This window comes from Streptomyces sp. NPDC001606, assembly GCF_053596835.1.
Genome location: NZ_JBSFHC010000011.1, coordinates 168860 through 221693 on the forward strand (window position 1 = coordinate 168860; position 52834 = coordinate 221693).

Genomic DNA, 52834 nt, shown 5'->3' on the forward strand with positions numbered 1-52834 from the left:
CCGGGCGAGCGGTTCGCTCAGCCCCCAGTGGCGGTACGGCTGGTCGGGGGCGGGGCCGTGCGGGCGCACCTCCTGGGCCGCTTTTCTGCCCAGGCGTTCGATGGGGTCGACGGACTGGGCGCAGCCGGCGAGGAGGGCGGCCGCGAGGAGGGCCGCGGCGAGGACCGCGGCCGGGCCCCGCCGCGGCCTCACAGGTAGTCCTCCAGGCGGGCCACCGCGTAGCCCTCGCGCGTGATCCGGTTCAGGAAGCGGCGCATGTCGTCGACCATCGTGCCGTTCCAGTCGGAGCGGCCGCGGAAGTGGGTCAGGACGATGTCGCCCTTGCGGAACTGCTGGTCGTCCTCGCGGAACTCCCAGTGGTCGACGAAGACCTCCTCGTTCCAGATCGGCGCGTATCTGATGCCGCAGGCCTTGGCGGCGCGCAGGGTGTCCTGGTTGTAGTTGCCGTAGGGCGGGCGGAAGACGGTCGGGCGCTTGCCGAACTCCCGCTCCATGATGTCCTGCATGCCGCAGATCTCGTCCTTCTGCTCCTCGTAGGACAGGCCCGGCAGGTAGGGGTGGTGCAGGGTGTGGTTGTTGAGGGTGTGGCCGTAGGACTGCATCTTCCGGAAGTAGCCGTAGTCGTCCTTCACCAGGTAGTTGCTGAGGAAGGCGGTGTACGGGATCTTCAGGTCCTGCATCATCTTCAGGAACCGGGGGTCCTTCTCCGAGCCGTCGTCGATCGTGAGGAAGACGACCTTGTCGCGGGTCGGGATCGTGGTGAAGACCGGGGGCAGGTCCCAGTCCTCCTGGTGGTCGACCTCGAAGCCGGGACGTGCGGTGATCTCCGGCTTCTTCCTGGGCGGGGCGGGCGGGGTGAGTGGGACCTCGTCCAGCCCCCAGCGCCGGGCGGCGGCGACCAGCCGGGCGTGTTCGGCGGCCCGCCGGGCCTTCGGGCTCACGCCGTGGGCGGGGCCGCCCTGGCCGGGGGCGGCGGGGGCCGCGGGGGCGACGGAGTCGGGACCGGCGCAGCCGGCGAGGAGCGCGGCCGAGGCCAGCGCGGCGGCGGCGCAGCCGAGGGCCGTCCGGCGGACGCGGGCTCGGGAACCGCATCGCAGCCCGGCCCGATTTTTATCGTTTTGTACGACTACTCGCATGGTGCCGGATCCTCCCAGGCCCCACCCGGCCACCCGGCCCGACACCACCCACCGCACGCGCACCATCCACCGACTGGCCCACAATGACCCGGTGAACGACCTCGCTCTCCTCCTCACCCCCGAAGGCCGTGCCCTCCTCGCCGAGGTCCGCGACACCGCCCCGGCGGACGAACTCGCCGTCGCCACCCGGCTGCGCCGCGACCACCCGGCCGAGCTGGTGTCGGCCGCGCTCGGCCAGGCCCGGCTGCGGCAGCGGGCGGCGGCGAAGTTCGGCGCGGCGGACGCCCAGCGGATGTACTTCACGCCCAACGGGGTCGAGCAGTCGACGCGCGCGAGCGTGGCGGCGTACCGGGCGGCCCGGCTGAAGGAGCTGGGCGTCGCCTCGGTGGCCGACCTGTGCTGCGGGATCGGCGGGGACGCGATCGCGCTCGCCCGGGCCGGGATCCGGGTGCTCGCCGTGGACCGGGACCCGGTGACGGCGGCCACGGCGCGGGCCAACGCCGAGGCGCTCGGGCTCGCCGGGCTGATCGAGGTGCGGGAGGCCGATGTCACGGAGGTGGACACCGCCGGGTACGACGCGGTGTTCGTGGACCCGGCCCGGCGCGGGGGCCGCGGGCGGATCTTCGACCCGGAGGCGTACTCGCCGCCGCTGTCCTGGGCCGTCGGCAAGGCCCTGGCGGCGCCCCGCGCCGCGCTGAAGATCGCGCCCGGCATCCCGCACGAGGCGGTGCCCGCCGAGGCCGAGGCGGAGTGGATCTCCGACGGCGGCGATGTGAAGGAGGCGGTGCTGTGGTTCGGGACCGGCGCGCCCGGCGCGGTCCGGGCCACGCTGCTGCCCGGCCCGCGCACGCTGCTCGGCCAGGGGCTGCCCGATCCCGCGGTACGGCCGGTGGGGCGTTATCTGTACGAGCCGGACGGCGCCGTGATCCGCGCGCACCTGGTCGCCGAGGTGGCCGAGCAGGTCGGCGGCGGACTGATCGACGCGACCATCGCGTACGTCACCGCCGACGAGCTGCGGCCCGTGCCGTACGCCTCGGCCTACGAGATCACGGACCTGCTGCCCTTCAACGTGAAGAAGCTGAAGGCGCTGCTGCGGGAGCGGGCGGTCGGCACGCTGACCGTGAAGAAGCGCGGGTCGGCCGTCGAGCCGGAGGAGCTGCGCAGAAAGGTCAAGCCGCAGGGCCCGAACGCGGCGACCGTCTTCCTGACCCGGGTGGCCGGTGCCCCGACCATGCTCGTCGGCCGCCCCGCCTGATCCGAAGGGAAATGCCCTAGTCCGGCGTCTTCGCGGCGCGGCGCAGCAGCAGGGTGCGTTCGCGTTCGTTGCGGGTGAGGCCGGCCGCGCGCGTGAACTCGGCCCGTGCCTCTGTCGTACGGCCCAGCCGGGACAGCAGGTCGCCGCGGACGCTGGGCAGCAGGTGGTAGTCGCGCAGGGCCGGTTCGCCGGCCAGGGCGTCCACCAGCGCCAGGCCCGCGGCGGGGCCCTCGGCCATCGCGACGGCGACCGCGCGGTTCAGCTCCACCACGGGGGACGGAGCGCGGGCCGCGAGCAGGTCGTACAGGGTGGCGATGGTGGGCCAGTCGGTCTCCTCGTACGTGTACGCGTGCGCGTGGCAGGCGGCGATGGCCGCCTGGAGGGCGTACGGGCCCGGGGCGCCGGGGGCCAGGGCCTCGGCGCGGGAGAGGGCCTGCACGCCGCGGGCGATGAGCAGACGGTTCCAGCGGCGCCGGTTCTGGTCCTGGAGCAGCACCGGTTCGCCGTCCGGTCCGGTGCGGGCGGCGGTGCGGGAGGCCTGGAACTCCAGCAGCGCGGTCAGCGCGTGCACCTCCGGCTCCTTGGGCATCAGCGCGGACAGCACACGGGCCAGCCGCAGGGCGTCCTCGCACAGCCCGGGGCGCAGCCAGTCGTCGCCCGCGGTGGCCGCGTACCCCTCGTTGAAGATCAGGTAGATGACGTCCAGGACGGAGCCGAGGCGGGCCGCGCGGTCCGGGCCGTACGGCACCTCGAAGGCGACGTTCCGCCGGGCCAGGGTGCGTTTGGCGCGGACGATGCGCTGGGCGACCGTCGGCTCCGGGACCAGGCAGGCGCGGGCGATCTCGGCGGTGGTCAGACCGCCGAGCAGCCGCAGCGTGAGCGCGGTGCGGGCCTCGGCGGACAGCACCGGGTGGCAGGTGGTGAAGACCAGCCGGAGCAGGTCGTCGTCGATGTCGTCCGGGTCGGCGGGCTCGTCGTATGCCGGCGGCGCCGTCCGCAGGTCCCGGCCGATCTCGGCGAGCTTGCGGGCGTAGGTCTCGCGGCGCCGGATCAGGTCGACGGCGCGGTGCCGGGCGGTGGCCATGAGCCAGCCGCCCGGGTTGTCGGGCACGCCGTCCCGGGGCCACTGCTCCAGGGCGGCGACCAGCGCGTCCTGCACCAGTTCCTCGGCGAGGCCGACGTCCCGGACGATCCGGGCGACGCCGGCGATCACGCGCGGGGACTCCAGACGGAAGACGGTCTCGATGGCCTGGGCGGTGTCGTGCCGGGCGGTGTCGTGCCGGGCGGTGTCGGGGTGCGCCGGGGTGGGCTGTGGTTCCACAGCCCACCATGCAACACCCCCGTACCGCACCGCGCCAGGCGCCTCAGCCCTCGGCGATCTCGCGTACCTCACAGGTCACGGTCCAGTACTCCTCATGGGCCTTGAGGAACCGCTTGGTCCACTCGATGGCCTCGTCCATGTCCTTGCACTGCATGAGGGCGTATCCGCCGATGACCTCCTTCGACTCGGTGAACGGCCCGTCCGTGACGGTGACCTGGCCGCCCTCCCAGCGCACCCGGCGGCCCTGGCTGTGCGGGGTGAGTCCGGCGGTGTCGAGCATGACGCCCGCCTTGGTGATCTCCTCGATGAGCGCGCCCATGCGCTCCATCAGCTCGGGGCTGGGGCCCTCGGCCGGGGCGGTGGACTCGTCGACGCGCACGATCGACAGATAGCGGGGCATGGTGCACTCCTTCGGTGGGGGGCGGGGCCTCTCCCCCGCCGCTCACCTGTGTGTCGAACGGGCCCCGCCCCGAATCGACACCCCCGCCGAAGTTTTTTCCGGCTGCGGCGATGGCGCCTGACGGTGCAGGTGACTCCGAAAGTTTCGACTGAGCAACCGATTGACTTCGGAGGAATGTCGGGACATCCACCCAACCCGTCAAAACATCAACTTTCGGCCACCGGCGCCGCCGTACTCGACCGCACCACCAGACTCGTCGCCAGCTCCACCCGGCTCGCCGCCGGCTCCTGCTGCTCGCGCCCCAGCTCCAGCACCAGCCGGGCGGCCGCCTCGGCCATCTCGGTCAGCGGCTGCCGTACGGTCGTCAGCGGCGGGCCGACCCAGCGGGCCACCGGCAGATCGTCGAAGCCGACCACGCTGAGGTCCTCCGGGATGCGCAGCCCCAGCTCACGGGCGGCCTCGTACAGCCCGAGCGCCTGGAGGTCGTTGCCCGCGAAGACGGCCGTCGGCCGGTCCGGGCGGCGCAGCAGCTCCAGGCCCAGCCGGTAGCCGGCGTCGTGGTGGAAGTCGCCGGTCAGCACGAGCGAGGGGTCGACGGGCAGGCCGGCGGTCTCCAGCGCCGCCCGGTAGCCGTCGACCCGGGCCCGGGCGCACATCATCCGGGACGGGCCGCTGAGCGCGCCGATCCGGGTGTGCCCGAGGTCGACCAGGTGCCGGGTGGCGGCGAGCCCGCCCTGCCAGTTGGTGGCCCCGACGGACGGCACGTCCGGGCCCGGGTCGCCGGCCGGGTCCATCACCACGAACGGGATGGACCGGCTGGTCAGCAGCGCCCGCTGGGACTCGTCGAGCCCGGACAGCACCAGCACCACCCCGTGCGGCCGGCGGGCGGCGACCTGGTCGGCCCAGGTGCGGCCCGGGGTGAGCCGGCCGGCCGACTCGGACAGCACCACGCTCAGCCCGGCGTCCCGGGCCACGTTCTCCACGCCCCGGATGACCTCCATCGCCCAGGCGCTCTCCAGCTCGTGGAAGACCAGGTCGATCAGCGGGGAGCGGGAGGCCTCGGCGCGTCGGCGCCGGTAGCCGTAGGCGCGCAGCAGTTCCTCGACCCGGGTGCGGGTCGCCGGGGCCACGTCGGCACGGCCGTTGAGCACCTTCGAAACAGTCGGAGCGGAGACCCCGGCCTCACGGGCGATTTCGGCGAGGGTCGCCGTCTGCGTTTCTGCGGGCTTCGAAGGCTTCATGCCCGCGATCGTATCGCCGCAGCACCCCTTGACGAAGGCCTTCGCGGGCCATAGGTTCCCGGAACATTCGCTATACACTTCGAAACATTCGTAGTCGCCGTACAGAGAACCGAACAGCCACAGCCAGAGTCCAGCTGAGTCAGACGGGAGTTCCATGACCACCGCCCCTTGGCGCGACCCCGACCTGCCCGCCGGTGCCCGCGTGGACGACCTGCTCTCCCGGATGACCCTGGAGGAGAAGGCCGCCCAGCTGTACGGCGTGTGGGTGGGCGCCGCCACGGACGGCGACGGAGTCGCCCCCCTGCAACGCGAGATGAGCGCCGCCTACGACTGGGACGAGCTGATCACCCTCGGCCTGGGCCAGCTGACCCGCTCCTTCGGCACGGCCCCGGTGGAGCCGGACATCGCCGCCCGGGCCCTGGCCCGCGCCCAGCGCCGGATCGCAGAAGCCGGCCGGTTCGGCATCCCGGCCGTGGCGCACGAGGAGTGCCTGGCCGGGTTCACCGCCTGGCAGGCGACGGCGTACCCGGTGCCGCTCGCCTGGGGCGCCTCCTTCGACCCGGAGCTGGTCGAGGAGATGGGCCGGCACATCGGCCGCGATCTGCGCTCGGCCGGGGTCCACCAGGGCCTGGCCCCGGTGCTGGACGTCGTCCGCGACCCGCGGTGGGGACGGGTCGAGGAGACGATCGGCGAGGACCCGTACCTGGTGGGCACGGTCGGCACGGCCTATGTGCGCGGCCTGGAGTCGGCCGGCGTGGTGGCCACGCTCAAGCACTTCGCCGGCTACGCGTCCTCGGCGGGCGCCCGCAACCTGGCGCCCGTCCGGGCGGGCGTACGGGAGTTCGCGGACCTCACCCTGCCGCCCTTCGAGATGGCCCTGCGCGAGGGCGGGGCCCGGTCGGTGATGGCGGCCTACACCGAGACCGACGGGGTGCCGGTCTCCGCCGACCCGCGGCTGCTGACCGATGTGCTGCGCGAGGAGTGGGGGTTCACCGGCACGGTGGTCGCCGACTACTTCGGCATCGCCTTCCTCCAGACCCTGCACCGGGTGGCGGCGGACGAGGAGGAGGCGGCCCACCGGGCGCTGGTGGCGGGCATCGACGTCGAGCTGCCCACCCTGAAGTGCTACGGCACCCCGCTGGTGGCCGCCGTCCGCGCGGGCCGGATCCCGGAGTCGCTGGTGGACCGCGCGGCCCGCCGGGTGCTGGTGCAGAAGTGCGAGCTGGGCCTGCTGGACGAGGACTGGCGGCCGGAGCCGGAGGGCCCGGTCGACCTGGACTCGGCGGCGAACCGCGCCCTCGCCCGCCGGCTGGCCGAGGAGTCGGTGATCCTCCTGGACAACCCGGGCGGCGCGCTCCCGCTGGCCCCCGACGCCCGGATCGCGGTCGTCGGGCCGCGTGCGGCGGACGCGTTCGCCATGCTGGGCTGCTACTCCTTCCCCTCCCATGTGCTGCCGCAGCACCCGGAGGTCCCGCTGGGCATCGAGATCCCGACCCTGCTGGACGCGCTGCGCGGCGAACTGCCGGACGCCAAGGTGACGTTCGCCGAGGGCTGCGGCGTCGCGGAGCCGGACACCGCCGGGTTCGCGGAGGCGGTGGCCCGGGCGGCGGAGGCGGACGTGTGCGTGGCGGTGCTCGGCGACCGGGCGGGCCTGTTCGGCCGGGGCACCTCGGGCGAGGGCTGCGACGTCGCCGATCTGAGCCTGCCGGGCGTGCAGGGGGAGTTGCTGGACGCGCTGGTCGAGACCGGCGTCCCGGTCGTCCTCGTGCTGCTGACCGGACGGCCGTACGCACTCGGCCGCTGGCACGGGCGGCTCGGCGCGGTGGTCCAGGCCTTCTTCCCCGGCGAGGAGGGCGGACCGGCGGTGGCCGGGGTGCTGTCCGGCCGGGTGAACCCCTCCGGCCGCCTCCCGGTGAGCGTGCCGCGCGTGCCCGGCGGCCAGCCATGGACCTACCTCCAGCCGCCGCTCGGCCTGCCGAACGACGTCAGCAGCCTGGACCCGACCCCGCTGTACCCCTTCGGGCACGGCCTGTCGTACACCACCTTCGCCTGGGAGGACGTCCACGCGACGGAAACAAGTGTGTCCACGGACGGCACCTGCGCCGTCTCACTCACCGTCCGCAACACCGGGGAGCGGGCGGGGGCGGAGGTCGTCCAGCTGTATCTGCACGACCCGGTGGCGAGCGTGACCCGGCCCGACGTACGGCTGATCGGATACCGGCGGGTGGACCTCGCCCCCGGCGAGTCCCGCCGGCTCACCTTCCGCTTCCACGCCGACCTGTCCGCCTTCACGGACGGCACGGGGACGCGGGTGGTGGAGCCGGGCGCGCTGGAGCTGCGGCTGGGCGCCTCCAGCGCGGAGATCCGGCACACGGCCCGGCTCGAACTGACCGGGCCGGTGCGGGTGGTGGGCGCGGAGCGCCGGCTGCGCTGCGAGACGCTCCTCGACAGCGCCTGAAACGACGAGACCCGCCTCCGGAGATTCGGAGGCGGGTCTCGGATGGAGCGCCGGGCAGGCCTTGCACCTGCATCTCCCCGCAGGAAGCGGGACGTCTTTCCTTGGACCACCAACGCACTGCGTCCGGGCCGGTGTTCCGGCCGTTCGCGGTGAGATGATCATAGCGGAAGTGCGGCCCGGTCCGTCAACTCACCTGCTCGAACCGCCAGCGGTGCACCGCCCGGGTCACCAGCTCCGGGTCCGGCTCGGGCAGTTCGGGCAGCTCCGCGTCGTACGGCGCGTCCCACCAGGTGATGACCAGCACCCGGTCCTGCGGCGCCCGGAAGGTCTCCCGGCGCACCGGCTCGGCGGCGAGGGGCTGCGCGCGCACCCAGTCCAGCAGCTGCCCGCCGCGCCCCTCGGCCGCCCGGGCCTCCCACATCAGCGCGACCGTCACGAGTACAGGTTCTCCTTGCTGACCTCGTGCACATGGTCGTGGTCGTGGCCGGGCACGTGCGGCTCGGTCACCGGCAGGGAGGAGTCGGCCGACAGGTCCCAGGCGGAGGCGGCCCGGTTCCGGGCGACCATCTCGGCGCCCAGCGCGGCCACCATCGCGCCGTTGTCCGTGCACAGCTTCGGGCGCGGGACGCGCAGCCGGATGCCGGCGGCCTCGCAGCGCTCCTGGGCGAGGGCGCGCAGCCGGGAGTTGGCGGCCACCCCGCCGCCGATCATCAGGTGGTCGACGCCCTCGTCCTTGCAGGCACGGACGGCCTTGCGGGTCAGCACGTCGACCACGGCCTCCTGGAAGGAGGCGGCCACGTCCCGGACCGGGACCTCCTCGCCGGCCGCGCGCTTGGCCTCGATCCAGCGGGCCACGGCCGTCTTCAGACCGGAGAAGGAGAAGTCGTAGGCGGGGTCGCGCGGGCCGGTCAGGCCGCGCGGGAAGGCGATGGCCTCCGGGTCGCCCTCGCGCGCGTACCGGTCGATGACCGGGCCGCCGGGGAAGCCCAGGTTCAGCACTCGGGCGATCTTGTCGAAGGCCTCGCCGGCCGCGTCGTCGATGGTCGAGCCCATGGGCCGTACGTCGGCGGTGATGTCCTCGGACAGCAGCAGCGAGGAATGGCCGCCGGAGACCAGCAGGGCCATGGTCGGCTCGGGCAGCGGGCCGTGCTCCAGCTGGTCGACGCAGATGTGGGAGGCGAGGTGGTTGACGCCGTAGAGGGGCTTGCCGAGGGCGTAGGCGTACGCCTTGGCCGCCGAGACGCCGACCAGCAGGGCACCCGCGAGCCCGGGACCGGCGGTGACGGCGATGCCGTCCAGGTCCCGGGCGCTCACCCCGGCCTCCTTCAGCGCGCGGTCGATGGTCGGGACCATCGCCTCCAGGTGCGCCCGGGACGCCACCTCCGGTACGACACCGCCGAAGCGGGCGTGCTCGTCCACGCTGGAGGCGACGGCGTCCGCCAGCAGGGTGGTGCCGCGGACGATGCCGACGCCGGTCTCGTCGCAGGAGGTCTCGATGCCGAGGACGAGCGGTTCGTCAGCCATTGATCTCGGTTCCTTGTACAGATGAGGCGGGGTCGGTCAGGCGCATGACCAGGGCATCCACGTTCCCCGGCTGGTAGTAGCCGCGTCTGAACCCGATGGGGGCGAAGCCGAAGCGCTCGTAGAGCTTCTGGGCACGGACGTTGTCGACCCGGCACTCGAGCATGACCTCGGTGCACTCGAAGGCGGTCGCGGCCCGCAGCAGCTCGGTCAGCAGCCGGGAGCCGAGGCCGGTGCCCTGGAGGTCGCGGGCGACGGCGATGGTCTGGATGTCGCCGACCGCGGCGGCGCCGCTGTCGGACCCAGTTCCGGAGGCGGCGAGCCCGGCGTATCCGACGATCCGGCCGTCCTGCGCCGCCACGACGTACCGGCGGCTCGCCTCGGGGCCCCGCGCGTGCGCCAGCTCGGACCAGAACATGCCCCGGGACCAGGCGTCCTCGGGGAACAGGTCCTTCTCCAGCTCCAGGACCGGGTCGATGTCCCACCAGCGCATCTCGCGCAGTCGTACCGTCACTTCGGGGTGACCACCTTGTAGTTCTTGGGAACCTGGGCGTCCGGGCGGCGCAGATACAGCGGGCGGGGCGCCGGCAGCTCCTCGCCGGCCGCCAGCCGGGCCGCGGCGAGCGAGGCGAGCGCGGCGGCGGACACGTGCTCGGGCTCGTGGACGCCGGGGAAGGTGTCCGGGTAGAGCAGCGCGCCCGCACCGACCGCCGGGAGCCCGGCGACCTGCTCGGCGATGTCCGCCGGGCGGTCCACCGCCGGATCGGTCAGCCGGGTGTGCGAGTCGGCGTACTTCGCCCAGTAGACCTCCTTGCGCCGGGCGTCGGTCGCCACGACGAAGGGGCCGGTCTCGATGTCGGCGGCGTGGGCGAGGCCGTCCAGGGTGCAGACCCCGTACACGGGGACGCCGAGCGCGAGCCCGAAGGTGTCGGCGGTCATCAGCCCGACGCGCAGGCCGGTGTAGGGGCCGGGTCCGATGCCGACGACGATCCCGGTGACCGCCTCCAGCTTCAGCCCGGCCTCGGCGAGCACACGGTCGACGGCCGGCAGCAGCAGCTCTCCGTGCCGGCGCGCGTCCACCTGGCTCGACGAGGCGATGACGTCCGTGCCGTCGTGCAGCGCGACGGTGACGGCGGGTGTTGCGGTATCCAGAGCGAGCAAGAGCACGCGAACAGCCTACGGCGCCCGCGGCTCGCGCACGCCCGTCCGGGGCGCACGGTCACCGGCTGCTACGGTCTGTACGGAGTACGTCACGAAGTACGACATATGACAACTCTTGTCCGGCAATCCTGTCCGGCATTTCTTGTCCGGCATTCGGTGCGAGCAGAGGTGGGCGCAGGTGGCAGGGACCAGCTCGGGGATCGTGGCCGCTCTCACCGCGGCGGCCGTCGGCGCCGTCGGCTTCCTCGCCTACCAGGCCCAGGCGACCGTGCCGGCGGGCCTGGGCGGCAGGCCCGCGCCGGGCGCCTCCGCGTCGGCGGCCGCCAGCAAGGCGCCCCGGGACCGGCACAACCCGACCGCCCTGCCGAGCGGCTCCGGCACGGGTGAGCGGGTCGTGTACTCGGTGGACGACGACCGGGTCTGGCTGGTCGCCGAGAGCGGCCGGGTGGAGCGCTCGTTCCCGGTGTTCCCGGGCACCCTCGACCCGCTGCCGGGCACCTACTGGGTGTCGTCCCGCTCGAACGCGATCACCGGCACGGACGGGCTGCCCGTCGAACACGTGGTGCGGTTCACCAGCGTGGACGGGGTGGCGATCGGCTTCAGCGCAGCGGTCGGCAGCGGCGACTCCGGCTCCGGCGCGGGGCCCGAGCCGGGCGTGAAGACGGGCGGCATCCGGGAGAACCGGGAGGACGGCGAGGCGATGTGGAAGTTCGCCACGATCGGGGTGAAGGTGGTCGTGATCCGCTAGGCGGCGTCACGGTCGGCGGGGTCGTGGTCCGCGGGACCGTGGTCCGCAGGGGGGTGCGGGGGCGTCCCGCCTTCGGGGGGTTCCGGGGCCCTCGAAATCGCGTCCGCCGCCGCGCACGAGGCCAGCAGGTCGCTCATCGACACGTCGGTCATGGACGCCTCCTGAGGTGCGGGGGCGGGCGCGGTTAGGCATGCCTAACCAAGGGCTGGATACCATGTCATCACGCCCGGAGGCCCCGCGCAACAGGTTGCCGACGGCCTGTCGGAAAAGGTCGGACGCCGAACGGGTCAGACGGTCAGGACGGCCAGGTCCGAGCCGGTCCACCGCTCGCCCAGCCCGGTCAGGGTCACGTGCCGTACCTCGTCGGTGGTGTCGCCGACGGCACGGTGGATGACGACCTGGAGGCGGTCCTCGGTCAGCTCCTCGACCTTGCCCTCGCCCCACTCCACGACGATCACCGAGTCGGGCAGCGAGACATCGAGGTCCAGGTCCTCCATCTCGTCCAGGCCGCCGCCGAGCCGGTAGGCGTCCACGTGGACCAGCGGCGGACCGTCGCCGAGCGAGGGGTGCACCCGGGCGATCACGAAGGTCGGCGAGGTGACCGCGCCGCGCACCCCCAGGCCCTCGCCGAGTCCCCGGGTCAGCGTGGTCTTGCCCGCCCCCAGCTCACCGCTGAGCATCACCAGGTCGCCCGCGCGCAGCAGCGCGGCCAGCCGGCGGCCCAGCTCGCGCATCTGCTCGGGCGAGGTGATCGTCAGGCGGGTCTCAGCGGGGAGGTGCGGTGCTGCTGGTGCTTCCATAGCCCATAACCGTAGCCCCTGCGGGTACCGCACCCGCGCGGGTGAGCAGGTCGGCGAGGCGGTCGGTGACCACTTCCGGGTGTTCCAGCATCACCAGGTGCCCGGCGTCCGGCACCAGCACCAGCTCGGCGTCCGGGAGCAGGCCGGCGATGGCCTCGCTGTGCTCGCTCGGCGTCACCAGGTCCTGCATCCCGGCCAGCACCAGCACCGGCAGCTCCCGGAAGCAGGCCAGCGCCTCGGTCTTGTCGTGCTCGGTGAAGGCCGGGTAGAACTCGGCGACCACGTCGATCGGGGTGGACTCGATCATCCGCTCGGCGAACCGCTCGACCGCCGGATCGACGTCCCGCCCGGCGAACGAGTACCGCTTGATGATCCCGGCGAACAGGTCGGCGGTGGCCCGGCGCCCCTTCTCCACCAGCTCCGCCTGCTGCCCGAGCGCCTTGAGCACCCCGGGGAGTATCCGGCGGATCGCGTTGACCCCGGCCATCGGCAGCCCGAAGTTGACCTCGCCCATCCGGCCGGAGGAGGTGCCGACGAACGCGGTGGCGACGACCCGGTCCCGGATCAGCTCGGGAAAGTGCGCGGCGAGCGCCATCACCGTCATCCCGCCCATCGAGTGGCCGACCAGCACGATCGGCCCCTCCGGTACGGCGGCGTCCAGGACGGCCTTCAGATCGCGGCCGAGCTGGTCGATGGTGACGGGCACCCGGTCCCGGGTCTGGGCCACGCCCCGCCCGGACCGCCCGTGGCTGCGCTGGTCCCAGTGCACGGTCCGGACGACCCCGCGCAGCGCCGCCCGCTGGAAGTGCCAGGCGTCCTGGTTGAGGCAGTAGCCGTGGCAGAAGACGACGGTGACCGGGGCGGGCGCCTTGCGGCCGAACAGCCGGCGCCGGCGCGGCGAGACCTGCGCGCCGGAGTCGGGCTCGACCTCGTCGACCTCGTAGTACAGCTCGGTGCCGTCGTCGGCGACGGCCTTGCCCGGGGTGCCGCGCAGGGTGCCGTACGGCCCCGCCGAGTCCAGCGCCAGCCGTGCCTTGCGGCGCACCCCGCGGCCCACCGTCATCCGCTCCAGGGCGACACCGGCCGCCGCCCCCGCGGCCAGCACGCCGATCGCGGCTCCGGCGAGGCCGGTCGCCCTGCGCCAGCTCCCGGCCGCCCCCGCGGCGGAGGCGGCGGCCGCCGAGACCACGACGTCCGCCACGGCCTCCGCACTGCTCTCGCTCACGTACCGCTCCTCTTCGCCGTACCGCAGTTCGCCCGGACGGGTTACACGTGCTCGTTCGTATAGACGCGCGGAACCCGGGTTCCGATGCGCGTCACGATCTCGTACGCGATGGTGCCGCACGCCTGCGCCCAGTCCTCGGCGGTGGGCTCACCGCGGTCACCGGGCCCGAACAGCACGGCCTGGCTGCCCACCGCGGGCTCGTCGCCGCCCAGGTCCACCACGAACTGGTCCATCGCGACGCGCCCGGCGACCGTCCGCCACTTGCCGTCGACCAGCACCGGGCCGGTGCCGGAGGCGTGCCGCGGGATGCCGTCCGCGTACCCGACCGGGACCAGTCCGAGGGTGGTCTCACCGGGGGTGACGTAGTGGTGGCCGTACGACACCCCGTGGCCGCCCGGGACATGCTTGACCAGCGCCAGCGAGGCGCTGAGCGTCATCACCGGGCGCAGCCCGAAGTCGGCGGGCGTGCCCAGCTCCGGGCTCGGCGCGATGCCGTACATCGCGACGCCCGTGCGGACCAGGTCGAAGTGGGTCTCGGGGAGGGTGAGCGCGGCCGCGGAGTTGGCGATGTGCCGCACCTCGGGGCGCACGCCCTGCTGCTCGGCGTACGACACCATCTCCCGGAAGCCGGCGAGCTGGGCGGCGATGGACGGATGGCCCGGCTCGTCGGCGCAGGCGAAGTGCGACCACAGGCCGGTGACCCGGACCAGCCCGGCGGCCTCGGCGCGCAGCGCCTCGGCGACCAGTTCGGCCCAGTCGGCGCCGGGCTGGCAGCCGTTCCGCCCGAGCCCGGTGTCCGCCTTGAGCTGCACCCGGGCGACCCGGCCGGCCTGCCGGGCGGCCGCCACGACCTCCTCGAGGGCCCACATCCCGCTCAGCGACACGTCGATGTCCGCCTCGATCGCCTGCCGCCAGGGGCCGCCGGGCACCCACAGCCAGCACAGGATCCGGCCCGGCAGCCCGGCCGCGCGCAGCGCCAGGGCCTCCTCGGGCGTGGCCGTGCCGAGCCAGGTCGCACCGGCGTCCAGGGCCGCGCGGGCACAGGGCACCGCCCCGTGGCCGTAACCGTCGGACTTGACGACGGCCATCAGGGCGGCGCCGCTCACCCGGGCGCGCAGGGTCCGCACATTGGCGCGCAGGGCGCCGAGATCGATCTCGGCGCGGGCGCGCAGGGGGGCGGTCGGCACAGCTGCTGTCTCACTCATCGCGCCCCCAGTCTCTCAGAGGCCCGAGCGGGCCCTCGGGTGCCGTCTCAGGTACCCGGACGCCGCCCCCACACGTACACGTGGTCGCCCTTCTTCGTGACGTCCCACAGCTTGCGCGCGTCGGCGAGCTTGAGGTTGACGCAGCCCATGGAACCGACGGTGGTGTAGATGCTGCCGTAGACGGCGTGGAAGGCCTCGCCGCCGTCGAAGAACTGGGCGTACGGCATGGGCTGGTTGTAGAGGGTCGAGACATGGTTCTTGTGCCGCCAGTAGATGGTGTGCCAGCCCTTGCGGGTGACATATCCCTTGCGGCCGCTGCGGATCGGCACCGGGCCGAACACCACCTTCGACCCCTTTTGCACCCAGGTGAGCTGACGGTCCAGATCGACGCAGGCGACCCGGTACGACCGCACCGGGCACTTCTTGGCGGCGTTCGGGTTCTTCTTGGCCGAGAGCAGCATCATGGTCGACCAGGTCACCGGCCCGGCGAAGCCGATCGCGGGCTTGATCTTGTACGTGATCTGGAAGGCGCGGATCGCCTTGCAGTCGGAGGCGGACTGCTTGCCGTCCACCTTCAGCTTCAGCCAGCGCTCGACCTGGCGCTGGTAGGGGCCGGTCTGTTTGCTGCACGTCACCTTGGCGACGGCGTCGTTCAGGGGCACGTACTCGATGAGGTCGTACGTCCCCGGCGCCGCGTCCCTGGGCTCTACGGCGTCCTCCTGCCGGCTCGGCGTGTACACCTTCGGCGGCAACGCCTGGTCGGGCGTGTCGATCTGCCAGGGCTGACCGGGACGGGGGGCGACACCCGGGACGAGGTCGGTGGTGGGGGTCGGGGAAACGGGGTGCGCCGCCGCGGGCTCGGCGGCTGCGGTGAGGGCCCCGGCGGGAAGGGTCACCGCTGCCGCGAGCAGCACGGCGAGGCCTCGCTGTGCGATTTGTCTGCTGATCACCTCTTCAGCCAAGCGTGGGGCTCCGCCGGTTCAGCGGTGGCGCGCGGGAAGGTCACCCGGGTGGAGCGGAGCCCGAGCTGCGGGCAGTCGTGCCGCTGGGGCGATGGGGGTCCCCCCTGCTCGAGCGAAGCCGAGAGCTTGGGGGAGGGTGGGCGCAGCGGCACCTCTCAGCGAGCAGCGCCCTGTCCCACCCCGCCCGACCACAGCACCGCGCACACCCTCACACGCCCCGCACATCACGCCATGCCTCCGGGATGCGGTCGGAGACGTCGTGCGCCCCCACCGGTGCCCCCGCCGCCGCGAACCGCCCCGCCAGGCCGTGCAGATACGCGCCCACGCTCCCCGCGTCCCGCGCCGACAGACCCGCCGCCAGCAGGGAGCCCGCCAGCCCGGACAGCACATCCCCGCTCCCGGCCGTGGCCAGCCACCCCGTGCCCGTGGGGTTCACCCGCACCACCCCACCGCCCCCCGCCTCGGCGACCAACGTCGTCGACCCCTTCAGCAGCACCGCCGCCCGGTACCGCGCCGCCAACTCCCGTACCGCCGCCAGCCGGCCGCCCTCGACCTCCTCCCGCCGTACCCCCAGCAGCGCGGCCGCCTCCCCGGCGTGCGGCGTCATCAGGGTCGGCGCCGTACGCCCCCGCACCGCCTCCGGCTCCGCCAGCCGCAGCCCGTCCGCGTCGAGCAGGACCGGCACATCCGTCGCCAGCACCTCGGCCACGGTCGCCGCGTCCTCACCGGCCCCCGGTCCGACCACCCACGCCTGCACCCGCCCGGCCTTCGCGGGTCCGGCGTCGGACACCAGCGTCTCGGGGAACCGGGCGATGACCGCGTCCCCGGCCGGCCCCACATAGCGCACCGCCCCGGCCCCGCCCCGCAGCGCCCCGGAGACGGCGAGGACCGCGGCGCCGGGATACCGCGCGGACCCGGCGGCGATGCCCACCACCCCGCGCCGGTACTTGTCGCTCTCCGCCGCCGGCACCGGCAGCAGCCGCGCCACGTCGGCGTGCTGCAAGGCCTCCAACTCGCCCTCGGCGGGCAGTTCGAGCCCGATGTCGACGAGCCGGACGACACCGGCGTACTCCCGGGCGGGATCCACCAGCAGCCCCGGCTTGTACGTCCCGAAGGTGACGGTCACATCGGCCGCGAGCGCGGCACCCCGCACCTCGCCGGTGTCCGCCTCCACCCCGCTGGGCAGGTCCACCGCCACCACCGCCGCCCGGGACCGCGCCACCACCCCGGCCAGCCGCTCGGCATCCGGCCGCAGCCCGCCTCTGCCGCCGATCCCGACGATCCCGTCCACCACCAGATCGGCCCGCAGCAGGAGATCCTCGGCGCGGTCCGGGGAGGTCACCGTCGCGCCGGCCCGCCGCAGCGCGGCCAGGCCGCCGGCGTGCGTCCGGTCCGGCGCGAGGAGCACGGCGGTGACCCCGGCGCCGCGCCGGGCCAGCCGGGCCCCCGCGTACAGCGCGTCCCCGCCGTTGTCGCCGCTGCCCACGAGCAGCACCACCCGGCTGCCGTACACCCGCCCGAGCAGCTCGGCGCAGGCGGCGGCCAGCCCGGCGGCGGCCCGCTGCATCAGCGCGCCCTCCGGCAGCCGTGCCATGAGGGCCCGTTCGGCCGCCCTTACCGTCTCCACGCTGTACGCAGTACGCATGGAACCGAGTCTGCCCGGTATCCCCCGCCCGCCACACCCGGGCCGAGCCGCTCAGCCCTCCGCGACCACCACCGCGGAGGCGACGCCCGCGTCATGGCTCAACGACACGTGCCAGGACCGCACTCCCAGCTCCGCCGCCCGGGCGGCCACCGTGCCGCGCACCCGCAGCCGGGGCTGCCCGCTGCCCTCCACGTACACCTCGGCATCGGTCCAGTGCAGTCCCGGCGGCGCCCCCAGCGCCTTGGCCAGCGCCTCCTTCGCCGCGAACCGCGCCGCGAGCGAGGCGATACCGCGCCGCTCCCCGCCGGGCAGCAGCAACTCCCGCTCCACGAACAGCCGGTCGGCCAGCCCCGGCGTCCGCTCCAGGGACGCCCGGAAGCGGTCGATCTCGGCGACGTCGATGCCCACCCCGATGATGCTCATGCCGAGAACCCTAAGAGACGACCGGCGAACGCACTCTCGGCGCGGCGCCGTAGAGTGACCGGATGTCCGAGCCGTCCCGTCCGCCCGCCGACCCCGGCACCGCCCCGGAGCAGTTGTACGAGCTGGCCCTGGCCGCGCCCGACCGGTACCGGACCGCCGAGCTGTCCCGCGCCCTCGCCGAGCACTACTCGCAGGAGTCCGCCGACTGGGCCGTACGGCTGGCCGCGGATCTGGCCGCGGTGCGGGACCCGGAGTCCTGGCGGCGGCTGGTACGGCAGATCGCCTGGCAGCTGTCCCGGCGGACCAGCCTCGTCACGCTCCGGCCGCTGTTCGAGACCCACTCCCCCGTCGCCCTCGACGACCCGGCGACCGAGGTCCGCGCCTGTCTGCTGTACGAACTGGCCCTGCGCTCCGGCTTCCACCACCCCCGCCACCACGCTGCCTACCTCGCCTACGGCGCCGGGCTGCGCGACCTCGGCCACCCGCTGGCCTGGCTGCCGCTCACCTCGTACCGCTTCGAGCAGGTGATGCGGCTGTACAGCCGTACCGAACACGGTGCCGTCGGCTCGGACGGCCCGGAGCGCCTGCGCGCCGGCTACCCCGAAATACCGCCCACCGCCGGCGGGGCCCGCGCCGGACGGGCCGCACGCCGGATCGCGGACCCGGCCCGCACCACGGCCGCGGCCGGCGGCTTCGGCCAACTCGCCCAGCAGGAGGCGGTGTTCTACGCCCTCCCGGAGCCCCTCGACCCGGCCGACTTCAACGGCGCCCTGCTCGCCGAGCTGGACGCGGAGTGCCTGGAGGCCACCACCGGCGACACCGTCACCACGGTCCACACCACCGCGGACGACCTCGCCGGCGACCTCTTCCTCGCCGACTTCGGCGGCGGCTGCTACGGCGAACCGCAGTACGGCGCCTATGCCCGGCTGCACGCCTGGCAGAGCCTGTACGCGGTGCTGGACCTCGGTCCGGAAACCCCGCACGCGGAGGCGATCCGCCGCGCCGCCGACTTCCGCTTTCTGCGCTTCGCTCTCCCCCAGCACTCCGACAACCGCTGGTTCACCTGGGACTTCACGGACACCGCGTTCGCCTGCCTGGACCCGGACCGCACCCGGGTCACCGTCCTCGCGGCGAGCGAGAACGACTGACGGACCGTCCGGCGCCGGTGCCTGCATACCCTTTAGCCTGCACGCATGACGCCGCAGACGTATCTCTCCGAGTTGTTCTCCCTCGAGGGCCGGGTCGCCCCCGTCACCGGCGGCAGCTCCGGCATAGGCCGGGCCGTCGCCGAGGCGCTGGCGCTGGCCGGCGCCCAGGTGGTGGTCGTCGCCCGCGGCAAGGAGCAACTGGCCGCCACCGTAGAGGAGTTGCGGGCGGCCGGCGGCCATGCCGCCTGGGTGAGCGGGGACCTGACCGACCGTGCCGGGGTGCGGGCGGCGGCCGAGGAGGCGGCCGGGGTGTTCGGCGAACCCGACATCCTCGTCAACTCCGCCGGGATCAACCTGCGCCCGCCGATGAACGAGCTGGACGAGGACGTCTGGGACACCACCATGGCGGTGAACCTGACGGCGCCCTTCCTGCTGGGACAGCGGTTCGGCCCCGGCATGGCCGAGCGGGGCTTCGGCCGGATCATCCACATCACCTCCCAGCAGGCGCACCGCGCCTTCGTGCAGAGCGGTGCGTACGGCGTGTCGAAGGGCGCGCTGGAGTCGCTGGCCCGCTCCCAGGCCGAGGCCTGGTCCCCGCACGGCGTCACCGTCAACACCCTGGTGCCCGGGTTCGTGATGACGCCGCTCAACCGGCGGCTGTCGTCCGACCCGGAGCGGGTCGCGGCGCTGGCCGCGCGCACCATGACCGGCCGCAACGGCCTCGCCGAGGACTTCGCGGGCGCCGCCGTCTTCCTCGCGAGCCGCGCCTCCGCCTACCTCACGGGCCAGTCGATCTGCGTGGACGGCGGCTTCTCGGTCCACTGACCGCGTCCACCGACCGTGTCCACCGACCGCGTCCCCTGACCGCGCTCCCCGCCGCTACTCCACCGTCACCGACTTCGCCAGGTTCCGCGGCTGGTCCACGTCGTTGCCCCGCGCCGTGGCCAGCTCGCAGGCGAAGACCTGGAGCGGCACCGTGGCCACCAGCGGCTGGAGCAGCGTCGGCGTGACCGGGATGCGGATCAGGTGGTCGGCGTACGGGACCACCGCCTCGTCGCCCTCCTCCGCGATGACGATCGTGCGCGCACCCCGCGCCCTGATCTCCTGGATATTGGAGACGATCTTGTCGTGCAGGACCGAGCGGCCGCGCGGGGACGGTACGACGACCACCACCGGCAGGTCCTCCTCGATCAGCGCGATCGGGCCGTGCTTCAGCTCGCCCGCCGCGAAGCCCTCGGCGTGCATATAGGCGAGTTCCTTGAGCTTCAGGGCGCCTTCCAGGGCGACCGGGTAGCCCACGTGCCGGCCCAGGAAGAGGACCGTGTCCTTGTCGGCGAGGGTGCGGGCCAGCGCCCGTACCGGCTCCATCGTCTCCAGGACCCGGTCGACCTCCTCCGAGATGCGCGAGAGGTCCCTGATCACGGCCTGGATCTCGTCGCCCCACTTGGTGCCGCGCACCTGGCCCAGATAGAGGGCCACCAGATAGCAGGCGACCAGCTGGGTCAGGAACGCCTTGGTCGAGGCGACCGCCACCTCCGGACCGGCGTGCGTGTACAGCACCGCGTCCGACTCGCGCGGGATCGTCGAGCCGTTGGTGTTGCAGATGGCCAGCACCTTCGAGCCCTGCTCGCGGGCGTGCCGCAGCGCCATCAGGGTGTCCATGGTCTCGCCGGACTGGGAGATCGCGATCACCAGCGAGCGGCTGTCCAGGATCGGGTCCCGGTAGCGGAACTCGCTGGCCAGCTCCACCTCGCAGGGGATCCGCGTCCAGTGCTCGATGGCGTACTTGGCGATCAGGCCGGAGTGGAAGGCCGTACCGCAGGCGACGATGACGACCTTGTCGATCTCGCGCAGCTCGGAGGGGCTGATCCGCACCTCGTCCAACGTCAGCGAGCCGGACGGGTCGATCCGGCCGAGCAACGTGTCGGCGACCGCCTTGGGCTGCTCGGCGATCTCCTTGAGCATGAAGTAGTCGTAGCCGCCCTTCTCCGCCGCCGACGCGTCCCAGTCCACGTGGTAGGAGCGGACCTCCGCCGGGCGGCCGTCGAACCCGGTGACCGTCACACCGTCGCGGCGCAGCTCCACCACCTGGTCCTGGCCCAGCTCGATCGCCGAGCGCGTATGGGCGATGAACGCGGCGACGTCGGAGGCCAGGAACGCCTCGCCCTCGCCGACGCCCACCACCAGCGGCGAGTTGCGGCGCGCGCCGACCACCACGTCCGGCTCGTCCGCGTGCACCGCGACCAGCGTGAACGCGCCCTCCAGCCGCCGGCACACCAGCCGCATCGCCTCCGCCAGGTCGGCGCAGGAGGAGAACTCCTCGGCGAGCAGGTGGGCGACCACCTCGGTGTCGGTCTCGGAGTTCAGCTCATGGCCCCGCTCGGCCAGTTCGGCGCGCAGCACCGCGAAGTTCTCGATGATGCCGTTGTGGACGACGGCGACCCGGCCCGCGTTGTCCAGGTGCGGATGGGCGTTGGAGTCGGTGGGGCCGCCGTGGGTGGCCCACCGGGTGTGGCCGATGCCCGTCGAGCCCGTCGGCAGCGGCCGGTCGACCAGCTCCTTCTCCAGGTTGACCAGCTTCCCCGCCTTCTTGCCCGCGGCCAGCCCGCCGTCGGCCAGCACGGCGACGCCCGCCGAGTCGTACCCCCGGTACTCCAGCCGCTTCAGCCCGGCCATCACGACATCGAGCGCCGACTGCGATCCCACGTATCCCACGATTCCGCACATGCGCCGCAGCCTACGGTCCGCACGGCGCAGGAAACCGCTTCCGCGTGCCCGAATTCGGAAATTCCCACCGCCATACGAGCGCTCCGGCAGGCGTGACGGACCCCACCTCCCGCGCCGTACAAACTCCGTTAACAATGGAATGTGATCTCACCGGTCTCCTCGATGCCCCGGAGCGCCCACCGGCACAGGCCGGAGGCGACTCCCTACGTCGACCTCACCCGCGCCGAGTGGAGCGCGCTGCGTGACAAGACGCCGCTCCCCCTCACCGCCGAGGAGGTGGAACGGCTGCGGGGCCTGGGCGATGTGATCGACCTGGAGGAGGTGCGGGACATCTACCTCCCGCTCTCGCGCCTGCTCAATCTCTACGTCGGCGCCACCGACGGCCTCAGAGGCGCGCTGAACACCTTCCTCGGCGAGCAGGGCTCGCAGTCCGGCACCCCGTTCGTCATAGGGATCGCCGGCTCCGTGGCCTGCGGCAAGTCGACCGTCGCCCGGCTCCTCCAGGCGCTGCTGTCCCGCTGGCCGGAGCACCCGCGCGTGGAGCGGGTCACCACCGACGGCTTCCTGCTGCCGACCAAGGAGCTCCAGGCCCGCGGCCTGATGTCGCGGAAAGGTTTCCCCGAGTCCTACGACCGCCGCGCCCTGACCCGGTTCGTCGCCGACATCAAGGCCGGCAAGGACGAGGTCACCGCCCCCGTCTACTCGCACCTGATCTACGACATCGTGCCGGGCGAGAAGCTCGTCGTGCGCCGCCCCGACATCCTGATCGTCGAGGGCCTCAACGTCCTCCAGCCCGCCCTGCCCGGCAAGGACGGCCGCACCCGGGTCGGTCTCGCCGACTACTTCGACTTCAGCGTGTACGTCGACGCGGCCGCCGACGACGTCGAGCGCTGGTACCTCAACCGCTTCCGGAAGCTGCGCCAGACCGCCTTCCAGGACCCCAACTCGTACTTCCGCAAGTACACCCAGGTGTCCGAGGAGGAGGCCCTCGACTACGCCCGCACCCAGTGGCGGACGATCAACAAGCCCAACCTGGTCGAGAACATCGCCCCCACCCGCGGCCGCGCCACCCTGGTCGTCCGCAAGGGCCCCGACCACAAGGTGCAGCGGCTGAGGCTGCGCAAGCTGTAGTCCACAGGGTTGGATGGGCGCCATGCTGCATCTGCGCCTGATCACCCCCTACGACACAACGGACGAGGTGGTGCGGCTGATCGAGAAGACGGTCGGCACCGCCCACCTCGTCGTCCTGCCGGGAGCCGCCCGCAATCCCGTCGGCGACGTGGTGCTCTGCGACGTCGCCCGCGAGGCCGGCGACGAACTCCTCACCGAGCTGCGCCGCCTGGAGCTGGACCGCATCGGCTCCATCGCGGTGGAGAACATCGACCTGTCGCTGTCCCGCCGGGCCGACAAGGCGGAGCAGGAGGCGCCGGGCGAGGGCGCGGACGCCGTGCTGTGGGAGGGGCTGACGGATGCCACGCACGAGGAGTCCACGCTCTCCGTCACCTACGTCGCGTTCCTGGCCGTGGCCACCATGCTCGCCGCCTGCGGTGTGATGCTGGACAACGCGATCCTGATCGTGGGCGCGATGGCGGTCGGCCCGGAGTTCGGTCCGCTCGCGGGCATCTCCACGGCCCTGGTACAGCGGGCCCCGGCCCTGGTGGCGCGGTCGCTGTGGGCGCTACTGGCCGGATTCGCCGCCGCGATGGTGCTGACGGCGGGCTTCAGCTGGCTGATGGACCAGCTGGGCTACTTCGACCGCTCCATGGTGGAGGCGGCCCGCCCGAACACCGGGTTCATCTGGAAACCGGACGCGATGTCCTTCGTCGTGGCCTTCCTGGCCGGCATCGCCGGAACCCTGTCCCTCACGTCCGCGAAGTCCGGTGCGCTGATCGGCGTGGCGATCTCGGTGACCACGGTTCCGGCGGCGGCGAACGCGGCGGTGGCCCTCAGCTACACCGACTACTCCCAGACCTGGGGCTCGACCTGGCAGCTCCTCGCCAACCTCGGCGGCATCGTACTGGCCGGCACCCTCACGCTGCTGGCCCAGAAGTGGTTCTGGGCCAGGCAGCGGGCACGTACCGCGAAGGCCGGGAGCTTCTCGTAGTGCAGCGCGCGGTCCGGGCCGATGCGGCCACCGGGCCGTCACTGCCCACCGAGTCACTCCATGCCGGCTAGCCCAGCGCCGACTTCACCGCGTCGGCCAGCCGGCCGGCGACCGAGCGGGCCTGCTCGATGTCCGCGGCCTCGACCATCACCCGCACCAGCGGCTCGGTCCCCGAGGGACGCAGCAGCACCCGGCCGGTGTGGCCCAGGTCCCGCTCGGCCTCGGCGACGGCGGCGGCCAGGTCGCCGGACGTCTTCACCCGCGACTTGTCCACGTCCGGCACATTGATGAGCACCTGCGGCAGCCGCTCCATCACCGACGCCAGCTCGCGCAGCGACCGCCCGGTCTCCGCGACCCGCGCCGCCAGCAGCAGCCCGGTCAGCGTGCCGTCACCGGTCGTCGCGTGATCGAGGATGATCACGTGCCCGGACTGCTCACCGCCGAGCGCGTACCCGTGCTCCTTCATCTCCTCGAGCACATAGCGGTCGCCCACCGCCGTCTGCACCAGCTGGATCCCGGCCCGCTCCATCGCCAGCTTGAAGCCCAGGTTGGACATCACCGTGGCCACGACCGTGTCGCTGCGCAGCGCCGACCGCTCCCGCATCGCCAGCGCCAGTACGGCGAGGATCTGGTCGCCGTCCACCTCGGCGCCGGTGTGGTCCACGGCCAGGCACCGGTCGGCGTCACCGTCGTGCGCGACCCCGAAGTCCGCGCCGTGCTCCACGACCGCGGCCTTCAGCCGGTCCAGATGGGTCGAACCGTAACCGTCGTTGATGTTGAGCCCGTCCGGCTCGGCGCCGATCGTCACGACCTGGGCACCGGCCCGCGCGAACACCTCCGGCGAGACCCCCGAGGCCGCGCCGTGCGCTTCGTCCAGGACGATCTTGAGTCCGTCGAGCCGGTTGGGCAGCACCGACAGCAGATGGCCGACGTACTGCTCGAAACCCTCGTCGTAGGACCGGATGCGGCCCACCCCGGCGCCCGTCGGGCGCTCCCAGGGCTCACCGTGGCGGTGCGACTCGTAGACCGCCTCGATCCGGTCCTCCAGCTCGTCGGCGAGTTTGTGGCCGCCGCGGGCGAAGAACTTGATGCCGTTGTCCGGCATGGCGTTGTGGCTGGCGGACAGCATCACGCCCAGGTCTGCGCCGAGCGCGCCGGTCAGGTACGCGACCGCCGGGGTCGGCAGCACGCCGACCGTCAGGACGTCGACGCCCGCGCTCGCCAGGCCGGCGACCACGGCCGCCTCCAGGAACTCCCCGGACGCCCGCGGGTCCCGTCCGACCACGGCTTTCGGCTTGTGGCCCGCGAAGGTGCCCGCCTCGGCCAGCACATGCGCCGCGGCGACGGAGAGGCCGAGCGCCATCTCGGCCGTCAGATCCGCGTTGGCGACACCGCGCACGCCGTCCGTGCCGAAGAGTCGTCCCACTTGTCCTCCATCCGATCACACAAGCCGGTCACACAAGCCTCTGAGCGCCTGAACGTCTTGTGTCGTTATACGCCCTTGGCTTGGATAAACGAACGCCCCGACGGCACAAGTGGCGTGCCGCCGGGGCGTTCGGAGTACGCAGGGGCCGAAGCCCGTACACGTACGAGCAGGCAGCGAAGCTTAGCGCTTGCTGTACTGCGGAGCCTTGCGGGCCTTCTTCAGACCGGCCTTCTTGCGCTCGACCGCACGGTCGTCGCGCTTCAGGAAGCCGGCCTTCTTCAGCGGGCCGCGGTTGTTGTCGACGTCGGCCTCGTTCAGCGCACGGGCGACACCGAGACGGAGCGCACCGGCCTGACCGGAGACACCGCCACCCGCGATGCGGGCGATGACGTCGTAGCGGCCCTCCAGCTCGAGCACCTTGAAGGGCTCGTTGACTTCCTGCTGGTGCACCTTGTTCGGGAAGTAGTCCTCGAGGGTGCGGCCGTTGATCTTCCACTTGCCGGTGCCCGGAACGATCCGGACGCGGGCAATGGCGTTCTTACGGCGGCCCAGGCCGGCGGCCGGCTGGGGCTCACCGAAGCGCGAGGCGAGGGACTCGGAGGTGTACTCACCCTCCACCGGAACCTCGGACTCGGTGGTGTAGCTGTCGATGTCAAGCTCTTCGAGCGGCTGCTCGGCAGTGGTCTCGGCCACGATTCTCCTCAGATTCTCTTCAGTCTTAGGGGGTGGCCGGACTTACTGCGCGACCTGGGTGATCTCGAACGGCACCGGCTGCTGGGCAGCGTGCGGGTGCTGGTCACCCTTGTAGACCTTCAGCTTCGAGAGCATCTGACGGCCCAGGGAGTTCTTGGGGAGCATGCCCTTGACGGCCTTCTCGATCGCCTTCTCAGGGTTCTTGTCGAGAAGCTCGTCGTAGCGGACGGAACGCAGACCACCCGGGTAACCGGAGTGGCGGTACGCCATCTTCTGGGTCCGCTTGTTGCCGGACAGGTGCACCTTGTCGGCGTTGATGATGATGACGAAGTCACCAGCGTCGACGTGCGGCGCGTAGATCGGCTTGTGCTTGCCCCGGAGGAGGGTCGCAGCAGTGGTGGCGAGACGGCCCAGGACGACGTCCTGAGCGTCGATGACGTGCCACTGGCGCGTCACATCGCCGGGCTTGGGGCTGTACGTACGCACGGTTCGTAGCCTTCGCTTCGAGTGAATGGTCCTGAACAGGTCACCGAAACGATCACGACAGCCTTGACCGCACTGCGGTGACGCAAACCGCGTGCTGGTCGCTGGTCATCGGCCCGGTGGACCGGTGTAAGGGCCCGTCCCGTGAGAATGAGCAAGCCAATACACAACGAAGAAGCAGGTTACCTGGCTGGCCCCGGACGGGTCAAAACGAGGCAGGCCGTACGACGGACCCCGCACCACACGCCCCCCGTCTAAGATGCGCCCCATGAGTTACGGGCAGGGGGGACCCCAGTCTCAGTGGGATCCCTGGAAACCTCAATCCCAGCAGCCGTGGAACAGCGGCGGCGACGACGGGACTCCCGACTGGGCCGCGCTGGCGGAGGCCTCGGAGACCCGCACCAAACGCCGCAAGGTGCTGTTCATAGCCGGCGGCGCGCTCGCCACGGTCGCCATCGGCGCCGCCGTGGCCATGGCCGTCGTCAACGCCAACAAGCACGACGACCCGGTGGCCGGCCCCACAGGCGGCCCCCATGGAGGCTCACTGCCCAGCGGCTCGGCCACCCCCTCCTTCGCGCCCACCAGCGCCCCGCCGCCACTGGACCCGAAGGAGTTCATCTCCAGCGCCAAGAAGGACACCGCCCCGCTCAGCGCCGACACCCTCTTCCCGGGCACCCGGCTGACCGAGAACGGGACGGTGTACAAGAAGGGCCTCACGGCCGACACCACCCGCTGCACCACGGCCGCCGGCGGCACCCTGCCCAAGATCCTCACCGCCAACGGCTGCACCCGGCTGCTCCGCGCCACCTACACCGACGGCTCCGGCATCGCGGTCACCGTCGGCGTCGCCGTCTTCGACGACCAGGCACAGGCCACCAAGGTCAACAAGCAGGCCACCAAGAACGCCATGGTCCGCTCCCTGCCCGGCAAGGGGGTCAAGGACTTCTGCGACTCCGCGGTCTGCCTGACCACGACGAACGCCGTCGGCCGCTACGCCTACTTCACCACCAGCGGCTTCACCAGCGGCAAGAACGTCACGGACAAGGACACCAAGGTCTTCCGCGTCAGCAAGGACCTCCAGCAGTTCATCTTCAACCAGATCTACCGGCGCGGTCAGGCCCAGGCCTCGGCGGCCGCCAACCAGTAGGTCAGCAGCACCCCGCCGACGGCAGCGAGCGCTTGTTCCGCGCCTCCCTGCTGCGCGCCGCCAGCAGCTCGTCGGCGGGGTAGCCGACCTCCTCCAGGGTCAGCCCGTGCGGCCGTACGACATGGACGGCCGAGTCCCGTACCCCCGCGGCCAGCACCTTCCCGGGCCACTCGGGAGCCCGGTGCCCGTCCCCCACGAACAGCAGCGCGCCGATCAGCGAGCGCACCATGTTGTGGCAGAACGCGTCGGCCCGCACGGTGGCGGTGACGATCCCGTCGGCGCCCCGCTCCAGGCTCAGCTGCTGCAAGGTGCGGATGGTGGTCGCACCCTCCCGCTTCTTGCAGTACGCGGCGAAGTCGTGCTCCCCGAGCAGCGCCTGCGCGGCCTCGTTCATGGCGTCCACGTCGAGCGGCCAGTCGTGCCACAGGACATGGTTGCGCAGCAGCGGGTCCACTCCCCCGGGGTTGTCGGTCACCCGGTACGCGTACCGCCGCCAGATCGCCGAGAAGCGCGCGTTGAAGCCGCTGGGCGCCTCCCGCAGCGCCCACACCCGCACATCCTTGGGCAGCCGCCCGGCCAGCCGCTTGAGCAGCTTCTCGTGATGCTCGCGCCAGACCGCCTCGGGCAGATCGACATGCGCCACCTGGCCCCGCGCATGCACCCCGGCATCGGTCCGTCCGGCCACGGTCAGGTCGTAGTTCTCCCGGGACCGCGTGACGGTCCGCAGCGCGTCCTCGATCTCGCCCTGCACCGTCCGCTTGCCGCCGGCCTGCTTGGCCCAGCCGTGGAAGTCCGTGCCGTCGTAGGACAGGTCGAGGCGGACACGTACGAACCCGGGCTGTACTTCTTCGCTCACGTGCACATCCTCTCAAGTACGCGAAAGCGGGCCCGCCCCGTAGGGCGGACCCGCTCAGGCGTCAGGCAGAGCCTCAGGCCTCGGTGGCCTCGTCCGCGGCCGGAGCCGCGTCCTCGACCTTGGTCTCCTCGACCTTGGTCTCCTCGGCCTCCTTGACCGCACGCTTGGTGGCGGCCTCGGCCTCACCCACGGCGGTCTGCTGCACCGTCAGCGCCTCGACCAGCTCGATGACAGCCATGGGCGCGTTGTCGCCACGGCGGTTACCGATCTTGGTGATGCGGGTGTAACCACCCGGACGGTTCTCGTAACGCGGGCCGATCTCGGTGAAGAGCGTGTGGACGACGCTCTTGTCCGTGATGACCTGGAGCACCTGACGGCGGTTGTGAAGGTCGCCCTTCTTCGCCTTGGTGATCAGACGCTCGGCGTACGGGCGCAGGCGGCGGGCCTTCGCCTCGGTGGTGGTGATACGGCCGTGCTCGAAGAGGCTCTTCGCCAGGTTGGCGAGGAGCAGCTTCTCGTGCGCGGCGCTGCCGCCCAGACGGGCACCCTTGGTGGGCTTCGGCATGTTCATTCTCCTGTGTGTCTGCCCCGGCCGTGTCAGGTACCGGGGTCAGGAACCCGATGAGCGGATGCTCACCGGCAACGACCGGTCAGTACGGTCAGTACTGCTCGGTCTCCACGAAACCCGCGTCCGCGTCGTCGTCGGCGCCGAAGGCGTCGGCAGCGGCCGTGGGGTCGAATCCGGGCGGGCTGTCCTTCAGGGCGAGGCCCATGCCGGCCAGCTTCGCCTTGACCTCGTCGATGGACTTCGCACCGAAGTTGCGGATGTCCAGGAGGTCGGCCTCGGAGCGGGCGACGAGCTCACCCACGGAGTGGATGCCCTCACGCTTGAGGCAGTTGTAGGAGCGGACCGTGAGCTCCAGCTCCTCGATCGGCAGCGCGAGGTCGGCGGCCAGGGCGGCGTCCGTCGGGGACGGGCCCATGTCGATGCCCTCGGCGTCGATGTTCAGCTCGCGGGCGAGACCGAACAGCTCGACCAGGGTCTTGCCGGCGGAGGCCATGGCGTCACGCGGACGCATCGCCTGCTTGGTCTCGACGTCGACGATCAGCTTGTCGAAGTCGGTGCGCTGCTCGACACGCGTGGCCTCGACCTTGTACGTGACCTTCAGCACCGGCGAGTAGATCGAGTCGACCGGGATACGGCCGATCTCCTGGCCCGCCTGCTTGTTCTGCACGGCGGAGACGTAACCGCGGCCGCGCTCGACCGTCAGCTCCATCTCCAGCTTGCCCTTGCCGTTGAGCGTGGCGAGGACGAGGTCGGGGTTGTGCACCTCGACACCGGCCGGGGGCGCGATGTCGGCGGCGGTGACCAGACCCGGGCCCTGCTTGCGCAGGTACATCACGACCGGCTCGTCGTGCTCCGAGGAGACGACCAGCTGCTTGATGTTGAGGATCAGGTCGGTGACGTCCTCCTTGACGCCCGGCACGGTGGTGAACTCGTGCAGGACGCCGTCGATGCGGATGCTGGTGACAGCAGCGCCGGGGATCGACGACAGGAGGGTGCGGCGGAGGGAGTTGCCGAGGGTGTAGCCGAAGCCCGGCTCCAGCGGCTCGATCACGAACCGGGAGCGGAACTCGTCGACGACCTCTTCGGTCAACGAGGGACGCTGAGCGATCAGCATGTGTGGATCAGATCCTTCATTCGTGGACGCCCGCTATTTGACGTCCGACGGAAACCGCGCCCATGAAAAGCGCGGGTACTGCAAGGGTACGGGCGATACGGCCCTTTTACGGAGCCGTACCGCCCGAAAAGCCCTGAAGCAGCCGGTGCGTCAGACGCGGCGGCGCTTCGGCGGGCGGCAGCCGTTGTGCGGGGTCGGGGTGACGTCCTGGATGGAGCCGACCTCGAGGCCCGTGGCCTGGAGCGAGCGGATCGCGGTCTCACGACCGGAACCCGGGCCCTTCACGAACACGTCGACCTTGCGCATGCCGTGCTCCTGGGCGCGGCGGGCAGCCGACTCGGCGGCCATCTGCGCGGCGAACGGCGTGGACTTCCGGGAGCCCTTGAAGCCGACGTGGCCGGCGGAGGCCCAGGAGATCACGTTGCCGGACGGGTCCGTGATGGAGACGATCGTGTTGTTGAACGTGCTCTTGATGTGCGCGTGGCCGTGAGCGACGTTCTTCTTTTCCTTGCGGCGCACCTTCTTGGCAGCGCCCTGACGACCCTTGGGGGGCATCTATAACTCCTACGGGAGGTGGTCGGTCCTACAGCGAAGACCGCTGGACGGCGAGTCCGCTGCGGACTACTTCTTGCCCGGCTTCTTCTTGCCGGCGATGGCGCGACGCGGGCCCTTGCGGGTGCGGGCGTTGGTGCTGGTGCGCTGACCGCGGACCGGCAGGCCGCGACGGTGACGGAGACCCTGGTAGCAGCCGATCTCGACCTTGCGGCGGATGTCGGCCTGGATCTCGCGACGGAGGTCACCCTCGGTCTTGATGTTGTTGTCGACGTACTCGCGGATCGCGACCAGCTGCTCTTCGGTCAGGTCACGAACGCGGGTGTTCGGGTCGACGCCGGTCGCAGCCAGCGTCTCCTTCGAGAGGGTCCGGCCGATGCCGAACACGTAGGTGAGGGCGACCTCCACGCGCTTTTCGCGCGGGATGTCAACACCGGAAACGCGTGCCATTCAATGGCTCCTGGTGATTCTTCGGAGGTCTTCCGCAGAACCGGATTCCCAGCCGCCGTATCAGGTACGAACTGGGTCCCCGGCCTCCGAACCGGGGGTGTCGAGCCGTGTTCCGGCTCGGGTTCTGCGTATGAACATATTCAGCTCGCGTCGCGCGAATCTCTGCGATAGAGGTGCAGAGGGTTCAGGTCGTGCGTCAGCCCTGGCGCTGCTTGTGGCGCGGGTTCTCGCAGATGACCATGACCCGGCCGTGACGGCGGATCACCCTGCACTTGTCGCAGATCTTCTTGACGCTCGGCTTGACCTTCATTGGGTGAGGTTCTCCGGGTCAGTTGCCGGCGGCCCCGCGTCACCGCGGGACTGTGGGCAAGATCTACTTGTAGCGGTAGACGATCCGGCCACGCGTCAGGTCGTACGGAGACAGCTCCACCACGACCCGGTCGTCAGGGAGGATGCGGATGTAGTGCATACGCATCTTGCCGCTGATGTGTGCCAGGACCTGGTGGCCGTTCTGGAGCTCGACCTTGAACATGGCGTTCGGCAGAGACTCGACGACAGTGCCCTCGATCTCGATGGCACCTTGCTTCTTGGCCACGCTTCGCCCTTCGAATCGACTACCTTGATCGACTTTTGTCCCACTCCCACGCACGAAGGCATGAGGGTGCACAAGAGCCGACGAGTCAGTCTACGTCGGCACCCCGAGAAAGGCGAATCGAGAAAGTCTGCCCTACCCGGGAGATCACTAAGCGAGCGGATGTTCCCTAAGCCAGCGGGTCCGGTGCCGCCGTGACGCCGTACTCCGCCAGCTTCGCCTTGCCGCCGTCGGGAGCGGTCAGGACCAGGGGGCCTTCGTCGGTCAGGGCGACGGAGTGTTCCCAGTGGGAGGACCAGGTGCCGTCGGTCGTGATGACCGTCCAGTCGTCCTCGAGGACCTCGGTGCGCGGGGTGCCGAGGGAGACCATCGGCTCGATCGCGAGGCAGAAGCCGGAGACCAGCTTGGGGCCCTTGCCGCGGCGCCGGTCGACGTAGTTCAGCAGATGCGGGTCCATGTGCATCTCGGTGCCGATGCCGTGGCCGCCGTAGTCCTCGATGATGCCGTAGCGGCCGCCGCCCGGCTTGGGCTGGCGGCGGATGTAGGTCTCGATGGCCCGGGAGATGTCGACCAGGCGGTTGCCCTGCTTCATCGCCGCGATGCCGGCCCACATCGACTCCTCGGTGACGCGGGACAGCTCGACCAGCTCCGGGGCGTGGCCCGAGCCGACGAAGGCCGTGTACGCGGCGTCACCGTGCCAGCCGTCGACGATCGCGCCGCAGTCGATGGAGATGATGTCGCCGTCCTTCAGGACTACCTCGTCGGACGGGATGCCGTGCACCACCACGTCGTTCACCGAGGTGCAGATGGTCGCCGGGAAGCCGCCGTACCCGAGGAAGTTCGACTTCGCGCCGTGCTCGGCGAGCACCTTGCGGGCGACCTCGTCCAGGTCCTTGGTGGTGGCGCCGGGCACCGCAGCCTCGCGGGTGGCCGCGTGGATGGCGGCGACGACCAGACCCGCCGCACGCATCTTGGCGATCTGCTCGGGCGTCTTGATCTGCACCATGGGGGCCTGCGCTCTCCGTCACTCACGTCGACTGGGTTACGTACACGAACACGTACGCACACAACACTACGGCCGCGGCGCCCGGGAGGGCACCGCGGCCGGAAGGACCGCGAACTGCTAGTGCTGGGCCTTCTCGCGCTTGAGCGCCTCCAGCGCCCGCTGCGTGATCTCGTCCACCGGGCCCAGGGAGGAGATCGTGACGACCAGGCCCTGCGCCTTGTAGTAGTCGATGATCGGCTCGGTCTGCGTGTGGTAGACCTCCAGCCGCGTGCGGACCGTCTCCTCGGAGTCGTCGTCACGCTGGTACAGCTCGCCGCCGCAGACGTCGCAGACGCCCTCCTGCTTCGGCTTGCTGTACGTCACGTGGAAGACGTGCGAGGAGTCGTTGCGGCAGATGCGCCGGCCGGCGATCCGCTTGACGACCTCGTCCTCGGGGACCTCCAGGTCCAGCACCGCGTCCAGCGTGATGCCCTCGGTGCGGAGCAGCTCGTCCAGCGCCTCGGCCTGCTGCACGTTCCGCGGGAAGCCGTCCAGCAGGAAGCCGCCCTCGGCGTCCGGCTGCTCCATGCGGTCCTTGGCCATCGCGATGGTGACCTCGTCCGGGACCAGCTCACCCTTGTCCATGTAGGACTTGGCCAGCTTGCCCAGCTCGGTCTGCTGGCTGATGTTGGCCCGGAACAGGTCTCCCGTGGAGATGTGCGGGATGGCCAGCTTCTCGGCGAGACGGACGGCTTGCGTTCCCTTACCGGCGCCCGGCGGCCCGACGAGGACGATACGCATCAGCGGAGGAACCCTTCGTAATTGCGCTGCTGGAGCTGGCTCTCGATCTGCTTCACCGTCTCAAGACCCACACCCACGATGATCAGGATGCTGGTCCCGCCGAAGGGGAAGTTCTGGCTCGCCCCGAAGCCAACCAACGCCATCGTCGGTACGAGAGCGATCAGTCCCAGATACAGCGAACCCGGCCAGGTGATCCGGTTGAGCACGTAGCTCAGGTACTCAGCGGTCGGTCGGCCAGCCCGGATGCCCGGGATGAAGCCACCATACTTCTTCATGTTGTCGGCGACTTCCTCGGGGTTGAAGGAGATCGCCACATAGAAGAACGCGAAGAAAACGATGAGCAAGAAGTACAAAGTGATGTAAATCGGGTGGTCGCCCTTGGTGAGGTTCGTCTGGATCCATTGCTTCCAGTTCGAATTGCCCCCCGCGAACTGCGCCACGAGCGCCGGGATGTAGAGCAGCGAGGAGGCGAAGATGACGGGAATCACACCCGCCTGGTTCACCTTGAGCGGGATGTACGTGGACGTACCACCGTAGGAGCGACGGCCGATCATGCGCTTCGCGTACTGGACCGGGACACGGCGCTGGGCCTGCTCGACGAAGACCACCAGCGCGACCATGACCAGGCCGACCAGGATGACCGTGCCGAACTCGATCCAGCCGCCGGCCAGGGTGCCCTGCTTCTTGATGGCCCACAGCGCGGACGGGAAGGTCGCGGCGATCGAGATGAACATCAGGATCGACATGCCGTTGCCGATGCCGCGGTCGGTGATCAGCTCACCGAGCCACATCACCACGGCGGTGCCGGCGGTCATGCAGATGACCATGGTGATCGTCGTGAAGATCGCCTGGTCCGGGACGATGCTCGTGGCGACCGAGCAGCCGTTGAAGAGCGCGCCGCTGCGGGCGGTGGCGACCAGGCCGGTGCCCTGAAGGATCGCGAGGGCGACCGTCAGGTACCGGGTGTACTGCGTGATCTTCGCCGTACCGGCCTGGCCCTCCTTCTTCAGGGCTTCCAGACGCGGGATGACCACGGTCAGCAGCTGAAGAATGATGCTGGCCGTGATGTACGGCATGATGCCGAGCGCGAAGACCGTGATCTGGAGCAGGGCGCCACCACTGAACATGTTCACAAGGCCGAACAGGCCCTGGTTGCCCTGTGCCTCGGTCACGCACTGCTGGACGGCCTTGTAGTTGACGCCGGGGATCGGGATGTGGGTACCGACCCGGTAGACCACGATGATGGCCAGCGTGAAGAGCAGCTTCTTGCGCAGGTCGGGCGTCCTGAACGCCCGGGCGAACGCGGTGAGCACGGTGCCTCCTGCGACCCCCGCGCAACTGCGTCAAGGGTGACGGTCTGAGGTTCGACGAATACGAAGAAAGAACAGTGCAGGCCACCTTACCGGCGACACTGCCCCCCTAGGAACGACCGACCGGGGATACCTCATTGTGAGGTATCCCCGGTCGGGTTCGTTTACGTCATCAAGCCGACGCCTGAGGGTGTCAGACGAGCTCGGTGACCGTGCCGCCGGCGGCGGTGATCTTCTCCTTGGCGGAACCGGAGACGGCGTCGACCGTCACCTGGAGCGCCACGGAGACCTCGCCCTGGCCGAGGACCTTGACGAGGCTGTTCTTGCGAACGGCACCCTTGGCCACCAGACCCTCGACGGTGACCTCGCCACCCTCGGGGTAGAGCGCGGCCAGCTTGTCGAGGTTCACGACCTGGTACTCGGTCTTGAACGGGTTCTTGAAGCCCTTCAGCTTCGGGAGGCGCATGTGGAGCGGCATCTGGCCACCCTCGAAGCGCTCCGGAACCTGGTAGCGGGCCTTGGTGCCCTTGGTACCACGACCGGCCGTCTTACCCTTCGACGCCTCACCACGACCCACACGGGTCTTGGCGGTCTTGGCGCCCGGGGCGGGACGGAGGTTGTGGATCTTCAGCGGGTTCTGCTCCGCCATGATCAGTCGACCTCCTCGACCGTCACGAGGTGGCGGACGGTGTGCACCATGCCGCGGAACTCGGGGCGGTCCTCCTTGACGACCTGCGTGTTGATGCCCTTGAGACCAAGGGACCGCAGGGTGTCGCGGTGGTTCTGCTTGCTGCCGATGTAGGACTTGACCTGCGTGATCTTGAGCTGCGCCATGATTACGCACCCGCCCCGGCACGCGCACGCAGCAGAGCCGCGGGAGCGACGTCCTCGAGCGGCAGACCACGGCGGGCCGCGATCTCCTCGGGACGCTGCAGACCCTTCAGGGCCTCCACGGTCGCGTGCACGATGTTGATGGCGTTGTCGGAGCCGAGCGACTTCGACAGCACGTCGTGGATACCGGCGCACTCGAGCACGGCACGCACCGGACCACCGGCGATAACACCGGTACCCGGGGACGCGGGCTTGAGCAGCACGACGCCGGCAGCCTTCTCACCCTGGATCGGGTGCGGGATGGTGCCCTGGATGCGGGGGACCTTGAAGAAGTGCTTCTTGGCCTCCTCAACACCCTTGGCGATGGCGGCCGGCACCTCCTTGGCCTTGCCGTATCCGACACCCACGGTGCCGTCACCGTCGCCCACCACGACCAGCGCGGTGAAGCTGAAGCGACGACCACCCTTCACAACCTTGGCGACGCGGTTGATCGCGACGACGCGCTCAACGTACGCGGTCTTCTCGGCGGCAGCAGCGCCGCCGTCACGGCCCTTCCGGTCCCGCCGCTCGCCGCCACCGGCACCGCTGCCGCGGCGCTGGGGTCCAGCCATTGGATTACCTCTCTCTTTCCGCTAGCTACAAGCGGCTCAGAACTTGAGCCCGGCCTCGCGGGCGGCGTCCGCCAGGGCGGCGATGCGCCCGGCGTACTGGTTGCCACCACGGTCGAACACGACGGCCTCGACACCGGCGGCCTTGGCGCGCTCGGCGACCAGGGCGCCGACCTGCTTGGCCTGCGCGGACTTGTCGCCCTCGCCACCGCGGATCGAGCTGTCCAGCGTGGACGCCGACGCCAGGGTGTGGCCCTTGAGGTCGTCGATCACCTGCGCCACGATGTGGCGGTTGGAGCGGGTCACGACCAGACGGGGACGCTCCGCGGTACCCGAGATCCGCTTGCGGATCCGGATGTGACGGCGCTTGATCGCGGCGCGCTTGTAGGCGTCACCCTTGAGGATCTTCTGCCCGTATGCCATGGCTTACTTACCCGCCTTTCCGACCTTGCGGCGGATGACTTCGCCCTCGTACTTGACACCCTTGGCCTTGTACGGGTCGGGCTTGCGCAGCTTGCGGATGTTGGCCGCAACCTCGCCGACCTTCTGCTTGTCGATGCCCTCGACCTGGAAGCGGGTCGGGGTCTCCACCTTGAAGGTGATGCCCTCGGGCGCCTCGACGGTGATCGGGTGGCTGTAGCCGAGCGCGAACTCGAGGTTCGAGCCCTTGGCGGTCACGCGGTAACCGACACCACTGATCTCGAGCTTCTTCACGTAACCCTGGGTCACGCCGGTGATCATGTTCGCCACCAGCGTGCGGGACAGGCCGTGGAGGGCCTTGTTCTGACGCTCGTCGTTGGGGCGGGTCACCTGGAGGGTGCCGTCCTCGTTCTTGACGATCTCGATCGGCGCCACGACGGTGTGAGTCAGCGTGCCCTTGGGCCCCTTGACCGAAACCGTGCTGCCGTCGATGGTGACGTCCACGCCGGCGGGAACCGCGATGGGGAGCTTGCCGATACGCGACATAGCTGTTTCCTCCGTTCCCTTCTGCTACCAGACGTAGGCGAGGACTTCCCCGCCCACGCCCTTCTTGCCGGCCTGCTTGTCGGTGAGGAGCCCGTGCGACGTGGAGATGATCGCCACGCCGAGGCCGCCCAGCACCTTGGGCAGGTTGGTGGACTTCGCGTACACCCGGAGACCGGGCTTGGAGATCCGCTTGATGCCCGCGATGGAGCGCTCACGGTTCGGGCCGAACTTCAGCTCGAGGGTGAGGTTCTTGCCCACCTCGGCGTCCTCGACGCGCCAGCCCGTGATGAAGCCCTCCTGCTGGAGGATCTCCGCGATGTGAGACTTGATCTTGGAAGCCGGCATCGTCACGGTGTCGTGGTACGCCGAGTTCGCGTTCCGCAGACGCGTCAGCATGTCTGCGATCGGATCAGTCATGGTCATGAATTGGCCTGTGGCCTTTCTCGCCGGGGTTTCCTATATGCGCCATCCCTCTCCCCGTACTTCGAAGACGGGACGGGTGCGGCGCGGGGACCTACGGCGTAGTAAGTCGTTCAGGGCGGCAGAGGCCCAACCCTCCTAGCCTAAGCCATGAGGGGTGGCACCTCTGCCGTCCCGGTTGCTTACCGAGAGGTCCAGGAATCCCTAAAAAGCAGGGATTACCAGGAGCTCTTGGTCACGCCCGGCAGCTCGCCACGGTGAGCCATCTCACGAAGGCACACGCGGCAGAGGCCGAACTTGCGGTAGACGGAGTGCGGACGGCCGCAGCGCTGGCAGCGCGTGTAGCCACGCACACCGAACTTGGGCTTGCGAGCAGCCTTAGCGATCAGAGCCTTCTTCGCCATCTCGCTCACGCCTCCTTGAACGGGAAGCCGAGGTGACGAAGGAGCGCACGGCCCTCAGCGTCGTTGGTCGCCGTGGTGACCACGGTGATGTCCATACCCCGGACGCGGTCGATCTTGTCCTGGTCGATCTCGTGGAACATGACCTGCTCCGTGAGACCGAAGGTGTAGTTGCCACGGCCGTCGAACTGCTTGGGGGACAGGCCGCGGAAGTCGCGGATGCGCGGCAGCGCGAGCGACAGGGTGCGGTCCAGGAACTCCCACATGCGGTCGCCACGGAGCGTGACGTGGGCACCGATCGGCTGCCCCTCGCGCAGCTTGAACTGCGCGATGGACTTGCGGGCCTTGGTGACGGCCGGCTTCTGACCGGTGATGGTGGTCAGGTCGCGGATCGCGCCCTCGATCAGCTTCGAGTCACGGGCGGCGTCGCCGACACCCATGTTGACCACGATCTTGACGAGGCCGGGAACCTGCATGACGTTCTCGTACTTGAACTCGTCACGCAGCTTGCCCGCGATCTCCTCGCGGTACTTCTGCTTCAGACGCGGAGTGGTGGTGGTAGCCATCAGATGTCCTCACCCGTCCGCTTGGCAACGCGGATCTTGTTGCCCTCTTCGTCGAAGCGGTAGCCGACACGCGTGACGACCTTCTTGCCGTCCTGCTCCACGACCAGCTGGACGTTGGAGACGTGGATCGGCGCCTCGGTCGTAACGATGCCACCGGCCTGCGAACCGCGAGCGGTCGGACCGGCCTTGGTGTGCTTCTTGACCCGGTTGACACCCTCGACCAGGACACGCTCCTCGCGCGGGTAAGCGGCAATGACCTTGCCCTGCTTGCCCTTGTCCTTACCGGTGATGACCTGGACCAGGTCGCCCTTCTTGATCTTCATGCTTACAGCACCTCCGGCGCGAGCGAGATGATCTTCATGAACTTCTTCTCGCGCAGCTCACGGCCGACCGGGCCGAAGATGCGGGTGCCGCGAGGGTCGCCGTCGTTCTTCAGAATGACGGCGGCGTTCTCGTCGAAGCGGATGTACGAGCCGTCCGGACGGCGGCGCTCCTTGACGGTGCGAACGATGACCGCCTTGACGACGTCACCCTTCTTCACGTTGCCACCGGGGATCGCGTCCTTGACGGTGGCGACGATGACGTCACCGATGCCCGCGTAGCGGCGACCGGAGCCACCGAGCACACGGATGCAAAGGATCTCCTTCGCACCAGTGTTGTCGGCGACGCGCAGTCGCGACTCCTGCTGGATCACGTCTATCTCCTGATTGTCTGCCGGTTCCCGGCAGGGGCCCTGCTAGGAGCCCCTGCCGAGCCTGGCGGAACTGACCTGCGGGTTTTCCCCGCAGGAATTACTTGGCCTTCTCGAGGATCTCGACGACGCGCCAGCGCTTCGTCGCGGACAGCGGCCGGGTCTCCATCAGGAGGACGCGGTCGCCGACGCCCGCAGCGTTCTGCTCGTCGTGCGCCTTGAGCTTGTTCGTACGGCGGATGACCTTGCCGTACAGCGCGTGCTTCACGCGGTCCTCGACGGCGACGACGACGGTCTTGTCCATCTTGTCGCTGACGACGAGACCCTCACGGGTCTTGCGGAAGCCGCGGGCCTCTGCGTTCTCAGTCACGTTGCTCTCGCTCATGCGTTCTCCACCGTTTCGATGCCCAGCTCACGCTCGCGCATCAGGGTGTAGATCCGCGCGATGTCCTTACGGACGGCCTTCAGCCGACCGTGGTTTTCGAGCTGACCCGTGGCCGCCTGGAAGCGGAGGTTGAACAGCTCTTCCTTGGCCTCGCGGAGCTTCGCCAGAAGCTCCTCGTTGCCCAGCTCGCGCAGCTCGGACGCCTTGGTACCGGCCGACATCACGCTTCACCTGCCTCGCGCTTGACGATCCGGCACTTCATCGGCAGCTTGTGGGCCGCACGAGTCAGCGCCTCACGGGCGATCTTCTCGTTGGGGTACGACAGCTCGAACATCACACGTCCGGGCTTGACGTTGGCGATCCACCACTCCGGAGAACCCTTACCGGAACCCATGCGGGTCTCGGCAGGCTTCTTGGTGAGGGGACGGTCCGGGTAGATGTTGATCCAGACCTTGCCGCCACGCTTGATGTGGCGGGTCATCGCGATACGAGCCGCCTCGATCTGGCGGTTCGTCACGTAGGCCGGGGTCAGCGCCTGGATGCCGTACTCGCCGAACGCAACCTGCGTGCCACCCTTGGACATACCGTTGCGCTTCGGGTGGTGCTGCTTGCGGTGCTTGACCCTACGGGGGATCAGCATGACGGTCAGGCCTCCGTTCCGGTGCTCTCAGCCGGAGCGGCAGCGGGAGCCTCGGCCTTGGGGGCCTCGGCGCCGGCAGCCTGCTGCGGCTTACGACCACGCCGCTCGCCACCGCGGCCACCACGGGCCGGGCGGTCGGCGCCACCGCGGGCCGGGCGGTTACCCGCACGGGCGGCAGCGTTCTCGGCGCGGACCTCGGCGATGTTCTTGACGTCGCCCTTGTAGATCCAGACCTTCACACCGATGCGGCCGAAGGTCGTCTTGGCCTCGAAGAAGCCGTAGTCCACGTTCGCGCGGAGCGTGTGCAGGGGCACACGGCCCTCGCGGTAGAACTCCGAGCGGGACATCTCGGCGCCGCCGAGGCGGCCACCGCACTGGATCTTGATGCCCTTGGCGCCGGCCTTCATCGCCGACTGCATGCTCTTACGCATGGCACGGCGGAAGGAGACGCGGGAGGACAGCTGCTCGGCGACGGCCTGGGCCACCAGCTGAGCGTCCGTCTCCGGGTTCTTGACCTCGAGGATGTTCAGCTGGACCTGCTTGCCGGTCAGCTTCTCCAGGTCACCGCGGATGCGGTCGGCCTCGGCGCCGCGGCGGCCGATGACGATGCCCGGGCGAGCGGTGTGGATGTCCACCCGGACGCGGTCACGGGTGCGCTCGATCTCAACCTTCGAGATGCCGGCGCGCTCCATGCCGGACGTCATCATCCGACGGATGGCGACGTCTTCCTTGACGTAGTCCTTGTACAGCTTGTCGGCGTACCAACGCGACTTGAAGTCGGTCGTGACACCGAGCCGGAACCCGTGCGGGTTTACCTTCTGGCCCATTACCGGGTTCCTTCCTTGCTGCTGACGACCACGGTGATGTGGCTGGTCCGCTTGCGGATCCGGTAGGCACGGCCCTGGGCACGCGGACGGAACCGCTTCAGGGTCGGGCCCTCGTCGACGTAGGCCTCGGAGACGAAGAGGCTGTCGACATCGGTGTGGTCGTAGTTGTGCGCGGCGTTGGCGATGGCGCTGTCCAGCACCTTGCCGACCGGCACGGAGGCTGCCTGCGGAGCGAATCGCAGAACAGCCTGGGCCTCCGTGGCGTCCATGCCACGGATGAGGTCCACCACACGGCGGGCCTTCATGGGCGTGACGCGGATGTACCGCGCCTGGGCCCTGGCTTCCATGGTTGTCCCTTCAGAGTTACTTACGTGTCTGAATGCGATCCGCTACTAGCGGCGCTTCGACTTCCGGTCTTCCTTGACGTGGCCCCGGAAGGTGCGAGTCGGCGAGAACTCGCCGAGCTTGTGGCCGACCATCGACTCGGTGACGAACACCGGGATGTGGGTCTTGCCGTTGTGCACCGCGATCGTGTGGCCGAGCATGGCCGGGACGATCATCGAGCGACGGGACCAGGTCTTGATGACGTTCTTGCTGCCCGCTTCGTTCTGGGCGTCCACCTTCTTGATCAGGTGGTCGTCGACGAAGGGCCCCTTCTTCAAGCTACGAGGCATCTCAACCCGTCCTTAGCGCTTCTTGTTCGTCTTGCGGCGGCGGACGATGTACTTGTTCGACGCCTTCTTGGGCGAACGAGTACGGCCTTCCTTCTTGCCCCACGGGGACACAGGGTGGCGACCACCGGAGGTCCGGCCCTCACCACCACCGTGCGGGTGGTCAACCGGGTTCATGACCACACCACGGACGGTCGGGCGAACGCCCAGCCACCGCTTACGGCCGGCCTTACCCCAGTTGATGTTGCTCTGCTCGGCGTTGCCGACCTCGCCGACGGTGGCGCGGCAGCGGACGTCGACCAGGCGGATCTCGCCGGACGGCATGCGCAGGTGGGCGTAGGCGCCCTCCTTCGCGAGCAGCTGCACGGAGGCACCGGCGGAGCGGGCGAACTTGGCACCGCCACCGGGACGGAGCTCGATCGCGTGGATCGTGGTACCGACCGGGATGTTGCGGAGGGCCAGGTTGTTGCCCGGCTTGATGTCGGCCCCGGGACCGTTCTCCACGGTGTCGCCCTGCTGGAGGTTGCGCGGGGCGAGGATGTAGCGCTTCTCGCCGTCCGCGTAGTGCAGCAGCGCGATGCGCGCGGTGCGGTTGGGGTCGTACTCGATGTGCGCGACCTTCGCCGGCACGCCGTCCTTGTCGTGACGACGGAAGTCGATCACACGGTAGGCGCGCTTGTGTCCGCCACCCTGGTGGCGAACGGTCACACGACCGGCGTTGTTACGGCCGCCCTTGCTGTGCAGGGGACGGACCAGCGACTTCTCCGGCGTGGACCGCGTGACCTCGACGAAGTCGGCAACGCTGGCGCCACGACGGCCCGGCGTAGTCGGCTTGTACTTGCGGATTCCCATTTCTCAGTCCTCGTCCGATATCGGACGATCCGGACCGCCCTTAGGCGGTCGGACCGCCGAAGATGTCGATACGGTCGCCCTCGGCGAGGGTCACGATCGCGCGCTTGCTGCCGGCACGCTGACCGAAGCCGGTCTTCGTGCGCTTGCGCTTGCCCTGGCGGTTGATCGTGTTGACCCCGGTGACCTTGACGTCGAAGACCGCCTGGACGGCCTGCTTGATCTGGGTCTTGTTGGCGTTCGGGTCGACGATGAACGTGTACTTGTTCTCGTCGAGGAGCGCGTAGCTCTTCTCCGAGACGACCGGCTTCAGCAGGACGTCACGGGGGTCCGTGTACGACTTGCTCAGCGGGGTCTCGACGGTGTTCTTGCCCTCGGTGGCGTGGCGCTTCGCCTTGGCGACGCGCGCGGCCTTGGCGGCCTTGGCCGCCTTCGAGGCGATAGCGGGGTGACGGATAGCCATCAGGCCTCGCTCCCTTCGGTGTCAGCGGCCTTGGGGCCAGACACGAAGGACTCGAACGCGGCCTGGGTGAAGACCACGTCGTCCGAGACGAGAACGTCGTACGTGTTCAGCTGGCCCGGCTCCAGGATGTGGACCTGGGGCAGGTTGCGGGCGGACAGCCACGCGGCCTCGTCGGAGCGCTCGGCGACCAGGAGCAGGTTCTTGCGCTCGCTGATCTTGCCGAACAGGCTCTTGGCGGCCTTGGTGGAGACCTGGCCCTCGACCACGCCGGAAACGACGTGGATGCGGTTGTGACGCGCCCGGTCGGTGAGGGCACCGCGCAGGGCGGCGGCCTTCATCTTCTTCGGGGTCCGCTGCGAGTAGTCACGCGGCACGGGACCGTGCACGACGCCACCACCGGCGAACTGCGGCGCGCGGGTCGAACCCTGGCGGGCGCGACCGGTGCCCTTCTGGCGGTACGGCTTCTTGCCACCACCGCGGACCTCGCCACGCGTCTTGGTCTTGTGCGTGCCCTGACGGGCAGCGGCCAGCTGCGCGACGACGACCTGGTGGATCAGCGGAACGCTGACCTTGGCGTCGAAGATCTCCGCGGGGAGCTCGACGGAACCGGCCTTCTCGCCCGCCGGCGAAAGGATGTCAACAGTGCTCATCGGTTACCTCAGGCCCCCTTGGCCGCGGTGCGGACCAGGACGAGGCCGCCGTTCGGACCGGGAACCGCGCCCTTGATGAGCAGCAGACCCTTCTCCGCGTCAACGGCGTGGACGGTCAGGTTCTGGGTGGTGACCCGCTCGTTGCCCATGCGACCCGCCATGCGGAGGCCCTTGAACACACGACCCGGGGTGGCGCAGCCACCGATGGAACCGGGGGAGCGGTGCTTGCGCTGGGTGCCGTGTCCGGCGCCGAGGCCACGGAAGTTGTGGCGCTTCATGACGCCGGCGAAGCCCTTGCCCTTGCTCTTGCCGGTCACGTCGACCTTCACGCCGGCCTCGAACACCTCAGCGGTGATCTCCTGGCCCAGCGTGTACTCGGAGGCGTCCGCGGTGCGGATCTCGACGAGGTGGCGACGGGGGGTGACGTCGGCCTTGGCGAAGTGGCCCTTGAGGGGCTTGTTCACCTTGCGCGGGTCGATCTCGCCGAAGGCGATCTGAACGGACTCGTAGCCGTCGACGTCGTTGGTACGGACCTGGGTGACGACATTGGGGCCGGCCTTGACGACGGTGACCGGAACAACACGGTTGTTCTCGTCCCACACCTGCGTCATGCCGAGCTTCTCGCCCAGGATGCCCTTGATCTGCTTAGCCATTCTCAGCTCACCAGCCTCAGAGCTTGATCTCGATGTCGACACCGGCCGGGAGGTCGAGTCGCATCAGAGAGTCAACGGTCTTGGGGGTGGGGTCGAGAATGTCGATCAGGCGCTTGTGCGTGCGCATCTCGAAGTGCTCGCGCGAGTCCTTGTACTTGTGCGGCGACTTGATGACGCAGTACACGTTCTTCTCAGTGGGCAGCGGCACCGGGCCCGCGACCGACGCACCAGTGCGGGTCACCGTCTCGACGATCTTCTTCGCCGAGGAGTCGATGACCTCGTGGTCGTAGGCCTTGAGCCGGATGCGGATCTTCTGTCCCGCCATGGCTACTCAGTAGTCCTGTCTCTCTACAGCTCTGGAACCTGGTGTTCCTTTGACTTTCGCCGACCCACGCGGTCGGGCGTGTCGCGTTCCCGCTGACACAGATGTCCCTTGTTCGAACATCCCTTGTCTTGGGGAAGAGGTTCACCGGGTGCCTGGCCGGTGCCGCACCACACTTCCCGGAAGATTCCCGTACGTCCGCCCCAGCGCTGCCATGTGGCAGTTAAGGCGACGAGTACTGTGGGACTCGCTTCCGGTCCTCCCGGCGGGAGGCGCGCAGCATCAACACTCGACCGAGCAACTCGGACAGTCTGCCATATGGGGCAGGCCATCCGCCAATCGAGCCGAAGAGATTACCCCGAAGGTGATGTAGGTCAAACCGGGGTGGCGGTCACGGCCGGCGCGGCGGTCACGTCAGATCCATGATCCGTACGTCGCCACAGCCGCGATGTTCCGCCTCGTGCCCGGCGAAGGCCTTCAGCGCGGACCGGGCGAACGCGGCGGAGTAGTGCGCCACCGGCTCGCTGCGGGTGTCCGGGTCGTAGAGACGGTAGACCGCGAAGACCGCCTCGTGGCCGGCCCGGGGGCAGGGAGCGGTCGCCAGCACGGAGTCGTGGTCGGGTCCGCCGAAGCCGGTCGACTCGAAGTCCTTCGCGGCGACGCCGTAGTACGCGTACAGCCCGTAGCCGGGCTTCCCCGCGCCGGTCACCAGGTAGCAGTTGGTCTGCGGGGCGTCCGGGTCCGCCGGGTACTCCATGATCCCGGAGGTGCCGCTCCCCGCCAGGGAGACGTCCCGCAGCGCGACGCAGGACCCCTGCGCCCGCGCCAGCGGCTTCGCCGTGCCGGGCTTGCCGAGGCGGGCCGTGGACACCCGGGTCAGCGGCTTGCCGGCCTTGGCCTCGCAGCCGTACTTCCCGGCCGCCTTCCGGGCGGTCTCGGTGGTCACCCGGCCGAGCCCGGTGACCGCGGTCCCGCCGGAGGCGCCGTAGAGGTCACCGTAGGCGACCAGCTCCTTGCCGTTCGGCTTCGCGCAGTGGAGCGTGACCATGATCTGCCAGGAGCCGTCGTAGCGGACGACCCCGGACCAGCCGTTCCCGAGCGGTGCCGCCTGTGCCCGCGCCCCGCTGTAGCCCGAGTGGTACCAGACCAGGCTGCCCGAGGGGGCTCCGTCGGTGCTCCAGCGCAGGGTGATCCGCACGGCGCGTCCGGACCCGGGGGACGTCTTGACGAAGCACCCGGCCAGGACACCGGCGTCCCCCTGCTCGGCCTTCAGGTCGGAGGAGCCCAGCGCCGAGGCCAGCCCGTCCTGCGCCAGCGTGCCGTCGCAGGCCTTGTCCAGCGAGCGGCCGTCCCGCCAGGAGTCGTACGCCCCGGAGCCGTACAGCACGGCTGCCACGAGCCCCAGAACCAGCACGGCCACGCCCGCGTACCAGCCCGCGTGGAGGCTTCGGGGACCGGCCACGGGCTAGGCGTTCCGTGAGGCGTACGTGAGGAACGCGGCCCAGGTGGCGGGAGTGACGGCGAGGCGGGGCCCCTCGGTGTTCTTGGAGTCGCGGATGTGGATGGTGGTGGGGGTGGGGGCGACTTCGAGGCAGTCGCCGGGTTCAGCGCTGCTGCTGTAACTGCTCTTGAACCAGTGGAGCGCGACTTCGAGGCAGGAGCCGGGTTCGCCGCTGTCGCTGTAGCTGCTCTTGAACCAGTGCAGTTCCGCGGTGCTCATAGTCTCCCCAGCGCTTTCTCGATGAAGGCCTGTGACTCCCTCGGCGTGAGAGCCTGCGCCCGGATCATTCCATAGCGCAGTTCGAGGATCCGAAGATCTTTTGGGCTTGAGACCGGGCGGCCGTTAAACGCGCCGTCGGAGCGTCCGATCGCCGTGCCGTCTGCGAACTTCAGCACCTCGACCAGGCCCGACGCCCCAGCGTTCTCTTCTCGGTCGGTAGGCATGACCTGAAGCGTCACGTTCCGCAACTGCGCTACCTCCAGGAGGAGTTCCAGCTGTCCGCGCAGCACCATCTTCCCACCGTAGGGACGTTCGAGTGTCACCTGTTCCTGGACGAAACTGAGCGTCGGCGCAGGCTCGCGCTCGAAGACGGCTTTACGAGCCATGCGTGCCGCGGTTTCCCGCTCCACGACGTCTTCACTGAGCGCGGGCTGCCTCATCTCGAACTGCGCTCGCGCGTACTCCTCCGTCTGCAACAGGCCGTGGATGTTGTGGTTGCTGTAAAGCAGCATCTCCACCGCCCGCCCCTCCATCTCCGCCAGCTCCCGCACCTTCTTCGGATAGCGGGCCTTCTTCATGTCCTCCGTGAAGGCCCTCAGATGACCCTGCGCCTTCAGGAACGTGTCCGCCCTGTCCAGCAGCTCCGGCCGGGGGATCCGCGCCCCGCGCTCGATCTTGCGGATCATGTCCTCGCCGTAGCCCATGGCCTCGCCCAGCTCGGGCACCGAGACCCCGGCCGCCTCCCGGCAGACCTTGAGCAGGCGCCCCACCGCCTGGACCACCGGCTCGATCTCGTCGCCGGGCTCGACGTCCCAGCCGGCCTCGTCCACTCCCTCACCCATCGCTCCTCCTCCGGCGCGCACTCCGTACCCGTACAACGCCCGGGACAGCCGAGACAGCCGAGACAAAGCCGGGACAGTCACCGTACGCACAGGCGCAGTCACTCCCTTCACGGAAGCAGATTCCGCCACGCTCAGTGACATGAATCAAGAAATGGCTGCCCCTGAAAACCAACTCGGCGGCACCATCCCCCACTTCAGCGTCCGCCTGTCCCCCACGCCACGCGGCGCCCGTCTCGCCCGGCTGCTCGCCGAGCAGCAACTGCGCACGTGGGGTCTGCCGTTGGAGACGCCGACGCAGATCGTCGCCGAACTCGCCGCCAACGCCGCCACCCACGGCCGCGTACCCGGCCGTCACTTCCAGCTGCTGCTCTACGTCGTCGGCGGCACCCTCCGCATCGAGGTCACCGACACGCGCGGTGACCGGCTGCCCCGGCTCACCACTCCGGCCGAGGACGGCGCATCAGGCCGCGGTCTGATGCTCGTGGCGGCGCTCGCCGACCGTTGGGGCGTCACCGAGGGGCGGCGCCCGCGCAAGACCGTCTGGGCGGAGGTCGCTCTCCCCGCACCCCGGAGCGGTCCCGACTCCCCCCGGTAGGGTCTCTGGCCTGTGCCGAGGACCGGGGGGAACGCGCACATGAGGCAGCTACGGCAGGACGACCCGCTGTGGGTCGGGCCGTACGCGGTTCTGGCGGGGGTCGACGACGAGGCCGAGCGGCACCGGACGCCCGATCGTCGCTATGTGGCCCGCAGTGCCGACGGCCGGCGCACGGTCCTCGTGCAGGTGCCGCACCCCGGAGCCGACCCCGCCCGCTGGATCGCCGAGGCCGAGGAACACCGACCACCGGGCAGACGGCCGCCGGCAACCGCGTCTTCGTCGCAGACGGGGACGCACTCACGGCCCTGCCGGTCTTCTGACGCCCGGCGCCCCGCGCCCGGGCGCCGGGCGGCTTCGGCGGTCGCGACGGAGGGACCGCCCCGCTACGGGTGACCGTCCCCGGCCCGTCGGCTCTCCAGCGGCCCCAGGTACAGCTCCGGCAGCCCGCCCGTGTCGATCAGCAGCCGCTGGACCACCACCGTGGGGTCCACCATCCAGAACTTCAGCCGGTGTACGACACCCGGTCCCACCGCGTGCCGGGTGGCGGTGCGGTTGATGTTGTCCGAGGTGTTGCGGGCCCAGACCGCGTTCAGGGCGCCGTCGTCCGCGCCCGCCGTGATGTCCACCGTGCGGACCGGGCCGTCGTCGAGGGAGACGCCGTAGCGCAGGCCGGACACCGAGGGCACGGCCGGGTTGCGGGGGGACAGCAGGGCCCAGACGGTCACCTCGGTGTCCGGCTCCGACACCAGGCTCACCTCGTACTCCAGGCGCGGTGAGGAGCCGCCCGGGGCCCGGGAGGGCGCCGTCACCGGCCATGGGGTCATGCCCGCGCCCGTGCGGCCGATGCCCTCGATGCGGCGCCACCGCCCGACCGCCCGGTCGTAGTGGTCCGCGTCGATCGCCACATAGCCACCGGCCTCCACGAAGCCCCGCAGGTCCCGGGCGGCCGGGCGGCCGGTCACACAGCGCACCGGGACCGACGCGCCCGCGCCGCTCACCGTGAGCGTGCCCTCGGCGCGGCCGGCCGGGGCCCGGGACCAGTCGACGCGGACCTCCAGCCGGACCTGCTGCTCGACGCGGCCCGCCGGGTGGTCCACCCGCAGCCAGGGGACCGAGGAGGACACCCGGTAGTCGAAGGGGGTCGCGCCCCGGTTGAAGACCTCCAGGTACTGCCGGGGGCGGGTCTGGTACGGGCTGAACTCCGGCAGCACCGCCTCCCCGGAGGCGCCCTCCGGCCACCACTGGCCCGTGTCCTCCGCGCCGTCCACCGACACCCCCAGCCGGGCGTCCGGGGGCAGCTGGATACGGCGTACCGCGGGGAAGAGGACGTCCGGCAGGGCCACGTTGTCCTTCTCCGGCTGCTGCCAGCCCGCGTTCGGGCCGTAGCGGTCGACGTCGCCGTAGTCGATGTGCGGCTGGGTCTGGAAGCCGTGCCATTTGCCGTTCGCCACACGGGAGTTGAAGCGGTCGGCCAGGGCAAGGTCACGGGCGAAGGCGGCCTCCGCCCGGGCCGCGCGGTCGTTCGTGGCCGCCCGGCCCTGCGCGGCGAACAGCAGGTTCGTGAACTCCGCCGAGCGCAGCGCGTACAGGTTCGCGGTCGCCGTCACCTCGTAGCCGACCAGCTCGAACCAGGCATCCTGCCGCTCCGGCGGCAGCCGGCGGGCGATGCGCTCGGCGCGGCCGCCCAGCTCCTGCCACTCCTCGGTCACCCGCTCCAGCTCCCGGTGCGCGAAGCGGTACGGGGTCTGCCGGTCGTCGTAGACCACCTGGCCGTCGGCGGAGAGCGTGATACGGCGGTTCAGCAGCTCCGGCTTGCGGCGGGCCTGGAGCCGGCCGTACTCCGCCAGCACCGCGGCGATGTCCCGGGCCGGCGCCTCGCCGAAGTTCTGCCGGGCGTAGCGCCGCTCCCACTCCCCCAGCCGTTCCAGCGGCCAGCGGTCCGGGTCCCAGGCGTAGGTCAGGAAGAACTCGGTCGGCAGCTCGTTGCCCTTGAGATCGCCGACGTTCGCCACCCACAGGCCGTGGTTGCCGTACGCGTGCGCCTGGTGGAGCTGGTCCCAGACATTGCGGAGGTTGGCCGTGTCGACCCACTTGTAGTTGCGGCCGGCCCCGACGTAGTCGAAGTGGTAGTAGAGGCCGTAGCCGCCGCTGCGGGGGCTGTCCGGGTGCTTCCGGATGTTTCCCCAGTTGTCGTCCGTGAGGACCACCGTGACGTCGTCGGGGGCGCGCAGACCGCGGTCCCAGTAGCGCTGGACCTCCTTGTAGAGGGTCCAGACCTGCGGGGTCTCGGCGGCCGGGCGGCCGGTCACCTCCTCGATGATCCGGCGCTGGTCGTCGATGATCTGCTGCATCAGCTCGATGCCGTCGCCGTCGGGCAGGCCGATGTCGCCGTTGCCGCGCATCCCGAGGGTCACCACGCCCTCGAAGCCCTGGTCGACCATGCGCTGGATGCCGGCTCGCCAGTAGGCCCGCAGAGCGTCCGCGTTGCGGCGGTACGACCACTCCCCCGTGCCCCCGTAGGGGTCGTGGCCGGGGCCGGCGTGCCGGTTCCACTCCTCGATGCCCCGCATCATCGGCGCCTCGTGGGAGGTGCCCATGACCACGCCGTACTCCGCCGCCCTCCGGTGGTTGTCCGGGTCGTCCTCGGCGAAGGCCCGGCCCCACACCGCCGGCCAGAGGTAGTTGCCCTTCAGCCGCAGCAGGACCTCGAAGACCTTGGCGTAGAAGGCGGAGTTGAAGCCGTTGGGATATCCCGGCGCCTTGCCCGGTCCGAAGTACGCCGGGGCCCAGGTGCCGAGGGCCGGGTTCTCGTCGTTGATGAAGAAACCCCGGTATTTCACCCTGGGGGTGCCCTGGGTGAAGCGTCCGGGGCGCACCCAGACCCCGGTGCGCCGCATCGGCGGCACGTCGTCCCACCAGTGCCAGGGCGAGACCCCGATGCCGTACGAGACGTCGTACGCCCCGAAGATCGTGCCCCGTGGATCGCTGCCCGCGATGACGAACGCCCGCTCCACCCCGGGCAGCGGATGCTCCACGACGGTCTGGAGCGAGGTCTCCCAGCCGCCCCGGACGCCGGTCACGTCCAGCTTTCCGGAGCGGACCAGGCCGTCGATCAGCGGGCTGCGGCCGATCGTGCCGAGCAGGACGGGGAAGCGGCCGATGGTGGTGCCGGGGCGGACGCCGGTCACGCGCTCGAGGTCGTCGCGGAGGTCGCCTGCGACCCGTACGACCCCGGGGTGGTCGTCGGGGCTGACCACCACGGGGGCGCCGACCAGCGAGAAGGCACCGCCGGTGAAGGAGATGTAGTCCCCGGGGTCCGTCACCGTCAGGTCCGTGCCCCCTGCCTGGGCCCGGGCGGTCCCCGAGGTCAGCACGGGCACGGCGGCCAGTCCCGCTCCCAGCACCGTTCTGCGCGCCACGGACATGCGTCCCCTCCCTCTGCACAGCCCCTATTTGCCAAGCGGCATGACAAATAGTGGAGGGAGGGGGCGGTGGGGGGAATGGGTCGGCGGCGCCGAATAGTTTCGAAGCGCGCCGGCCGCTCAGGGGCCGTCCGGCACCAGGTTGTTGGCGCTGAGCAGGCCGCCGCCCGCCGGCAGCCCGATCGCGGTGCGGAGCGTGCCGACCGCCGGTTCCCGCACCGACACGGTCAGGGTGTAGGCCGGCTGCCCGGTGATGGTGTTCGAGGAGTCCGTCGGGATCCGCAGGCCCTCCATCACCGTCTCGGCGTCGTACCCGGGGCACAGGGCCGTCAGCGGGAGGGTGATCTCGCCGCCGCCACCGTTCGTGACGTCGATGTGCTTCCGGTCGGCACCGCCGGCCTTCCCGGGGGCGCTCCAGGTGACGGGCAGGCCGTGCGCCCCGGCGACCAGGCCGTGCGGGCCCTCGATCTCCACCGCGACGCCCTCGCCGTGCAGATCCCGGGAGAGCACCAGCGGGCGGTGGGCGCCCGGCGCGAAGAGCAGCCCGATGCCGAAGCTGCCGGCCGCCCGGCCGGACAGCTTCTCGTAGCCGTAGGAGCCGAGCGTCAGCTGCGGGCCGGGCTGTCCTTCGGCGGACTGCGGGGCGGGCGCGGAGGCGGCCCCGGGCAGCGGGAAGTAGTGGTAGCCCTGCTCGCCGCAGTGGGCGCCGTCGGTGACACCGCCGCCGGGCAGTGCGACGGCCCTGGCCGGGCCCGACTCGGCCGAGTCGCTCCCGTCGCTCCAGGAGAGCAGCCCCCACTGCCAGGCGCCGTACAGCAGCACGGCCGCGGCGACCAGCCAGGGGACCACGGCCTGGAGCACCTCGCGCGGCGACGGCCGTGCGGGGCGCCGTGGCCTCGGCCGCGTGTCGGCCGCGGACGCGGACCTCTCGCGGAGCCTGCGGGCCACCATCCGGGCGCGCGCCGACGGCTCCTTCGGCGCGGCGGACCCGTCGTCCTCGGCCGCGGCGCGCAGGAACGCGGCCCACTGCTCGTCGGGTATGGAGGACCGGAAGGAGTCCGGGCCCTCGTCGGGGCCTTCGGCGGGCGGGACGGTATTCACAGGGAGAACCGTAAGGGTTCAACGTGACGCGGACATGCGAAGAGGCCCGTACGACCGGAGTCGTACGGGCCTCTCACAGGTCAGAAGACCTTCAGGTCAGTCAGTGACCTCAAGCAAGCGGAACTTACTTGACGATCTTGGTGACCTGGCCGGCGCCCACGGTGCGACCACCCTCACGGATGGCGAACTTCAGGCCCTCCTCCATGGCGATGGGCTGGATGAGCTGAACCGACATCTCGGTGTTGTCACCCGGCATGACCATCTCGGTGCCCTCGGGGAGGGTCACAACGCCCGTCACGTCCGTGGTACGGAAGTAGAACTGCGGACGGTAGTTGTTGAAGAACGGCGTGTGGCGGCCACCCTCGTCCTTGGACAGGATGTAGGCCTGCGCCTCGAACTCGGTGTGCGGGGTGACCGAACCCGGCTTGATGATGACCTGGCCGCGCTCGACGTCCTCGCGCTTGATGCCGCGGAGCAGCAGACCGACGTTCTCACCGGCCTGGCCCTCGTCGAGCAGCTTGCGGAACATCTCGATGCCGGTGACCGTGGTGGTGGTCTTCTCGGTCTTGATACCGATGATGTCGACGGTCTCGTTGACCTTGAGGACACCACGCTCGATACGACCGGTGACGACGGTGCCACGACCGGTGATCGTGAAGACGTCCTCGATCGGCATCAGGAACGGCTTGTCGACGTCGCGCTCCGGCTCCGGGATCGCGGTGTCGACGGCGTTCATGAGGTCCAGGACGGACTG

General features: G+C 70.5%; 67 protein-coding genes (2 of these 67 cut by a window edge). 9 read left to right on the plus strand and 58 right to left on the minus strand.

The features are described from left to right. Together ACWCV9_RS21260 and ACWCV9_RS21265 are read right to left on the minus strand one after the other, a co-directional pair. On the minus strand, positions 1 to 192 hold the 5' end (the start) of the coding sequence (locus tag ACWCV9_RS21260; RefSeq protein ID WP_450788640.1) for a polysaccharide deacetylase family protein. Its footprint begins 636 nt before the window's first position; only the first 192 of its 828 coding nucleotides appear in the window; it begins with the start codon at positions 190 to 192; its stop codon lies beyond the left edge, outside the window. Beyond that, the gene (locus tag ACWCV9_RS21265; RefSeq protein ID WP_450788642.1) at positions 189 to 1136 is read right to left on the minus strand and encodes a polysaccharide deacetylase family protein; all 948 of its coding nucleotides are present in this window, start codon (positions 1134 to 1136) and stop codon (positions 189 to 191) included. Before ACWCV9_RS21265 ends, ACWCV9_RS21260 begins: the two co-directional genes overlap by 4 nt. A gap of 91 nt (positions 1137 to 1227) precedes the next feature. Here ACWCV9_RS21265 and ACWCV9_RS21270 point away from each other — a divergent pair, with 91 nt between their 5' ends. Continuing rightward, positions 1228 to 2391, plus strand: a complete 1164-nt coding sequence (locus tag ACWCV9_RS21270) for a THUMP-like domain-containing protein (protein ID WP_450788643.1) — start codon at positions 1228 to 1230, stop codon at positions 2389 to 2391. A gap of 16 nt (positions 2392 to 2407) precedes the next feature. On the opposite strand, the gene ACWCV9_RS21275 is transcribed toward ACWCV9_RS21270, so the two are convergent. The 3 genes from ACWCV9_RS21275 to ACWCV9_RS21285 all read right to left on the minus strand — a co-directional run bounded on the left by ACWCV9_RS21275 (position 2408) and on the right by ACWCV9_RS21285 (position 5353). After that, complete coding sequence (locus ACWCV9_RS21275) at positions 2408 to 3712, minus strand: RNA polymerase sigma factor (RefSeq protein WP_450788645.1); 1305 nt, start codon at positions 3710 to 3712, stop codon at positions 2408 to 2410. Between the two features lie 43 nt (positions 3713 to 3755). Beyond that, positions 3756 to 4112: a YciI family protein gene (locus tag ACWCV9_RS21280; protein WP_450788647.1), complete on the minus strand. Its 357-nt coding sequence runs from the start codon at positions 4110 to 4112 to the stop codon at positions 3756 to 3758. Between the two features lie 206 nt (positions 4113 to 4318). Next, the gene (locus ACWCV9_RS21285) at positions 4319 to 5353 is read right to left on the minus strand and encodes a LacI family DNA-binding transcriptional regulator (protein WP_385843380.1); all 1035 of its coding nucleotides are present in this window, start codon (positions 5351 to 5353) and stop codon (positions 4319 to 4321) included. A gap of 154 nt (positions 5354 to 5507) precedes the next feature. On the opposite strand from ACWCV9_RS21285, the gene ACWCV9_RS21290 reads away from it, so the two are divergent. After that, positions 5508 to 7811, plus strand: coding sequence for a beta-xylosidase/alpha-l-arabinosidase (locus ACWCV9_RS21290; RefSeq protein ID WP_450788649.1), 2304 nt, complete (start codon positions 5508 to 5510; stop codon positions 7809 to 7811). Between the two features lie 184 nt (positions 7812 to 7995). Here the strand turns inward: ACWCV9_RS21290 and ACWCV9_RS21295 are convergent, their stop codons facing one another. The 4 genes from ACWCV9_RS21295 to tsaB are packed head-to-tail and all read right to left on the minus strand — an operon-like array spanning position 7996 to position 10499. Continuing rightward, the gene (locus tag ACWCV9_RS21295) at positions 7996 to 8247 is read right to left on the minus strand and encodes a hypothetical protein (RefSeq protein ID WP_450788650.1); all 252 of its coding nucleotides are present in this window, start codon (positions 8245 to 8247) and stop codon (positions 7996 to 7998) included. Beyond that, positions 8244 to 9335, minus strand: a complete 1092-nt coding sequence (tsaD, locus tag ACWCV9_RS21300; protein ID WP_385843376.1) for a tRNA (adenosine(37)-N6)-threonylcarbamoyltransferase complex transferase subunit TsaD — start codon at positions 9333 to 9335, stop codon at positions 8244 to 8246. The genes ACWCV9_RS21295 and tsaD overlap by 4 nt, the downstream gene beginning before the upstream one ends. Then, positions 9328 to 9825, minus strand: a complete 498-nt coding sequence (gene rimI / locus ACWCV9_RS21305) for a ribosomal protein S18-alanine N-acetyltransferase (RefSeq protein WP_450788765.1) — start codon at positions 9823 to 9825, stop codon at positions 9328 to 9330. The genes tsaD and rimI overlap by 8 nt, the downstream gene beginning before the upstream one ends. 17 nt (positions 9826 to 9842) lie before the next feature. Then, positions 9843 to 10499, minus strand: coding sequence for a tRNA (adenosine(37)-N6)-threonylcarbamoyltransferase complex dimerization subunit type 1 TsaB (gene tsaB, locus ACWCV9_RS21310; protein WP_450788652.1), 657 nt, complete (start codon positions 10497 to 10499; stop codon positions 9843 to 9845). A gap of 172 nt (positions 10500 to 10671) precedes the next feature. Between tsaB and ACWCV9_RS21315 the strand changes: the two genes are divergently transcribed. Next, positions 10672 to 11241 (plus strand): hypothetical protein, encoded by a 570-nt coding sequence (locus ACWCV9_RS21315; protein WP_450788654.1) that lies wholly within the window; start codon positions 10672 to 10674, stop codon positions 11239 to 11241. On the opposite strand, the gene ACWCV9_RS21320 is transcribed toward ACWCV9_RS21315, so the two are convergent. The 7 genes from ACWCV9_RS21320 to ACWCV9_RS21350 form a co-directional block, all read right to left on the minus strand. Then, on the minus strand, positions 11238 to 11393 hold the full coding sequence (locus ACWCV9_RS21320) for a hypothetical protein (RefSeq protein WP_450788656.1): 156 nt from the start codon (positions 11391 to 11393) through the stop codon (positions 11238 to 11240). The genes ACWCV9_RS21315 and ACWCV9_RS21320 overlap by 4 nt on opposite strands. Before the next feature lie 135 nt (positions 11394 to 11528). Further along, positions 11529 to 12041, minus strand: a complete 513-nt coding sequence (tsaE, locus tag ACWCV9_RS21325; protein WP_450788658.1) for a tRNA (adenosine(37)-N6)-threonylcarbamoyltransferase complex ATPase subunit type 1 TsaE — start codon at positions 12039 to 12041, stop codon at positions 11529 to 11531. Then, positions 12007 to 13266 (minus strand): alpha/beta fold hydrolase, encoded by a 1260-nt coding sequence (locus tag ACWCV9_RS21330; RefSeq protein WP_450788659.1) that lies wholly within the window; start codon positions 13264 to 13266, stop codon positions 12007 to 12009. The genes tsaE and ACWCV9_RS21330 overlap by 35 nt, the downstream gene beginning before the upstream one ends. A 41-nt stretch (positions 13267 to 13307) precedes the next feature. Further along, positions 13308 to 14471 (minus strand): alanine racemase, encoded by a 1164-nt coding sequence (gene alr / locus ACWCV9_RS21335; protein WP_450788661.1) that lies wholly within the window; start codon positions 14469 to 14471, stop codon positions 13308 to 13310. A gap of 47 nt (positions 14472 to 14518) precedes the next feature. Further along, on the minus strand, positions 14519 to 15421 hold the full coding sequence (locus ACWCV9_RS21340) for a L,D-transpeptidase (RefSeq protein ID WP_450788663.1): 903 nt from the start codon (positions 15419 to 15421) through the stop codon (positions 14519 to 14521). Between the two features lie 220 nt (positions 15422 to 15641). Continuing rightward, positions 15642 to 17078 (minus strand): NAD(P)H-hydrate dehydratase, encoded by a 1437-nt coding sequence (locus ACWCV9_RS21345; protein ID WP_450788665.1) that lies wholly within the window; start codon positions 17076 to 17078, stop codon positions 15642 to 15644. A 51-nt stretch (positions 17079 to 17129) separates the two neighbouring features. After that, on the minus strand, positions 17130 to 17501 hold the full coding sequence (locus ACWCV9_RS21350; protein WP_450788667.1) for a holo-ACP synthase: 372 nt from the start codon (positions 17499 to 17501) through the stop codon (positions 17130 to 17132). A 62-nt stretch (positions 17502 to 17563) separates the two neighbouring features. On the opposite strand from ACWCV9_RS21350, the gene ACWCV9_RS21355 reads away from it, so the two are divergent. After that, complete coding sequence (locus ACWCV9_RS21355) at positions 17564 to 18649, plus strand: DUF6183 family protein (RefSeq protein WP_450788668.1); 1086 nt, start codon at positions 17564 to 17566, stop codon at positions 18647 to 18649. Positions 18650 to 18694: 45 nt separating this feature from the next. Further along, on the plus strand, positions 18695 to 19474 hold the full coding sequence (locus ACWCV9_RS21360; RefSeq protein ID WP_450788670.1) for an SDR family NAD(P)-dependent oxidoreductase: 780 nt from the start codon (positions 18695 to 18697) through the stop codon (positions 19472 to 19474). Between the two features lie 54 nt (positions 19475 to 19528). On the opposite strand, the gene glmS is transcribed toward ACWCV9_RS21360, so the two are convergent. Further along, positions 19529 to 21376, minus strand: a complete 1848-nt coding sequence (glmS, locus tag ACWCV9_RS21365; protein WP_450788672.1) for a glutamine--fructose-6-phosphate transaminase (isomerizing) — start codon at positions 21374 to 21376, stop codon at positions 19529 to 19531. A 162-nt stretch (positions 21377 to 21538) separates the two neighbouring features. Between glmS and coaA the strand changes: the two genes are divergently transcribed. Beyond that, positions 21539 to 22507: a type I pantothenate kinase gene (coaA, locus tag ACWCV9_RS21370; RefSeq protein WP_385843563.1), complete on the plus strand. Its 969-nt coding sequence runs from the start codon at positions 21539 to 21541 to the stop codon at positions 22505 to 22507. A gap of 22 nt (positions 22508 to 22529) precedes the next feature. Further along, positions 22530 to 23480, plus strand: coding sequence for a DUF389 domain-containing protein (locus ACWCV9_RS21375; RefSeq protein WP_450788674.1), 951 nt, complete (start codon positions 22530 to 22532; stop codon positions 23478 to 23480). A 67-nt stretch (positions 23481 to 23547) separates the two neighbouring features. On the opposite strand, the gene glmM is transcribed toward ACWCV9_RS21375, so the two are convergent. The 3 genes from glmM to rplM form a co-directional block, all read right to left on the minus strand. Next, positions 23548 to 24906 carry a phosphoglucosamine mutase gene (gene glmM, locus ACWCV9_RS21380; RefSeq protein WP_450788676.1) on the minus strand — a complete coding sequence of 453 codons (1359 nt, stop codon included), beginning with the start codon at positions 24904 to 24906 and terminating at the stop codon, positions 23548 to 23550. A gap of 180 nt (positions 24907 to 25086) precedes the next feature. Continuing rightward, positions 25087 to 25599, minus strand: coding sequence for a 30S ribosomal protein S9 (gene rpsI, locus ACWCV9_RS21385; RefSeq protein WP_103812805.1), 513 nt, complete (start codon positions 25597 to 25599; stop codon positions 25087 to 25089). A gap of 42 nt (positions 25600 to 25641) precedes the next feature. Continuing rightward, positions 25642 to 26085 carry a 50S ribosomal protein L13 gene (gene rplM, locus ACWCV9_RS21390; protein WP_014674395.1) on the minus strand — a complete coding sequence of 148 codons (444 nt, stop codon included), beginning with the start codon at positions 26083 to 26085 and terminating at the stop codon, positions 25642 to 25644. 265 nt (positions 26086 to 26350) lie between these two features. Here rplM and ACWCV9_RS21395 point away from each other — a divergent pair, with 265 nt between their 5' ends. Further along, a complete protein-coding gene (locus ACWCV9_RS21395) occupies positions 26351 to 27229 on the plus strand; it encodes a hypothetical protein (RefSeq protein WP_450788678.1) in 879 nt (292 codons plus the stop codon). Between the two features lies 1 nt (position 27230). Here ACWCV9_RS21395 and truA read toward each other — a convergent pair whose 3' ends face one another. From truA to ACWCV9_RS21565, 34 genes are all read right to left on the minus strand, one after another. Further along, positions 27231 to 28085 carry a tRNA pseudouridine(38-40) synthase TruA gene (truA, locus tag ACWCV9_RS21400; RefSeq protein WP_450788679.1) on the minus strand — a complete coding sequence of 285 codons (855 nt, stop codon included), beginning with the start codon at positions 28083 to 28085 and terminating at the stop codon, positions 27231 to 27233. 73 nt (positions 28086 to 28158) lie between these two features. Next, positions 28159 to 28650, minus strand: a complete 492-nt coding sequence (rplQ, locus tag ACWCV9_RS21405) for a 50S ribosomal protein L17 (protein ID WP_450788681.1) — start codon at positions 28648 to 28650, stop codon at positions 28159 to 28161. Between the two features lie 94 nt (positions 28651 to 28744). Next, positions 28745 to 29767, minus strand: coding sequence for a DNA-directed RNA polymerase subunit alpha (locus ACWCV9_RS21410; protein WP_024755423.1), 1023 nt, complete (start codon positions 29765 to 29767; stop codon positions 28745 to 28747). 150 nt (positions 29768 to 29917) lie between these two features. Further along, positions 29918 to 30322 carry a 30S ribosomal protein S11 gene (gene rpsK, locus ACWCV9_RS21415; RefSeq protein ID WP_003956432.1) on the minus strand — a complete coding sequence of 135 codons (405 nt, stop codon included), beginning with the start codon at positions 30320 to 30322 and terminating at the stop codon, positions 29918 to 29920. Positions 30323 to 30388: 66 nt separating this feature from the next. Continuing rightward, positions 30389 to 30769: a 30S ribosomal protein S13 gene (gene rpsM / locus ACWCV9_RS21420; protein ID WP_023547369.1), complete on the minus strand. Its 381-nt coding sequence runs from the start codon at positions 30767 to 30769 to the stop codon at positions 30389 to 30391. A gap of 196 nt (positions 30770 to 30965) precedes the next feature. After that, positions 30966 to 31079 carry a 50S ribosomal protein L36 gene (gene rpmJ / locus ACWCV9_RS21425; RefSeq protein WP_003998809.1) on the minus strand — a complete coding sequence of 38 codons (114 nt, stop codon included), beginning with the start codon at positions 31077 to 31079 and terminating at the stop codon, positions 30966 to 30968. Between the two features lie 63 nt (positions 31080 to 31142). Then, a complete protein-coding gene (gene infA / locus ACWCV9_RS21430; protein ID WP_003948620.1) occupies positions 31143 to 31364 on the minus strand; it encodes a translation initiation factor IF-1 in 222 nt (73 codons plus the stop codon). 166 nt (positions 31365 to 31530) lie between these two features. Further along, positions 31531 to 32367: a type I methionyl aminopeptidase gene (gene map, locus ACWCV9_RS21435; RefSeq protein WP_450788683.1), complete on the minus strand. Its 837-nt coding sequence runs from the start codon at positions 32365 to 32367 to the stop codon at positions 31531 to 31533. Positions 32368 to 32484: 117 nt separating this feature from the next. Then, positions 32485 to 33147 (minus strand): adenylate kinase, encoded by a 663-nt coding sequence (locus ACWCV9_RS21440; RefSeq protein ID WP_450788685.1) that lies wholly within the window; start codon positions 33145 to 33147, stop codon positions 32485 to 32487. Further along, a complete protein-coding gene (gene secY, locus ACWCV9_RS21445; RefSeq protein ID WP_385843356.1) occupies positions 33147 to 34460 on the minus strand; it encodes a preprotein translocase subunit SecY in 1314 nt (437 codons plus the stop codon). Before secY ends, ACWCV9_RS21440 begins: the two co-directional genes overlap by 1 nt. Before the next feature lie 190 nt (positions 34461 to 34650). After that, positions 34651 to 35106, minus strand: a complete 456-nt coding sequence (rplO, locus tag ACWCV9_RS21450) for a 50S ribosomal protein L15 (RefSeq protein ID WP_030745257.1) — start codon at positions 35104 to 35106, stop codon at positions 34651 to 34653. 2 nt (positions 35107 to 35108) lie between these two features. Continuing rightward, positions 35109 to 35291 carry a 50S ribosomal protein L30 gene (gene rpmD, locus ACWCV9_RS21455; protein ID WP_003974250.1) on the minus strand — a complete coding sequence of 61 codons (183 nt, stop codon included), beginning with the start codon at positions 35289 to 35291 and terminating at the stop codon, positions 35109 to 35111. 2 nt (positions 35292 to 35293) lie between these two features. Then, positions 35294 to 35899: a 30S ribosomal protein S5 gene (rpsE, locus tag ACWCV9_RS21460; protein WP_019753099.1), complete on the minus strand. Its 606-nt coding sequence runs from the start codon at positions 35897 to 35899 to the stop codon at positions 35294 to 35296. A 36-nt stretch (positions 35900 to 35935) separates the two neighbouring features. Next, positions 35936 to 36319 (minus strand): 50S ribosomal protein L18, encoded by a 384-nt coding sequence (gene rplR / locus ACWCV9_RS21465; protein ID WP_028420764.1) that lies wholly within the window; start codon positions 36317 to 36319, stop codon positions 35936 to 35938. Positions 36320 to 36322: 3 nt separating this feature from the next. Further along, the gene (gene rplF, locus ACWCV9_RS21470) at positions 36323 to 36862 is read right to left on the minus strand and encodes a 50S ribosomal protein L6 (RefSeq protein ID WP_385843355.1); all 540 of its coding nucleotides are present in this window, start codon (positions 36860 to 36862) and stop codon (positions 36323 to 36325) included. 24 nt (positions 36863 to 36886) lie between these two features. Next, on the minus strand, positions 36887 to 37285 hold the full coding sequence (rpsH, locus tag ACWCV9_RS21475; RefSeq protein WP_100827756.1) for a 30S ribosomal protein S8: 399 nt from the start codon (positions 37283 to 37285) through the stop codon (positions 36887 to 36889). A 215-nt stretch (positions 37286 to 37500) separates the two neighbouring features. Beyond that, positions 37501 to 37686, minus strand: coding sequence for a type Z 30S ribosomal protein S14 (locus tag ACWCV9_RS21480; protein ID WP_003948630.1), 186 nt, complete (start codon positions 37684 to 37686; stop codon positions 37501 to 37503). A gap of 5 nt (positions 37687 to 37691) precedes the next feature. Next, on the minus strand, positions 37692 to 38249 hold the full coding sequence (gene rplE / locus ACWCV9_RS21485) for a 50S ribosomal protein L5 (RefSeq protein ID WP_019753095.1): 558 nt from the start codon (positions 38247 to 38249) through the stop codon (positions 37692 to 37694). Beyond that, positions 38249 to 38572, minus strand: coding sequence for a 50S ribosomal protein L24 (rplX, locus tag ACWCV9_RS21490; protein ID WP_385843354.1), 324 nt, complete (start codon positions 38570 to 38572; stop codon positions 38249 to 38251). The genes rplE and rplX overlap by 1 nt, the downstream gene beginning before the upstream one ends. Before the next feature lie 2 nt (positions 38573 to 38574). After that, positions 38575 to 38943, minus strand: a complete 369-nt coding sequence (gene rplN / locus ACWCV9_RS21495) for a 50S ribosomal protein L14 (protein ID WP_003998823.1) — start codon at positions 38941 to 38943, stop codon at positions 38575 to 38577. 97 nt (positions 38944 to 39040) lie between these two features. Continuing rightward, positions 39041 to 39325, minus strand: a complete 285-nt coding sequence (rpsQ, locus tag ACWCV9_RS21500; RefSeq protein WP_385843353.1) for a 30S ribosomal protein S17 — start codon at positions 39323 to 39325, stop codon at positions 39041 to 39043. Beyond that, positions 39322 to 39546, minus strand: a complete 225-nt coding sequence (gene rpmC / locus ACWCV9_RS21505; protein ID WP_007494763.1) for a 50S ribosomal protein L29 — start codon at positions 39544 to 39546, stop codon at positions 39322 to 39324. Before rpmC ends, rpsQ begins: the two co-directional genes overlap by 4 nt. Continuing rightward, positions 39546 to 39965, minus strand: coding sequence for a 50S ribosomal protein L16 (gene rplP, locus ACWCV9_RS21510; protein WP_009190136.1), 420 nt, complete (start codon positions 39963 to 39965; stop codon positions 39546 to 39548). The genes rpmC and rplP overlap by 1 nt, the downstream gene beginning before the upstream one ends. A 5-nt stretch (positions 39966 to 39970) precedes the next feature. Continuing rightward, positions 39971 to 40792 carry a 30S ribosomal protein S3 gene (rpsC, locus tag ACWCV9_RS21515; RefSeq protein WP_014674374.1) on the minus strand — a complete coding sequence of 274 codons (822 nt, stop codon included), beginning with the start codon at positions 40790 to 40792 and terminating at the stop codon, positions 39971 to 39973. Next, complete coding sequence (gene rplV / locus ACWCV9_RS21520; RefSeq protein WP_030778516.1) at positions 40792 to 41139, minus strand: 50S ribosomal protein L22; 348 nt, start codon at positions 41137 to 41139, stop codon at positions 40792 to 40794. Before rplV ends, rpsC begins: the two co-directional genes overlap by 1 nt. A 45-nt stretch (positions 41140 to 41184) precedes the next feature. Next, positions 41185 to 41466, minus strand: a complete 282-nt coding sequence (rpsS, locus tag ACWCV9_RS21525; protein WP_095748093.1) for a 30S ribosomal protein S19 — start codon at positions 41464 to 41466, stop codon at positions 41185 to 41187. Between the two features lie 12 nt (positions 41467 to 41478). Then, positions 41479 to 42315 (minus strand): 50S ribosomal protein L2, encoded by an 837-nt coding sequence (rplB, locus tag ACWCV9_RS21530; RefSeq protein WP_030601203.1) that lies wholly within the window; start codon positions 42313 to 42315, stop codon positions 41479 to 41481. 40 nt (positions 42316 to 42355) lie between these two features. Further along, complete coding sequence (rplW, locus tag ACWCV9_RS21535) at positions 42356 to 42775, minus strand: 50S ribosomal protein L23 (RefSeq protein WP_385843352.1); 420 nt, start codon at positions 42773 to 42775, stop codon at positions 42356 to 42358. Then, positions 42775 to 43425, minus strand: coding sequence for a 50S ribosomal protein L4 (gene rplD, locus ACWCV9_RS21540; RefSeq protein WP_450788688.1), 651 nt, complete (start codon positions 43423 to 43425; stop codon positions 42775 to 42777). Before rplD ends, rplW begins: the two co-directional genes overlap by 1 nt. Positions 43426 to 43433: 8 nt before the next feature. Continuing rightward, positions 43434 to 44078, minus strand: coding sequence for a 50S ribosomal protein L3 (gene rplC, locus ACWCV9_RS21545; protein ID WP_014674369.1), 645 nt, complete (start codon positions 44076 to 44078; stop codon positions 43434 to 43436). A gap of 16 nt (positions 44079 to 44094) precedes the next feature. Then, positions 44095 to 44403 (minus strand): 30S ribosomal protein S10, encoded by a 309-nt coding sequence (gene rpsJ / locus ACWCV9_RS21550; RefSeq protein WP_003948644.1) that lies wholly within the window; start codon positions 44401 to 44403, stop codon positions 44095 to 44097. A 406-nt stretch (positions 44404 to 44809) separates the two neighbouring features. Further along, the gene (locus ACWCV9_RS21555; RefSeq protein ID WP_450788689.1) at positions 44810 to 45862 is read right to left on the minus strand and encodes a hypothetical protein; all 1053 of its coding nucleotides are present in this window, start codon (positions 45860 to 45862) and stop codon (positions 44810 to 44812) included. Between the two features lie 3 nt (positions 45863 to 45865). Next, the gene (locus ACWCV9_RS21560; protein ID WP_450788691.1) at positions 45866 to 46120 is read right to left on the minus strand and encodes a DUF397 domain-containing protein; all 255 of its coding nucleotides are present in this window, start codon (positions 46118 to 46120) and stop codon (positions 45866 to 45868) included. After that, positions 46117 to 46962 carry a helix-turn-helix domain-containing protein gene (locus ACWCV9_RS21565; RefSeq protein WP_450788693.1) on the minus strand — a complete coding sequence of 282 codons (846 nt, stop codon included), beginning with the start codon at positions 46960 to 46962 and terminating at the stop codon, positions 46117 to 46119. The genes ACWCV9_RS21560 and ACWCV9_RS21565 overlap by 4 nt, the downstream gene beginning before the upstream one ends. 139 nt (positions 46963 to 47101) lie before the next feature. Here ACWCV9_RS21565 and ACWCV9_RS21570 point away from each other — a divergent pair, with 139 nt between their 5' ends. Then, entirely contained in the window at positions 47102 to 47557 is a 456-nt protein-coding gene (locus ACWCV9_RS21570; RefSeq protein WP_450788694.1) for an ATP-binding protein, read from the plus strand. 48 nt (positions 47558 to 47605) lie between these two features. Here ACWCV9_RS21570 and ACWCV9_RS21575 read toward each other — a convergent pair whose 3' ends face one another. The 4 genes from ACWCV9_RS21575 to tuf all read right to left on the minus strand — a co-directional run. Next, positions 47606 to 47797, minus strand: coding sequence for a hypothetical protein (locus ACWCV9_RS21575; RefSeq protein WP_450788696.1), 192 nt, complete (start codon positions 47795 to 47797; stop codon positions 47606 to 47608). A 143-nt stretch (positions 47798 to 47940) separates the two neighbouring features. Then, a complete protein-coding gene (locus tag ACWCV9_RS21580) occupies positions 47941 to 50982 on the minus strand; it encodes a glycosyl hydrolase 115 family protein (RefSeq protein ID WP_450788697.1) in 3042 nt (1013 codons plus the stop codon). A gap of 117 nt (positions 50983 to 51099) precedes the next feature. Further along, positions 51100 to 52080 (minus strand): hypothetical protein, encoded by a 981-nt coding sequence (locus ACWCV9_RS21585; RefSeq protein WP_450788699.1) that lies wholly within the window; start codon positions 52078 to 52080, stop codon positions 51100 to 51102. A 124-nt stretch (positions 52081 to 52204) separates the two neighbouring features. After that, positions 52205 to 52834 carry the 3' portion of an elongation factor Tu gene (tuf, locus tag ACWCV9_RS21590; RefSeq protein ID WP_385843348.1) on the minus strand. It continues 564 nt past the right edge of the window, so only the last 630 of its 1194 coding nucleotides appear in the window; its start codon lies off the right edge, out of view — the gene reads right to left on this strand; its stop codon occupies positions 52205 to 52207.

What these genes read in the sequence shown, in the direction of transcription:
- ACWCV9_RS21360 (WP_450788670.1), top strand. Translation starts at nt 18,695, where the DNA reads ATGACGCCGCAGACGTATCTCTCCGAGTTGTTCTCCCTCGAGGGCCGG.
- ACWCV9_RS21480 (WP_003948630.1), bottom strand. Translation starts at nt 37,686, where the DNA reads ATGGCGAAGAAGGCTCTGATCGCTAAGGCTGCTCGCAAGCCCAAGTTC.
- rplF (WP_385843355.1), bottom strand. Translation starts at nt 36,862, where the DNA reads ATGTCGCGTATCGGCAAGCTCCCCATCGCGGTTCCCGCCGGCGTGGAC.
- rplB (WP_030601203.1), bottom strand. Translation starts at nt 42,315, where the DNA reads ATGGGAATCCGCAAGTACAAGCCGACTACGCCGGGCCGTCGTGGCGCC.
- rpsQ (WP_385843353.1), bottom strand. Translation starts at nt 39,325, where the DNA reads ATGAGCGAGAGCAACGTGACTGAGAACGCAGAGGCCCGCGGCTTCCGC.
- map (WP_450788683.1), bottom strand. Translation starts at nt 32,367, where the DNA reads ATGGTGCAGATCAAGACGCCCGAGCAGATCGCCAAGATGCGTGCGGCG.
- rplX (WP_385843354.1), bottom strand. Translation starts at nt 38,572, where the DNA reads ATGAAGATCAAGAAGGGCGACCTGGTCCAGGTCATCACCGGTAAGGAC.
- tsaD (WP_385843376.1), bottom strand. Translation starts at nt 9,335, where the DNA reads ATGGCTGACGAACCGCTCGTCCTCGGCATCGAGACCTCCTGCGACGAG.
- rplR (WP_028420764.1), bottom strand. Translation starts at nt 36,319, where the DNA reads ATGGCATACGGGCAGAAGATCCTCAAGGGTGACGCCTACAAGCGCGCC.
- rpmJ (WP_003998809.1), bottom strand. Translation starts at nt 31,079, where the DNA reads ATGAAGGTCAAGCCGAGCGTCAAGAAGATCTGCGACAAGTGCAGGGTG.
- rplV (WP_030778516.1), bottom strand. Translation starts at nt 41,139, where the DNA reads ATGGAAGCCAGGGCCCAGGCGCGGTACATCCGCGTCACGCCCATGAAG.
- rpsE (WP_019753099.1), bottom strand. Translation starts at nt 35,899, where the DNA reads ATGGCTGGACCCCAGCGCCGCGGCAGCGGTGCCGGTGGCGGCGAGCGG.
- ACWCV9_RS21265 (WP_450788642.1), bottom strand. Translation starts at nt 1,136, where the DNA reads ATGCGAGTAGTCGTACAAAACGATAAAAATCGGGCCGGGCTGCGATGC.
- rpsS (WP_095748093.1), bottom strand. Translation starts at nt 41,466, where the DNA reads ATGCCTCGTAGCTTGAAGAAGGGGCCCTTCGTCGACGACCACCTGATC.
- ACWCV9_RS21565 (WP_450788693.1), bottom strand. Translation starts at nt 46,962, where the DNA reads ATGGGTGAGGGAGTGGACGAGGCCGGCTGGGACGTCGAGCCCGGCGAC.
- coaA (WP_385843563.1), top strand. Translation starts at nt 21,539, where the DNA reads ATGCCCCGGAGCGCCCACCGGCACAGGCCGGAGGCGACTCCCTACGTC.
- rimI (WP_450788765.1), bottom strand. Translation starts at nt 9,825, where the DNA reads ATGCGCTGGTGGGACATCGACCCGGTCCTGGAGCTGGAGAAGGACCTG.
- rplQ (WP_450788681.1), bottom strand. Translation starts at nt 28,650, where the DNA reads ATGCCGAAGCCCACCAAGGGTGCCCGTCTGGGCGGCAGCGCCGCGCAC.
- ACWCV9_RS21570 (WP_450788694.1), top strand. Translation starts at nt 47,102, where the DNA reads ATGAATCAAGAAATGGCTGCCCCTGAAAACCAACTCGGCGGCACCATC.
- alr (WP_450788661.1), bottom strand. Translation starts at nt 14,471, where the DNA reads ATGAGTGAGACAGCAGCTGTGCCGACCGCCCCCCTGCGCGCCCGCGCC.
- rpmC (WP_007494763.1), bottom strand. Translation starts at nt 39,546, where the DNA reads ATGTCGGCCGGTACCAAGGCGTCCGAGCTGCGCGAGCTGGGCAACGAG.
- rpmD (WP_003974250.1), bottom strand. Translation starts at nt 35,291, where the DNA reads ATGGCGCAGCTCAAGATCACGCAGGTCAAGTCCTACATCGGCAGCAAG.
- ACWCV9_RS21345 (WP_450788665.1), bottom strand. Translation starts at nt 17,078, where the DNA reads ATGCGTACTGCGTACAGCGTGGAGACGGTAAGGGCGGCCGAACGGGCC.
- rplD (WP_450788688.1), bottom strand. Translation starts at nt 43,425, where the DNA reads ATGAGCACTGTTGACATCCTTTCGCCGGCGGGCGAGAAGGCCGGTTCC.
- rplC (WP_014674369.1), bottom strand. Translation starts at nt 44,078, where the DNA reads ATGGCTAAGCAGATCAAGGGCATCCTGGGCGAGAAGCTCGGCATGACG.
- rpsJ (WP_003948644.1), bottom strand. Translation starts at nt 44,403, where the DNA reads ATGGCGGGACAGAAGATCCGCATCCGGCTCAAGGCCTACGACCACGAG.
- rplE (WP_019753095.1), bottom strand. Translation starts at nt 38,249, where the DNA reads ATGGCTACCACCACCACTCCGCGTCTGAAGCAGAAGTACCGCGAGGAG.
- ACWCV9_RS21320 (WP_450788656.1), bottom strand. Translation starts at nt 11,393, where the DNA reads ATGACCGACGTGTCGATGAGCGACCTGCTGGCCTCGTGCGCGGCGGCG.
- ACWCV9_RS21580 (WP_450788697.1), bottom strand. Translation starts at nt 50,982, where the DNA reads ATGTCCGTGGCGCGCAGAACGGTGCTGGGAGCGGGACTGGCCGCCGTG.
- ACWCV9_RS21560 (WP_450788691.1), bottom strand. Translation starts at nt 46,120, where the DNA reads ATGAGCACCGCGGAACTGCACTGGTTCAAGAGCAGCTACAGCGACAGC.
- ACWCV9_RS21410 (WP_024755423.1), bottom strand. Translation starts at nt 29,767, where the DNA reads ATGCTGATCGCTCAGCGTCCCTCGTTGACCGAAGAGGTCGTCGACGAG.
- ACWCV9_RS21440 (WP_450788685.1), bottom strand. Translation starts at nt 33,147, where the DNA reads ATGCGTATCGTCCTCGTCGGGCCGCCGGGCGCCGGTAAGGGAACGCAA.
- rpsH (WP_100827756.1), bottom strand. Translation starts at nt 37,285, where the DNA reads ATGACCATGACTGATCCGATCGCAGACATGCTGACGCGTCTGCGGAAC.
- rplO (WP_030745257.1), bottom strand. Translation starts at nt 35,106, where the DNA reads ATGGCGGAGCAGAACCCGCTGAAGATCCACAACCTCCGTCCCGCCCCG.
- ACWCV9_RS21355 (WP_450788668.1), top strand. Translation starts at nt 17,564, where the DNA reads ATGTCCGAGCCGTCCCGTCCGCCCGCCGACCCCGGCACCGCCCCGGAG.
- ACWCV9_RS21280 (WP_450788647.1), bottom strand. Translation starts at nt 4,112, where the DNA reads ATGCCCCGCTATCTGTCGATCGTGCGCGTCGACGAGTCCACCGCCCCG.
- ACWCV9_RS21395 (WP_450788678.1), top strand. Translation starts at nt 26,351, where the DNA reads ATGAGTTACGGGCAGGGGGGACCCCAGTCTCAGTGGGATCCCTGGAAA.
- ACWCV9_RS21285 (WP_385843380.1), bottom strand. Translation starts at nt 5,353, where the DNA reads ATGAAGCCTTCGAAGCCCGCAGAAACGCAGACGGCGACCCTCGCCGAA.
- rpsK (WP_003956432.1), bottom strand. Translation starts at nt 30,322, where the DNA reads ATGCCCCCCAAGGGTCGTCAGGGCGCTGCCAAGAAGGTGCGCCGCAAG.
- ACWCV9_RS21350 (WP_450788667.1), bottom strand. Translation starts at nt 17,501, where the DNA reads ATGAGCATCATCGGGGTGGGCATCGACGTCGCCGAGATCGACCGCTTC.
- ACWCV9_RS21290 (WP_450788649.1), top strand. Translation starts at nt 5,508, where the DNA reads ATGACCACCGCCCCTTGGCGCGACCCCGACCTGCCCGCCGGTGCCCGC.
- rpsC (WP_014674374.1), bottom strand. Translation starts at nt 40,792, where the DNA reads ATGGGCCAGAAGGTAAACCCGCACGGGTTCCGGCTCGGTGTCACGACC.
- rpsM (WP_023547369.1), bottom strand. Translation starts at nt 30,769, where the DNA reads ATGGCACGCGTTTCCGGTGTTGACATCCCGCGCGAAAAGCGCGTGGAG.
- glmS (WP_450788672.1), bottom strand. Translation starts at nt 21,376, where the DNA reads ATGTGCGGAATCGTGGGATACGTGGGATCGCAGTCGGCGCTCGATGTC.
- rplP (WP_009190136.1), bottom strand. Translation starts at nt 39,965, where the DNA reads ATGCTGATCCCCCGTAGGGTCAAGCACCGCAAGCAGCACCACCCGAAG.
- ACWCV9_RS21375 (WP_450788674.1), top strand. Translation starts at nt 22,530, where the DNA reads ATGCTGCATCTGCGCCTGATCACCCCCTACGACACAACGGACGAGGTG.
- tsaE (WP_450788658.1), bottom strand. Translation starts at nt 12,041, where the DNA reads ATGGAAGCACCAGCAGCACCGCACCTCCCCGCTGAGACCCGCCTGACG.
- rplW (WP_385843352.1), bottom strand. Translation starts at nt 42,775, where the DNA reads ATGGCTATCCGTCACCCCGCTATCGCCTCGAAGGCGGCCAAGGCCGCC.